Below are 41,758 nucleotides of genomic sequence, written 5' to 3'. Positions count from 1 at the left end.
GGATCGGGGTGGACACGGTCGCATTGACCGTCTCTGCCGTCATCGTCGTCAGCCTGCTCACCGGAACCGTTTTCGCTGTGCTACAGCTCGCCTTCCGCGACTTCGCCCTCGACCCGCCTGCCGCCGCTGTCGTCACCGGAGCCGTCGCCGCCGTGGCGGCATACCTGCTCACCGGTGCCGCCTCGCAACTCACCACCCGGGCGATCGCGAACCTCCTCGCCATGCTGCTGGTCAGCGGTGGGTTGGCGAGCATGCTCTCCGCGCGAAATACCACCTGGTGGCAGCACAACTTCAGTGCTCTCGGCAGCGGCGACGGCTTCTCGCCCTACACGTTCAACATCACGCTCGTGTTCGCCGGCCTCGTCATCATCACGCTCACCCACCATCTCACTCATGACATCCAGCAGCTATCCGCCACGGACGCGACGTCCCGGATCCGAGTGCTGCGGGCGTGGCTGATCACCGTCGGAGCCCTGTTCGCCGGCGTCGGGATGGTGTCCGTCGATGAAGCCGAGCCTCTGCACATTGTCATCGCCACCACGATGTCAGTCGCGTTCGCTGGACTCATCGCCGCTAGCGGCTGGCTGGTGCCATGGCTGCCTCGCAGTTTCGCCTTCGTCTCCGTCATCGTGCTTGGGGCGTTCGGGTTCGTCGCGCTCCTGATGTGGCCGATCGGCTACTTCAATCTCACCGCCATGGAACTGCTCAGCTCCATCCTCCTCCTCACCTGGCTCCTCCTCTTCGTGCGAGCCATCGCCGCCACCGCCGACGACGATCAACCAGGGGGACTGATGTCTGATTGACGGTGGATCTGGTCGTGCCTGGCCGAGAGAAAGGACGATGACCGAGCACCCAGGCGATGAGACGCATGGCAGGCAGCACAGCCCATGAGAGCGCCGTAACGGCACGAGGTTGAAGAATATGTCGAACCGAGCGAGCGACGTCGCTTCGACACTCGAGGCTACCCCTGCCGAGGCCGCAGCCAACTAGGACGCTGGCCTTGACACACTAGTGGGAGCGACGATTTTCCCATACCTCCCGATGGGAACGAAGCCCGGGGTGAATCACCTCGCATCGTTCGGAGGATGCCGATCTGCGGAGTCGTCCCGCGGTTGCCCGGCCGGATTGTCACGGCCGTCTATGCGATCCCGGTCGTGCCCAGGAGCGTGCCGATCAGGAAGGTGGCGCCCAGCGCGACTGCCCCGCCGATCACAACCCGGATCGTCGGACGCAACACGGGGCTGCCCCCGAGGTGCGCGCCGAGTGCACCGGTGACGGCGAGAGCGAGCAGCACGACGACGAATGTCGCGGGAATCCGCATGCCTGGCGGGAGGAGCATCGCCACGAACGGGATGATCCCGCCTGAGGTGAACGCGACTGCGGAGGCGAGGGCCGCTCGCCAGGGGCTGACCAGATCCTGGCCGTCAATGTTCAGTTCCGCAGACAGGTGCGCGCCGAGGGCGTCATGCGCGGTGAGCTCCTCGGCGACCTTCCGCGCGGTCTCCGGGGAGATACCTTTGGCTTGGTAGAGTCCGGTGAGCTCGTCGAGCTCCTGTGCGGGCATTTCCGAGAGTTCGCGGCGTTCTGTCGCGATGAGGGTCTTCTCGCTGTCGCTCTGACTGCTCACCGACACGTACTCGCCGAGTGTCATCGAGATCGCTCCGCCGACCAACGCCGCCGTTCCCGCGGTCAGGATCGGTGCCAGGTCGTTGGTGGCGCCGGCGACGCCGACGACGATCGCGGCGACCGACACGATCCCGTCGTTCGCGCCGAGCACCCCCGCGCGTAACCAGTTCAGTCGCCCTGCGATTCCGGCGGTATGCGGCTCACCCGTGTGTGGTCTCGTGGTGATCATGTGGGTGAAAACCTCCTCCGCCGGTCATGTCATCCGGCTGCTCCATTGCACCTTACCCGCCGCGGTTCGCAGCAGGACCTTCGGTCCTCCGGACCCCGCACCGCCGATCGTGCGCGGACGTGTCATCGCATCCGCTGTCCGGTGTATGCGAGCGAGGGCGCGGGGGCCTGCGGGATCTGCGGGGCAGTCGCAGATACTCGAAGTGCCCATCTAGCTGAACATCCCGATGGCGATCGATGTCACCGAGGTACCGCGACCATCTGGCGGAGCACCGTCTGGACGCGGCGGAACTGAGCTGAAGACGTCAGCATCGGTCTTGTCTCCTGCGACGGGGGGGAGGTAATCTAATAGCGATCATGGTGGCATACAAGTGACATACAAGTGGGGGTTGGTGATGATCGAATCAGCGACGGACCGTGCGTTCACCGATACGAAGAGGCGGACTATCTCAGGGGAGTTGGCAGCGGGGTCGATGATCAGCGAGAACGACGTCTCCACCCGGTTGGGGATTAGCCGTACGCCTGTCAGGGAGGCGTTCGCTATGTTGCAGACGAACGGCTGGATGCGTCTCTACCCCAAGCGCGGCGCGCTTATCCTGGACGTCCCTCCGGAAGAGGTTGATAACATTCTTGGAGTACGCCTCCTGATCGAGGGCGACGCGGCTTCCGCGATCGCGGATACACCCGAGCGGCTCGAGGTGGTGGTGAGCCGATTGAGATCCCACGTGGCGAACCAGGACATGGCTCGAGGTGATGACGATCTTGATGCGTTCCTGGATGAGGATAGCTCCTTCCACCGGGCCATCATCGAAGGCGGCGGCAACGGTATCTTGGTGACGTTCTTCGACACGATCCGCGACCGCCATCACCGCATGATGTCCCGTTCGGTCTGGCACCGTCCGGGGTATAGCGAGCGAGTCGTTGCCGAACACGGCGCTCTCGTGGATGCACTCGAACGAAGCGATACCGACACCTTCCGCGCGCTGCTCAGCGAGCATTTCTCGGGAATCCATGGTCGCGATGCCACCGCCTTCAGCGGCACAGCCACCACCTTCGGGCCGTAACAGGTCGGACAACCAGGGCGCGACGACGTTTCGTGTCGAAATCACTCTCATCGAAAGCAGATCATGACTACCAAGAAGGTTGCGCTCGTCACGGGCGCGGGACAGGGAATCGGAAGAGGAATCGCGCTGAAACTGGCGCAAGACGGGTTCGACATCGGTATCGCAGACATCCCGGCTCAGGAGCAGAAAGGCGAAGCAGTGGCTGCCGAGATCGCTGCGTTGGGCCGGAGTGCCGTGTTCGTGCCCACCGACGTGTCGAGCAGGAGCGATGTCGAGGCAGCTGTCGAGCAAACGGCATCCCGACTCGGCGGGTTCGACGTCATCGTCAACAACGCCGGAATCGCACAGGTGAAACCCCTTCTGGAGGTCACCGAACACGATCTCGAGACGGTCTTCTCCGTCAACGTCAACTCCGTGATCTTCGGCATTCAAGCGGCCGTGCGAAAGTTCGACGAACTCGGGGTGAAGGGGAGGATCGTGAACGCCGCCTCGATCGCCGCTATCCGCGGCTTCCCCATCCTAGGTGCCTACTCGGCGTCGAAGTTCGCAGTTCGGGGCATCACCCAGGTCGCTGCCCAAGAGCTCGCACCGAAGGGACACACAGTGAACGCGTATGCGCCCGGAATCGTCGGAACCGGAATGTGGGACCTGATCGACGCTGAGATGCACAAGATCAACGGAAAACCACTGGGGAAGAACCTCCAGGACAACGTGGAGGGCATCGCTCTCGGTCGGATTGAGACCCCCGAAGACGTCGCCGGAGTCGTATCGTTTCTCGCCGGCGACAACGCTGTGTACGTCACCGGGCAGGTCATCATCGTCGATGGTGGAATGCTCTACAACTGACCGCCCTCTCTGTTGAACGCAACGAGATCGTGATCTCGTGTTCATCGGCGCATAGCCGTCATCTCCGCTCGGCGGCTTCACCCTGGCGGAGAAGTGCTTCCCCAACGTGGTTGACTTGAACAGACTGGGAGCATTGCCATCTCGCTCGAAACGCAGCCGCCCCGGTCAACGTTGTCCTCGGAGATGAGCGGCCTGATTGCTTCAGCGGGAACATCCGGAGGGGGCCACCAGCCAAAATCGCCCCTCACCCCGCTCTCGTCGAGCTTGCTATGAACTGTCGGGTGCGCTCGTGCTGCGGGTTCTCGAAGAACTCCACGGCTGAGGCATCCTCCACGATCTCGCCGCCGTGCATCAGCACGACGCGATCAGCGACCTCGCGTGCGAATCCCATTTCGTGCGTCACGACGATCATCGTCATTCCCCGCCGCGCGAGCTCGGTCATGACTTTCAACACTTCCCCGACGAGTTCAGGGTCGAGGGCGCTGGTGGGCTCGTCGAACAGCATGAGCTGCGGCTTCATCGCCAATGCCCGCGCGATCGCGACACGCTGCTGCTGTCCGCCGGAGAGCTGGGCCGGATAGTGCTCCATCTTATCGTCGAGGCCGACGCTCTCCAGCAGCTCGCGCGCCTCCGCCTTCGCCGCGGCACCCGACAGTCGCCGCACTGCACGTGGCGCTTCCATGACGTTCTGCAGGGCGGTCATGTGCGGGAACAGGTTGAAGCGCTGGAACACCATGCCGATGTGCGCGCGCTGCGCTGCCATCCCTCGCTCGGTGAGCTCGCGGACGCCGTCGCGATACTCACCGAAGCCAACGAGCATGTCGTCCACCCAGATCTGACCGGCATCGATCTTTTCCAGCCGGTTGATCGCCCGCAGGAGCGTGCTCTTGCCCGCGCCGGACGAACCGAGCAGACAGACGACCTCGCCCGCGCGCACATCCATCGTGATGTCGCGGAGCACGGCGTTGTCGCCGAAGGATTTCTTGACCTGCCGGATGCGCACGAGCGCCGTGTTGTCATTCATCGATACCTCGCCGGGAGAAGGGGGGACGCACGAGTGCGTTGCGGATGGCCGTCCGGAGGTTCCGCGGACGACCGCGTCGGGTGCTGCCGTCGAAGGCCCGTTCCAGGTAGAACTGGCCAATGCTGGCGACCGTGACGATGATCATGTACCAGACCGCCGCGGCGAACAGCGTCTCCATCACCTCGAGATTGCGGCTGGAGATGTTCGCTGCCGCCGGCTGGTCGTCTGCGGTGGGCGCCGACGACTCGGCCGTGTCGGTGGGGAGCGTCGACGTGCACGCGGACAGGGCCGCGATGCCGACGATGGAGAGGGCGAGGAGGGAAAGACGTGACTTCATTGTGTGTCCTTTCGGGTGGGGTGGAACGTTCAGAGGGTGAGTGCACGCACCGCATGGAGAAGGCGATCGACATCTTCGACCGAGGTGTACGGGGCGATGCCCGCGCGTACCGCGCCGTCGCGCAGATCTGCCCAGTCCTCGGCCTCGATCGCATAGAAGCTGCCGCCCATCACGGCGACGTCCGCTCGCCCGAGTGCCGCGCAGGCCTCGGCTGTGGTGCGGCCGTCGATACGGAACAGGACGGTCGGCACATGCGTGCGCGGCGCACCGACGCGCTCAACGCCGTCGATCTCGGCGAGGCCGTCGACGAGCCGCTTGAAGAGCGCATGCTCGTGTTGCGCGACCGCCGCGTAGGAGCGCTCCAGCCGCTCGCGGCGCGTGCCGTCACCGGGGATGATGTCAGCCAGGAACTCTACCGTCTCTGTCACGCCGGCCAGGAATTCATAGGGCAGCGTGCCTAGCTCGAATCGCTCGGGGACCTGCATGGTCGACGGGCGAAGCTTGTCGGGGACGAGCGCCTCCAGCTTCTCGACGTTGGATCCCAGCACGCCGATGTGAGGACCGCAGAACTTGTACGGCGAGCACACGATGTAGTCGGCTCCGAGGGCGGTGGCATCGACGAGCTCGTGGGCCGTGTAGGCGACGGCGTCGACGTAGATCTCTGCTCCGACCGCGTGTACGGCTGCCGCGATCGCCGCGATGTCCGGCGCCGTACCGTACAGGTTGGACGCCGCGGTCACGGCGACGAATCGCGTGCGGTCGCTAAGCACGCGACGCACATCGTCGACTGTCAGGTCGCCGGTCTCGCGGTCGAAGTCGATCCACCGCAGGGTCGCGCCAGACAGCTCAGCGGCGAGCACCCACGGACGCACGTTCGCGTCATGGTCGAGGCGGCTCGCGACGATCTCGTCGCCGGGGCCGAGGCGGCGGGCGACGGCTCTGGCCATGTCGAAGGTGATCTGCGTCGCGCTGCGGCCGAAGAACACGGCACGCGGATCGACGTTCAGCAGGTCGCCGATCGCGGCACGGGCGCCGCGCACGATGCGGTCTGCGTTCTGCTCGCTGTAGTTGTTTCGGCCACGCTGCGAGACGGGACTCACCATCGCGTCGCGGATGGCGTCGGCGACGCGGGTCGGGGTCTGGGTGCCACCGGGCGCATCGAATAGCGCGCTTCCTGTTCGCAAGGCGGGGAACTGCTGGCGGACACGGGAAAGGGGGTACGTCGAGGTCATGGTCGAACTCCAGGCAGAGAGAGGCAACGCGTTGACGCTCCCGCGCGCTCCGGTCACTTGGGGAGCACACGCATCGCCTCAGGGATGACGGTGTCGGCGGCGCTCGAGAACTGATCGATAGCGGCGCTCGAAAAGTGAACACTCAACGATTGGAGAGTGATCACTTTGGAGGACTGGGCGCTGATCAGGAGGCTGGCTTCGGACGGGGTTCCGAAAGCGCAGATCGCGGCGCGGTTGGGGATCTCGCGGACGACGGTGATCAAGGCGGTGAACTCGGACGGGCCGCCGAAGTATGAGCGGTCGCTGAGGCCGACGTCGTTCTCGCCGTTCGAGAACGGGGTGAGGGCGTTGCTCGCGGACCACCCGCAGATGCCGGCGACGGTGATCGCGGAGCGGGTCGGATGGGAAGGGTCGATCCGTTGGTTCCGTGACAACGTCGCGAGGCTCCGGCCGGAGCATCGCCCCGTCGACCCCGCCGACCGATTGACCTGGGCGGCAGGGGATGCGGCGCAGTGTGATCTGTGGTTCCCGCCGCGGAAGATCCCCCTCGAAGACGGCACCATGGTGCTGCTGCCGGTGCTGGTGATCGTTGCGGCTCACTCCCGGTTCGTGACGGCGCGGATGCTCCCGACAAGGAAGACAGAGGATCTCCTGCTGGGGTCGTGGGAGCTGATTCAACAGCTCGGCGCGGTTCCGCGGCGGCTGATTTGGGACAACGAGTCCGGGATCGGGCAACGCGGCCGCCTCGCGCAGGAGGTCGCGGCGTTCGCGGGAACCCTCGCGACGAAGGCCGTTCAGCTGAGGCCCTACGACCCGGAATCGAAGGGCATCGTCGAGCGCCGCAACGGCTGGTTCGAGACGTCGTTCATGCCCGGCCGGACCTTTACCTCCCCGGCGGACTTCAACACCCAGCTGCAGGAATGGCTCGAGCGGGCGAATGCGAGGGTGGTCCGCACGATCAAAGCCAGGCCCATCGATCTGATCGGGCAGGATCGGGCCCGGATGCTGCCGTTGCCGCCGATCCCGTTGCAGCTTGGCTGGCGGGAACGAGTCCGCCTCGGCCGCGACTACTACGTTCGCCTCGACTCCAGCGACTACTCCGTCGACCCCGCAGCCATCGGCCGGTTCGTCGATGTTATCGCCGACCTCGACCGAGTGAGAGTGCGCCTGGACGGACGGATCGTCGCGGACCACGCCCGGGTCTGGGCGCGAGGTTCTACGATCACCGCCCCCGCGCACCTGGAGGCGGCGAAGCGGTTGCGGCAGGAGTTCCAGCAGCCCCGGCCGGCGATGGCCGCGGATGACCTGAGGCGTGATCTGGCGGACTACGGCCGGGCGTTCGGGATCGAGGGAGTCGCCTGATGGCCGCGAAGCAGACCGACACGGCCAAGCAGATCACCTACCTCGCCGGCGCGCTGAAGGCACCCCGGATCACGGAGGCCGCCGCCCGGATGGCCGACCAAGCCCGAGACGCGGGCTGGTCGTTCGAGGACTACCTCGCCGCCGTCCTCGAACGCGAAGTCTCCGCACGCAACGCTTCCGGAGCGGAGCTGCGGATCAAAGCAGCCGGGTTCCCGAGCCGGAAGACACTTGAGGACTTCGACTGGGACGCGCAACCCGCCACCCGGCAGCAGATCGCCGCCCTCGCCTCCGGCGGGTTCCTGCTCGAAGCGCAGAACGTGGTGCTGCTCGGCCCTCCCGGGACCGGGAAGACCCACCTCGCCACTGCTCTCGGAATCGTCGCCGCCCGCCACGGGCACCGCGTGTTGTTCGCGACCGCGACGGAGTGGGTCACCCGCCTCACCGACGCGCACCGACAAGGGAACCTGCCCCGAGAGCTCGCACGGCTCCGGCGTTACGGGCTGATCATCGTCGCCGAAGTCGGCTACCTCCCGTTCGAGCAAGACGCCGCGAACCTGTTCTTCCAACTCGTCTCGAGTCGCTACGAACACGCGTCGCTGATCCTCACCTCCAACCTGCCATTCAGCGGCTGGGGCGGGGTCTTCGGAGACCAAGCCGTCGCCGCCGCGATGATCGACCGGATCGTTCACCACGCCGACGTCCTCACGTTGAAGGGTGCCAGCTACCGGCTCCGCGGTAGAGGCATCGACAGCCTGCCCAGCATCCGCACCACGACCGACGAAACACCTAGCTAGACTGCCCGCAACCGTTCACTTTTCGAGCGCCGAAAACGTTCAGAATTCGAGCGCCGCCGACAGACGGTGGGAGAGACGTCGGTGCGCCGGTTCATCGGCGTGGATCGACAGAATCGCAGTCGCGATCGATCCGTTTGCTACAGCACCGTCGTACGGCAGGCGCATGATCCCCCGATGCGCCCATTGCGCCGCTGGCGGTTCTCGCCGTGCGCTCCGTACATGTGTCTTCTCCGTCGAATAAGTGAGAGAGCCTGAACTCTGCGCTGACGCTAGCACACGAGTATCGTCTATCTCCACTCAAGGTACGTAGGCTTCTCGGCTGTCGGGCGGGTGTAGCCGGAGAACACTCGATCAGCGCTACGCGCTCTCTCGCCGAAGCCGTGGCTGGGACGGCTGTCGCATCGACAGCTTGCTTGACATCGTCGACGGCAAGTGGCCACTTAACTCTCTTCCAGGCACCCGCATAGTATGCGGATTGCGGGCCGCTTCGATGACCCCGGTTCGACCCGCGGTGTCGGCTTGGCGCTCGCAGTCACCGTCATGGGGATGGTGCTGGCGGCCGTCGCGGTCGGTGTACTACTCGCTGACTTACATCGGGTTCTTCATCCCCGCCGTTCTTGCGCTGGTGGGTGCGTGGCTCCCGTGCACGGTCATGTTCGTCATCGGCGCGGTTCTTGCGCTCATCAGTTTCAGGATCGTCGCTCTGAGCTGGCGCAGGCATCTTCCGTAGCGCGCCGCCGGGCATTGCCGTCCGATGCGACTGGCAGCGCAGTCGCTCCGGAGGCAGCCGCCAGGCTCAGAAGATGCTTGCGATCCGGCGGGCCTGTCGCTGTCAAGGGACGCCGTGCAGTCGAATGCAGGGAGAGTGGCATGGTGACGTCTGCGCTCGGGGTGCATGTGGTCTCGCCTTCGCACGGTCGCGCGATGATCAGGTTCGCCGCGTATTGCGACAGGTTGATCAGTATGGCAGCCATGAGCGGTCCGATCGCGAGTGTCGTCGCGACATCGAAGATGCTGAGATCGCGCGCGTCGCTTTTCCTCAGGGAGTATGCGGATGGACATCGCCATGCGGCGTCCCGGGATACGGAGGACTCGCCCGAAGTTGTGGACTCTCTCGAGCCAGTCTCCCGCGACACCTAGTCCGTCGTCCGCAACGGGCTATGTCATTATGCGGCGCCTGGAGGCGTTCAGTCCTCGTGACGTTCCTGCGGCTTCCTCCCAGTGGGCTCGCTACCGCTGTCGGGCGTGCCCGAGTCCGCCTCAGCACCCATTATCGGATTCACCAGAACGATGTCGGAGCTCGATTTCTCCGCCGTGCTCCGTCGGTCCCAGGTTGGGCGGCGCACGGCGTAAAAGACCAGCGGAGGGCCGCCCAGTAGCAGCACGACGACGGCGACGACCAGGGGGTAGGTGGCATCGGAGAGCCCAGAGAACCCGGTAGGGCGGATGAAGGCGAGAATGAAGGCTGCGGCGCAGGAGATGAAACCCAAGCCTGCCACCAGGGGCATCACAGGCGTCCGGTAGCTACGAACAACCCTTGGTTGCGTCCGGCGCAGCCGGATCGCGGCGGCGAACATCAGCATGTACATGATGAGGTAGAGCGCTGCTGCCATGTCCACCAGGGCGACGAATGCTGTGTTGCCATTGGGGACGAGGACGAAGAGCAGTGCGAGCAACGTCACGATCACTCCTTGCACCGCGAGGATGCCCACCTGCACCCCTGCCTTGTTCCTGCGCTGGAGCAACGGCGGAAGCAGTCCCGTCCGCGCGGCGGCGAGCAGGCCGCGTGAGGGCCCGGCAATCCACGTCACCACCGAGGCGAAAGCACCGAGTGCGACGAGCAGCGAGATCACCGGTGTGCCCCACGAGATGCCCCAGTGGTCGAAGAAGGTCTGGAAGGCCAGGTTGATGCCGTTGGTCACCCCGAGGTCGGTTTGCGGCACGGCCACGGCGATCGCGATTGTGGGGAGGATGAACACACCCAGGATGAGGATCGTGGCGAAGGCTATCGATCGGGGAAAGCCGCGTCCCGGGTTCTTCAGATCGTTCGCGTGCACCGCATTGACTTCCATGCCTGCATAGGCGAGAACGTTCGAGACCACGAGGACGATCGCGGCGATCCCGGTCCAGGGCGGTATGACCGCTGAAGGCTGTAGTGAGGTCTCGGAATGTTCTCCCGTGCCCAGCCAGAGCGCTCCGAGCGCGATCAGGAGAACCGCGGGGAGGATCGTGCCGAAGATCCCGCTCCAGCTGCCGACTTTGGCGAAGAGGTTGCCGCCGGCGAGAGTGATGAGAGTCGATCCCCAGTAGAGGACGAGGATGACGATGGCGGTGTAGATCCCGCTCTGTGCGAGATCGGGCTTTCCGACGACGAACGACAAGCTTGCCGCGATGAAGGCGATCTGCGTGGGATACCACACGACGTTCTGAATCCACTGGAGCCAGATCGCGACGAACCCTGCGCGTTCGCCGAAGGCCTCACGCACCCAGGTGAAGATGCCGCCTTTCCACCCCGTTGCCAGCTCCGCTGCCACGAGCGCGGTCGGCACGAGGAACAGAATCGCGGGGATGACGAAGAGCGTGATGGAGCCCAGGCCATAGGTGGCCATTGCGGGCAGGGATCGCAGCGACGCCACCACTACCACCGTGAGCATTGACAGCTGCACGACCGACATGTAGGCCGTCGCTCCTGCCGCGGGGGCGCCAATCGCCGGCCCTGTGTGGTTTCTTGGGCGGCGGTTACCCGATCGGCCGTACGGATGAGGTTTGACGTGCTCCGCCGTAGGGGCCTGAGTGCCGTCCGCGCGCTCGTCCGGTCCTGCGGACTCGTGGTGAGACATCAGCTCGTCCCTTCCTTGTGCTCTGGGTCAGTGGTGGAATCCGGAGTGTTGGCCTTCTGCGGGCAGCGGGCCTTCGAGGGCATCGAGGTAGGCGACTGCTTCCCGGAGGCCTGCGAGGAACGAGAAGGCGAGGTCGTGGCTGAACCCGTTGCGGACGACGATGCGCTGGACGGTGATGTCCACGAGGTCGGCCGGCATCGGGTACGCGGGCACGAGCCAACCCTTCATGCGGAGCCGTTCCGACAGGTGGTACAGATTCCAGTTCTGTGTGTAACCATCTCGTAGGCGCCACGCGAATACGGGGATGTCCGAGCCGTCGTTCCAGAGCTCGAAGGCCGGAATCTTCGCGATCTCGCTCGAGAGGTACAGCGCAACGTCTTGGGTCGACTGCTGCACGGCGTGGAAACCTGTGCGTCCCAGTCGCAAGAATAGGTAGTACTGCAGGAGGACCTGCGCGCCGGGGCGGGAGAAGTTCAGAGCGAATGTCGGCATGTTGCCGCCGAGATAGCTGACGCGGAAGATCAGGTCGTCGGGGAGCGCGGTGATGTCCCGCCAAACGACCCAACCGAGCCCCGGGTAGACGAGGCCGTACTTGTGTCCCGATGTATTGATCGAGGCGACGCGCTCGATGCGGAAGTCCCATTCCAGATCCGGCTGCAAGAAGGGAGCGATCATGGCACCAGACGCGCCGTCAACGTGGATGGGCACGTCGATTCCGGTGGCCTCCTGGATGCGATCGAGCGCCGCGGCGATGGCCGCGACGGGCTCGTACATCCCTGTGTAGGTGACGCCCAGGATCGCGACAACGCCGATAGTGTTCTCGTCGACATACTTCTCGAGGCCGTGACCGTCGAGAACCTTATGTTCCTCGGAGATGGGAACATACCTTGGTTCGACCTCGAAGTAGTTGCAGAATTTCTCCCAGCACACTTGCACCGCGCTGGAGAGCACGATGTTCGGCTTCTCGGTGGGTTCTCCAGCACTGCGGCGCGCATGCTGCCAGCGGCGCTTGAGGGCGAGGCCACCTAGCATGCATGCTTCGGACGAGCCGATCGTGGATGTCCCGATGCTATTGGCGGGGTCCGGAGCGTGCCAGAGATCGGCGAGCATACGCCAACACCGCGTCTCGATGGCTGCCGTCTGCGGATACTCGTCCTTGTCGATCATGTTCTTATCGGCGGCTTCGAGATAAAGCCGAGACGCGTGATCGTCCATCCAGGTGCCGACGAAAGTCGCGAGATTGAGTCGGGCATTCCCGTCGAGCATCATCTCGTCGTGGACGATCTGATAAGCGGTTTCCTGCAGCGATTCCTCCTCGGGGAAGAGGAACTTCGGCAGCATCGTAGCCTCTCCCGGCCTGGAGAAGATCGGGTTGAGCTCGACCCGGTCGAGTCCATCCTCGTGCCGCGTGATGCGTTGCGTGTTCGACATTATTTTCCTCCTTCACCGTGCAGCGCAGGCGGGGTTGCCAACACCCAATTCCAGTGTAGTTCTGACAATTCGTGCAGACGATTGGGTCTGCCAATCTCCCGGAGGGGACGCCGCATGGTGCGGTTGGTGTTTTGTCAGCGCAGATGTCGGCGCGGGTTCAGTGCGACGATACCGAATCTGGACAGAGCGAGAAGTGCGCCTACGGCAAACATAGCATCACGAAGTCGGAGTAGCTCTGATGCACCTCCCCACACCGATCCGCCAACGTCGTGAGGGCCGCGAGATCCTTCGACGTGGCTTGTCTTGATGTCACGTTCCCGGTAAGCTTTCGTGACATGAGCATGATGTCACCGGCGGCAGCGATCCGGAGTGTCCCTGAGTGTTCCTTCGTGCGCGTCAGCAACTTGCCTGGCACGGCCGTCGCCGCGCGGCAGGCCGCGTCGCGAGCTGCGCGGAACGGCGAGTTGCTTCCTGTTCGTCGGGGCCTGTACTACCGGGGTGCCAAGACGAGGTACGGCATGACGCGTCCTCGCGTGGAAGACATCGCCCGGGAAGTGCTCGGAGAAGAGGGTACTGGTCCCGCTGGGTACTCTGCTGCTCGGGAGTGGGGGGTGACGACCCAAGTTCCCTCGTCTTTCCATTTGGCGACGCTTTGGACGACAGATCCGATCGCAGGTGTGACGCAGCATGCCCGGCGGAACAAGGAGCGGACGAAGCTCAACGCGAAAGAGATCGCTCTCCTGGAGCTTCTGCGCGCCCCGGACCTGTATGTAGAAGCGGGGTGGGGCACGCTGGTTGAGCGAGTCCGGGACGCGCTTGCTAAGAAGGTAGTGCGAGAGGACGCGCTCCGAGCTGCTGTTGCTGGCGAACGAAACACCGCTGTGCGGGAGGGGTTCGCCGAGCTCGCTGCCGATCTGGTAGCCCGGTGAGCGAGCGACTTCGCGACAACTCGGACGATCTCGACGCCCTCGTTGGTCTCACGGCCGAAGCTCTGGGGATGCCAGCGGTCTATGTCGAGAAGGACTTCTGGGTCACCGAAGTGCTGAGAGCTGCCAGCGCGGAACAGGCGATCGCTCTTCCGGATGGGTCAGTCGCTCCGGTGACGTTCACTTTCAAGGGAGGGACGAGCCTGAGCCGGGTGTTCGGCATCGTGGAACGCTTCTCGGAAGACGTCGACCTGCTCGCGGAGTTCCCCGTCGAGGCCTCATTGAGTGCGCGGCACAAGATCCTGAAGGCGGTCGATAGCGCCGTCAGAAGTCATCTTTCGTTCGAGGACGATCGGGTAGCCGTTGGTTCCTCGACGAAAGGCGTCAAGCGCTACGCGACCTACGCGTATCCAACTGCAGCCCAGGATCCGTTTTTGAAGGAGGGCGTACTCCTCGAGCTCGGTAGTCGAGGCGGGACCCACCCGTCTGCGCCGCACCGGTATCGATCCCTCATCGCTGATTACGCGATCACTGAGCTGGGTGAGGATGAGTCGGCGTGGGAGGAGTTCGCGGTCTTCGAGGTGAACGTGCTGGCTCCCGAACGCACCCTCTTCGAGAAACTTGCCGCTGTGCACGATGCGGCAAGCCGTAACGACACGGCCGCCCTCTTGAAGCACGGTCGCCACTTCTATGACATCTACCGTCTTGTTCGGAACCCGCAGGTGGCAGGGGTGCTCGAAGCGATGGGTGCGGACTACAAGCAGAGTCTCGTGGATGACATCGACCAGCAAAGCCGAGCCGCGGATTTCTCGTCCACGCCGCGACCGGCGAAAGGATACGCATCCAGCCCCGCCTTCGATTCAGATCATCCTTCCCAGGAAGCGATCGAGGTCGGATTCAACGCTGCGCAGCAACTCATCTACGGAGACCTGGTCTCCCTGGACGAAGCTGTCGCGAGCGTCCATGCAGCGCACGAACTCCTCTAGAGCTTCGTGACGGCGGGACGTACCTTCCCACTACGGAGGCCTTCGGCAATGCATCCATAAACCCCACATAAACCCCTGACGGATCTGCCGGTGGCTACCAAGAGCCGGGACCTGGCCGGGACCTGACGCATGCAAATCATGCAATCCATGACGTGAAAAGGGACCTTCTGAGGGGCAGAAAAGCCCGGAAAATCAAGGATCTGGGCTGAACCGTCTACCTGGGGGTCAAGGGGTCGCAGGTTCAAATCCTGTCAGCCCGACCGAGATGGAACACCCTCCCACCTGCTGGTGGGAGGGTGTTCTGCGTTCTGCACCTCTCCGCGTGCCCAGCCCCTCCAGGCACGGGCTCGTCAACCCTTCACGGGCCCCACCCAGACCTGCTGGGCATTGGTGAACTCGCGGATGCCGTGCGGGCCCAGCTCACGGCCGTAGCCGGAGCGCTTGATCCCGCCGGAGGGCAGCCGCGGATCAGATTTCACGATCCCGTTGACCGAGACCTGACCGGCGTCGATGCGGCGTGCCATCGCGACCCCGCGCTCGGTCTCGGTCCAGATCGCGGCGCCGAGACCGTAGGGGGTGTCGTTGGCCAGAGTGAGGGCGTGCTCCGCGTCCTCCGCCGCCATCACCACAGCGATCGGCCCGAAGGTCTCCTCGGTGCAGGCCGCCATCCCCGGCGCAACACCGGTCAGCAGAGTCACCGGGTAGAAGAAGCCCTCCCCCTCGGGCATCTCTCCGCCGAGCACGAGGATTGCGCCGGCCGCGACGCTCTCGGTGACCTGCCGGTGGAGGTTCTCTCGCAGCTCCTCCCGGGCGATGGGTCCCACCTTCGTCGCCTCGTCCCGGGGATCACCGACCACCAGGTCCCGCAGCTGGGCGGTGAGCAGCTCGACGAACTCGTCGTGCACGGAGCGTTCCACGATCACCCGCTTCGCGGCGATGCAGGACTGGCCGGCGTTGATGATCCGCGAGAGGGCTGAGACCTCTGCCGCCTTGGCGAGGTCCGCATCGGCCAGCACGATGCAGGGATCGGAACCGCCGAGCTCGAGTACTGCGGGCTTGATCTCGCTCGCGGCGATCGACGCGACCTTCGCCCCGGCCCGGTCCGAGCCGGTGAAGGAGACCGCCTGGACGCGGGGATCACGGATCGCCTGCTCGACGTCCTCGGTGGTGGCCAGCAGGGTCTGGAAGACCCCGTCGGGGGCGCCGGCGGCACGGAACACCTCCTCGAGCGCAGCGGCACAGCCCGGCACATGCGGATCGTGCTTCATGATGGCGGTGTTCCCGGCCATCAGCGCCGGGGCGCAGAAGCGGAAGGCCACCCAGAACGGGGCGTTCCAGGGCAGGATCCCGAGCACTGGGCCGAGCGGCAGGTACTGCACGTAGGAGGAGGTCGCGTCGGACTCCAGGTGCTCTTCGGCCAGGTACTCCGGGCCGAACTCGGCGTAGTGCTCGGCGGCCCACGCCGATTTCGCGACCTCTCCCCTGGCCTCGCCGATCGGCTTGCCCATCTCCTCGGTCATCAGCGGGGCGAGCTCGTCGGTGTGCTCGCGCAGGTAGGTGGCGACTCTCCGCAGCACCTCGGCGCGTTCGGCGAGGGTGGTGTCCTTCCAGGAGGTGTAGGCGGTCTGGGAGCGGTCGATGATCGCGGTGATCTCGGCAGGCGTCGCAGCGGGCACCTCGCGCACCACGGAACCGGTGGTGGGATCGATGGCGGTCAGCATGGTCATGGGTGCTGCTCCTCTCAGAAGCGGGGGGCGAGGACAGCACCGGTCGGGAACGACCGGGCCGAGCTCTCGTGGACGGTGAAGTCCTCGGGCAGGGTGAAGAACGACTCGCAGCCGTCCTCCGTGATGTGGACGGTGTCCGAGATGCCGACGGTCTTGTTCCCGTCCACTCCCCACATCCACGGCAGCAGATGGAAGGTCATTCCCTCCTCGAGCTGCCGCTCATCGCCCTCCAGCAGGGAGACGATGTATCCCTCGTCCCAGGATGGCGGGAAGGCGATCCCGATGGAGTAGCCGGCGCGGGTGACGAGCTGGGCGCCCACGTCGTTGCTCTCGATGCGGGAGCGGGTGAGCACCGCGATCTCGGAGACGGTCACCCCCGGCTTCATCAGTGCCCGCAGCTCCGCCAGGGTCTGCTTCATCAGCTCCTGCGCGGAGTGCATCGAGTCCGAGAGCGCCCCGTTGACCACGGTGCGCATCATCGCCGTGTGGTAGCGGCGGTAGCACCCGCCGACCTCGAGGAAAACGTGCTCGCCGGGACGGATCATGCGGCCCTCCCAGGTGGAGTGGCCGATCATCGAACGGGGTCCGGACGCGACATACGGCATCACCGCCGGGAACTCACCGCCTGCCCGGAACATCGCCGAGGTGATCGCGGCGGCCACATCGTTCTCAGTGGCTCCGGCCATCGCCGCCCCCAGCCCGGCGGCCATCCCCGCCTCCCCGGCATAGGCGGCGAGCTGCATCACGTCGATCTCGGCCTGCGACTTGCGGACCCGTCCCTCCTCGACGATGCCGAAGCAATCCACCAGCCCCTCTCCGAAGGCGTCGTGGAAGCGGTCCTGCTGGTAAGCGGGGAAGTAGTAGCTGTTGCGCTCGTAGCCCACCCGGGAGTCCCCCAGGCGCAGGTCGCGCAGGGTGCTGACGAGTTCGAGGATCGCGTCGCCGTCGTCGGGATAGGGCCGGGAATGCTCCACCCAGGTCCGGGCGATCACGTTGGACTCCTCGAGCGCGCGGGTGATCATCACCGAGTCCGCGCTCAGCGGGACGATCAGGGCCTGGAAGTAGGAGTAGCCGGTGGTCTGATAGTCGGTGAGGTACATGAGGTTCTCGGGGTCGGTGATGATCACCGCGTCCAGCTCCCGCTCCGTCATCCGCCGCCTCAGCTCCCCCAGTCGGCGTTCGTATTCCTCGGGCGCGAAAGTCATATCGGACCGGCGGCGCATCAGCGAGCCTTCGTCGCGGCGTCGATGGCCTGTGCCAGCAGGTCCAGTCCCTCGGTCAGATCGGCTGCGGGGATGGTCAGCGGCGGGATCAGCTTGATCACCCGTCCTCCGCTGCCGCAGGGGCCGATCAGCAGGCCGCGCTCGAAGCATTCCGTCTGGACCTGCTTGGCGAAGGCTCCGTCCCCGGTGTCCAGGGCCTGCATCATGCCCTTGCCGCGCACCTCCCACTCCTTGTCGGGATGGGCCGCGGCGATCGCCTCGAGCGCCTCGCGCATCTGTTCGCCCTTGGCGAGCACGTCGGCGAGGAACGACTCGTCGGTGAAGTAGTCCAGCGCGACGGTCCCCGCGACGAAGGAGAGCCCCTGTCCTCGGAAGGTGCCGGTGTGGGCACCGGGTGACCAGTTGTCGTCGACGGCGGGCTTGTTGAGGTTCATCGCGATCGGGGTGCCGAAGCCGCCGAGCCCTTTGGCGAGCGTGATGATGTCCGGGTCCAGGTCCATTCCGTCGAAGGAGAAGTAGCCTCCGGTGCGGCCCACGCCGGCCTGGATGTCGTCGATGATGAACAGCGCTCCGACCTCGCGGGCGAGGTCCTGGATCTCGTGCAGCCATTCCCTGCTGGCGATGTTGACGCCGCCCTCGGCCTGGACCGGCTCGACGAGGAATGCCGCAGGAGGGGTCAGGCCGCTGGAAGGGTCCCGCAGCGCGGCGGCGTAGTCGGAGACGCCGGTGCGGCCACCGGGCGCGGTCTCGAACTGCAGGCGCACGACGTCGGTGAGCGGAACCCCTGCCCACTGTCGGAATGCCTCATTCGCGGTCGCGGCGAGCGAGCCGAGGGTCATGCCGTGGAAGCCGTGGCTGAAGGCGACGATCTCGCGCCGACCCGTGGTGAGGCGAGCCAGTTTGAGCGCCGCCTCCACCGCATTGGACCCCGTGGGCCCCATGAACTGCATCCGATGGTCCATCCCCCGCGGCGCCAGGACCACCTCATGGAAACGGGCGATGAAGTCACGCTTGGTGGTCGTGTAGGTGTCCAGGCTGTGCGCCACGCCGTCCGCCTGGAGGAACTCGATCATCGCCTCCTTCATCCTCGGGTTGTTGTGCCCGAAGTTCAGGACTCCGGCCCCGGCGAAGAAGTCGATGTAGCTGGTGCCGTCCTCATCGACCTGGCGGGCGTTGGAGGCGGAGGCGAACACCGTCGGATACGCGCGGCAGTACCCGCGGATCTCGGACTCATGCTGCTCGAAGATGGTGGTGTCCATGAGGGACCTCCCGTCGCGATGCGGGGCAACCTCGCTCGTCACGCCCGGCCGCATAGCGAAGTTCGCCCCGTCTGACAAGTGGGTGCCGGTGTGCCGACCATCACTCACCCGGGGCGGTCCCGTCAAGCGGCCCAGCTCGAGAGGCCTGTCGTGACCTCTCTGCACCGGTGCGCCTGCGGGCAGGTCTCGAGTGGGCAGTCCCGCTCCCGGGGGCAGTCAGGCCCTTCAGCTGCCGCGAGCCTCTCCCCAGTCGACACCCTCCAGGGAGAGGTCAGCGGCCATGTCCTCGAGGAAGCGGATGACAAGACGACGTTCGGCGGAGCCGAGCTTCTTCGCTGCGTTGACGCGACGTGCTTGCTGAGCGCCGATCGTTCGCATCGCTGTCGCGCGGGTCGAGGGGTCGACGTGCACGACCAGCGCGCGACGGTCAGTGGGGTGGCGCACCCGCCGGATGTGCCCGGCGTTCTCGAGACGGTCCAAGAGCTTCGTGGTGGATGCGCTCGAGATTCCCAGCGTCCGCGCGATAGCCCCGGGGGTAGCCTCTGAGCCCATGTTCTCGCTCACGATGACGAAGTGCAGGGCTCGCATATCGGTCTCGCTGAGCTCCATGTACCTCAGGGAAGCTTCAGACAGGGCCTTCTCCGCGGCGCGGAGCCGCGAGAGCGCCTCCATCAGGGCGTCTATCTCCTGAACATCCTGCGCAGCCAGGCCGCTGTATTCGATCAGCTCCTCGTGCGGATCGCTTGCGGCCATCGAGAACAATGACGGCGTGGCGGGCTCGATCCCCTGCTGCGCCGCCTGCTCTCCTGACGTGTTCATGCCGACGAGCCTACTCCGCAGAAGGTGACGAAGTAGGTATCTTATCTAACTACTGATCTGTGAGACACTATCCCGGTCACGCAATTTCGAAGGGACGAACATGGCCTCCATCAACGATTCGACGGATGGCTCCGCAAAGCCGACGCACCGTCGCAGCACGCGAGGGATCCCCCGAGCCCTGCGCGTTCTGATACCCGCGCTTCTGATCATCGCGTGGCTAGCGGCGGCAGCTGTGGGCGGGCCGTACTTCGGCCGAGTTGAGGAGGTCTCGTCCAATGACCGCACCGCTTATCTCCCCGAGACCGCCGACGCCACACAGGTCTCCCTCCTCTCCTCGAACTTCCTCGGATCGGATTCGCTGCCCGCGATCGTGGTCATCACCTCGAGCGATGAGATCGACGACCAGATGGCTGCCGAGCTCGATGAGACAAGCGCCGATCTCGCGCAGCTGGACGAGATCACCGGCGAGATCTCACCGGTGATCATTGCCGACGACGGCCTCGCCGCACAGCTGTTCATCCCGCTCGACCCGGACGCGGATATGGCAGAGCTGACCGCTGAGATCGAGAACACGCTGGCAGCTGATCTGCCCGAAGGCCTCACCCCGTACGTGACCGGCCCAGCGGGATTCTCCGCCGATCTCGGCGCCGCCTTCGCGGGTATCGACGGGCTGCTGCTGGCCGTGGCGCTCGCAGCGGTGTTCGCGATCCTCATCGTCGTCTATCGCTCGGTGATACTTCCCGTGGTCGTCCTCGCCACGAGCGTCTTCGCACTGTGCGCCGCTCTGCTCACCATCTGGTATCTCGCTGCCGCGGATATCCTGCTCCTGTCCGGGCAGACCCAGGGGATCCTCTTCATCCTCGTGATCGGCGCCGCCACTGACTACTCCCTGCTGTACGTGGCCCGATATCGCGACGAGCTCCGCCACACCCGGCTCCGCGGGGCCGCGACGATGAAGGCTCTGCGCGGCACCATCGAACCGGTGCTCGCCTCGGGCGGCACCGTGATCGCCGGCCTCCTCTGCCTGCTGCTGTCGGATCTGAAGTCGAACAGCACGCTCGGCCCGGTGGCGGCCATCGGAATCCTCTTCGCCATGGCCGCGGCACTGACCTTCCTTCCGGCGGCGCTGTACGGCATGGGCCGAGTGGCGTTCTGGCCGCGCCGCCCCCGCTACGAGCCCGACGCCCCCGCCGCCGGGGCCGACCCGGCCGACCATGGCATCTGGGGACGCATCGCGCTCGCCGTCCGGCGCCGCCCCCGGCGCATCTGGATCATCACCGCTGTGGTCCTCGCGGTCGGCTGCCTCGGGGTGACCCAGCTGCGAGCTGACGGCGTTCCGCAATCCGACCTGGTGCTGGCAGAATCCTCCGCCCGCGAGGGTCAGATCGCTCTGGGCGAGCACTTCCCCGGAGGCTCAGGAACCCCCGCCCAGATCCTCGTCGACGACTCCGCCCTCCAGGACGTCACCGACATCCTGCTGGCTGCCGACGGTGTGGATTCCGTGACGGTCACCGCCGAGGACTCCCCCAGCGGCTCCGCTCCCGTCACCGAAGAAGGCGTCCAGCCCTTGGGCCCGCCCGGAACGCCAGCTCCGGAGCCCACCGTCATCGACGGCGACATCCTTCTCCAGGCGACCCTCTCCGACGCACCGGACTCCGCGGCAGCCGAGGACACGGTGCGCGAGCTCCGCACCGAGTTCGCCGCGCAGGACATCTCGGCGCTGGTCGGCGGACCCACCGCCATCTCGATCGACACCAATGACGCATCGGCTCATGACCGCGCGCTGATCATCCCGATAGTTCTCGTCGTGATCCTGCTGATCCTGATGCTCCTGCTCCGCTCGATCCTCGCTCCGATCCTCCTGATCGCCACCACGGTGCTGTCCTTCGGCACGGCGATGGGCGTGGCCGCGTTGGTGTTCAACAACCTGTTCGACTTCCCCGGCGCCGATCCGGCGGTCCCCCTGTACGGGTTCGTCTTCCTGGTCGCTCTCGGCATCGACTACAACATCTTCTTGATGACCCGGGTCCGGGAGGAGTCGCTGAAGCACGGGACCCGCGAGGGCGTGGTGCGCGGCCTCGCCGTCACCGGTGGGGTGATCACCTCGGCGGGCATGGTGCTCGCCGCGACCTTCGCGGCGCTCGGAGTGATCCCGATCCTGTTCCTCGCCCAGCTGGCGTTCATCGTCGCCTTCGGCGTGCTGCTGGACACCTTCGTGGTGCGCACCCTGCTGGTCCCCGCTCTCGCCCTGGACCTGGGCAAGATCATCTGGTGGCCCTCGAAGCTGTGGAGGTCGGGCCGGGCGTGACGTAGCCCGCAGGTTCTGGGGCCCGCGGCCTCAGAACCTGCGCGGCTTCCTAGACTGGCCGCATGAGCATGACCCCCTCCTCCCAGCCCCCGACCGAAGCCTCCACGGCGCTGAACGAGTTCGTCCTCACCGTGGTGTGTGCGGACGCTCCCGGCATCGTCCATGCCGTGACCGGCGCGATCGTGGAGATCGGCGGGAACATCACCGAGAGCCGTCAGTTCGAGAGCGGCACCACCCACCGGTTCTACCTGCGGCTCCAGGTGGTCACTGCGGCCACGCTCGAGCAGCTCGAGGCCGCGCTGTCTCCGGCGGTGGCGCGCTTCGAGCTCGAGCATCGCATCGATGTGGTGGGCCGCCCTCTGCGCACGCTGGTGCTCGGCTCCACCGCGAAGCACTGCGTGAACGATCTGCTCTTCCAGGTCGACTCCGGGAATCTGCCGATCACGATCCCCCTGATCCTCGCCAACCATCCCACCCTCGAGCCGCTAGCCAGCTTCTACGGGGTGCCCTTCGAGCACCTGCCCACCAAGGGCGCCGGCGCGAAGGCGGCCTTCGAGGACCGGGTGCGCGAGGCGATCATCGAGCACGACATCGAGCTGGTGGTGCTGGCACGCTATATGCAGATCCTCTCCCCTGAGCTGTGTGCTGAGCTCGCCGGGCGCTGCATCAACATCCACCACTCGTTCCTGCCCGGCTTCAAGGGCGCGAACCCCTACCGCCAGGCCTATGCGCGCGGGGTGAAGCAGATCGGCGCGACCGCGCACTTCGTCACCAGCGACCTCGACGAGGGGCCGATCATCGAGCAGGACGTGATCCGGGTCGACCACACCCGCTCCCCGCAGGAGCTGATGGCGATCGGGCAGGACGCCGAGGTACGGACGCTCCGCCAGGCCGTCACCTGGTTCGCACAGTCTCGCGTGCTGCTGGATGGACCCCGCACGATCATCTTCCGCTGAGGCGGCCCTCCCGCCTCAGAAGACGGGCCTGCCTCCGGTCACCCCGAGTACGGTGCCGGAGACGTAGCTCGCCTCCGAGGGGCTGGCTAGGAACACGAATGCTCCGGCCACCTCGGACGGCTGCCCGGCTCGACCCAGCGGAGTGTTCGCCCCGAACTCGACGTAGTCGTCGGACACGCGGGTCGCGACGTTGAGCGGGGTCCAGATCGGTCCCGGCGCGACCGCGTTGACCCTGATCCCGCGCGGGCCGAGGTCAGCAGCCAGGTTGACCGTCACGTTGTTGATCGCCGCCTTCGTCGCGGCGTAGTCCATCAGCGGGACTGAGGGGTCGTAGCTCTGGATCGAGGAGCAGTTGATGATGCTCGCCCCATCGCCGAGATGAGGGGCCGCCTCCTGGGTGATCCAGAAAAGAGCTTACAGGTTCGTGGTGAGGGTGCGGTGCAGTCGCTCGGACGTCATGCCCTCGAGCCCCTTGGGCTCCGCGCGGCCCCATTGGAACGCCGCATTGTTCACCAGAATGTCGAGACGGCCGTGCTCCTCGACGGTGCGGGTCACGAGCGACCGGGCCAGCTGCTCATCGCGGATGTCTCCGGGCAGCAGCAGTGCGCGCCGGCCCGCTTCTTCGATCCAGTGCCGGGTCTGCTCGGCGTCCTCCTGCTCCTCGGGCAGGTACGAGATCGCCACATCAGCGCCTTCGCGCGCGTAGGCGCTCGCGACCGCACGCCCGATCCCGGAGTCCCCTCCGGTGATCAGTGCGGACAGGCCCTGCAGGCGGCCGTGGCCCACGTAGCTGCTCTCGCCGTGATCGGGGATCGGCTGCATGGGGGCAGTGAGCCCGGGCGGCTGCTGATCCTGGGCGGGGAATGAGGGCTCTCCGTCGCGGGTGGACAGGGCGCGGGCTCGTTCCGCGATCTCGGAGGGCAAGGGATCGGTGTGCTCGGTCATCGGGGCTCCTTCGTCGGTGACGGCTGTGTGCTCACGCTAGTGCGCGACGGCAGGGACCGCACCGAACGACCGGTCGGGCGCGTCGTCTGTGGGTCCTGCTGCTGGTACGTCCGGTTCCGGCGGGATGCTCAGCCCTTGACCCCGCCCGCGGCGGCGAAGCCCTGGCCCAGGCTGCGACCGAGGAACAGGTACAACACCACCACCGGCAGCGAGTAGAAGATCGAGAACGCGGCCAGCTGGCCGTAGGCGACCTGGCCGTACTGCGAGGAGAAGGTGTACAGGGTGACCGCGGCGGGAAGGTTCTCGGGGCTCAGCAGCAGCATGAACGGCACGAAGAAGTTGCCCCACATCATCACGAAGGTGAAGATCGTGGCGACCGACAACCCGGAGCGCATCAGCGGCAGCACCACCGACCACAGCGCCCGATAGACGCCCGCGCCCTCGGTCCAGGCGGACTCCTCGATCTCGATCGGCACGCCGTCCATGAACCCCTTGGTCAGGAAGATGGCGTACGGCAGGGAGCTGGCACCGAGGAACAGGATCGCCCCGCCCATCGAGTCGATCAGGTTCACCTGCACGAACAGCGAGTAGACCGGGATCATGATCGCCGTGATCGGCAGCCCGGTCGAGAAGATGATCGTCAGCAGCAGGGGCCGCTTGGCGCGGAAGCGGAACCTCGACATCGGGTAGGCGCACAGCACCGCCGCGACCATCGTCACGATGGTCGCCCCGCCGCACAGCATCAGCGAGTTCGCCAGCGGGCGGAACGTGGTCTCCGTGTTCCAGATCGCCGCGAAGTTGCCCAGCGACCAGCTCTCCGGCCAGGAGACCGACAGGGTTGCCTCGGTGTTGAAGGAGGCCAGCACCACCCACAGCAGGGGCACCAGGAAGGCCGCTCCGATCACGATCATCACGACGGTGCTGGCGATCGTGCTGCTGCGCTCCCTCGACCCGGTGCCGGAGCGGCGGGGGCGTAAGCCGGTCCCGCTCCGTGAGGCGGGGGCAGACTCACGGGTGGCGGTGTCGTCGGTCGTGGTCATCGCTTATCCTCCTCGGGCAGCAGACGCAGGTACGCGAGTGAGGCCAGAGCCCCGATCAGCAGCAGCAGGAGGGCCACGGCGGTGCCGTAGCCGAGCTGCCCGTAGGAGAACGCCTGCTCGTACATGTACAGCGGCAGGGTCTGGCTCTGCCGGGCTGGGCCGCCGCCGGTCATGATGAATATCAGACCGAACACCGACAGGGTCTGCAGCGTGGTCAGCATCAGGTTGGTGGCGATCGCCGGTCGCATCAGCGGCAGCGTCACGGACCGGAAGCGGCGCACCGGGCCGGCGCCGTCCAGCGAGGCCGACTCGTAGACGTCGGCGGGGACAGCGCTCAGCGCCGCGGAGTACACCAGCATCGAGAAAGCGGTGCCGCGCCAGATGTTCGCGAAGGACACCGCGATGATCGGAGCGCTGAACAGCAGGTCCTGCGGCGGCAGACCGATGGCCGAGATGATCACGTTCAGGGAGCCGTCGGGCGCGAAGAAGGTGTAGAGCAGGTAGCCGGCCACGACCTCCGGGAGGATCCAGGCGGCGACCACGACTGCGGTCACCACGAAGGTGACGATCCGGTGGGATCTCTCCATGAGCAGCGCCAGCAGCATGCCGAGCACGTTCTGTCCGATGATCGCAGAGACCACCGTGAAGATCAGCGTCAGCACCACGGAGTTCCAGAAGTCGCCGTCGGTGAATGCATCGGTGAAGTTCTGGAGGCCGACGAAGCTGGTCTCCTCTGCCCCCTTTCCCCGGATCGCGCTGTCGGTGAAGGCGAGGTAGATCGAGTACACGATCGGCCCCAGCATGAAGCCGATCAGCAGCAGGAAGGCCGGGACCATGGGCACTGCACGGGCGGGGGTCAGGCGGTTGCCGAGCCGACTCGACCTGCGGTGCGGGGGCGGGGTCGGGGACCCGTCGCTCGGCCTCGGGGACCGCTCGGCGGCGCGGGCATCGGTGCTCATGCGGTGGCCTCCTGCACGTTGTCCTCGCCGACGATGTCGGTGACGGTGGCGTCGTACGCCGCGGCAGCGGCCTCGGGGGTGCTGCCCGTCATCACGGCCTCCATCGCCTCCTGGATGGCGGAGGAGACCTCCGGGTAGGCAGGCAGTGCGGGCCGGTAGTAGGCGGTCTCCAGCAGGTCGGTGAAGTACTCCACGGCCGGGGAGTAGCTGAGGTAGCGCTCGTCGGCGGCGACGTCCTCGCGCACGGTGATGTGGTTGTCGGCGATGGCGTAGTTGATCAGGGTCTCGGTGGACACGAGCTTCTCGAGGAAGCGGAAGGCGATGTCACGGTCGGTGACGTGCTGCGGGATCGACAGCCCCCAGCCGCCGGCCAGGGTCACGGTGCCTGCACCGCCGCCGTCCTGGGTGGGCATGTCCGCCAGGCCCACCACGTCGGGCCATTCGGGCCAGGGACGCGGAGCGGTCTCCGTCCAGTTCTGGGAGATCCAGGAGCCGTCGATGAGCATGCCGAGCTTCTTCTCGGGCAGCAGGCTGGTGTAGATCGACTCGGAGATGTTGGGGTCCAGGTGCTGGCCGAGCGGGAGTGTCAGCTCCTCCTCGAAGAGCGTCTTGAGGAAGGCGAGCGAGTCGATGAACCCCGACGAGCCGATGATCCACTTCTCGCTCTCCTTGTCGTAGAGCCAGCCCTCCTCGGCGGTGCCGTACAGCAGCATCTCGAAGCCCTGCATCGAGGCCTTCTCGCCCTGCGGGGTACCGGCGAACATGAAGAAGGGCGTCGCCTCGCTCCCGGAGTCACGGATGGTGCGGGCGGCCTCGAGGATGTCCGCCCAGCTGCCCGGCTGCCAGTCCTCCGGGAGCCCGGCCTCGGCGAACACCTCCTTGTGGAACCAGATGGCCCGGGTATCGGTGGTGATCGGGACGCCGTAGATCCCGGCGTCCTCCCCGGTGACGGCCTCCTTCGAGGCCTCGGCGATGTCGTCCCAGTGCGCGAATGTCTCAACCAGGTCGGTGATCGGCTGCAGGTACCCCGCTCCCACGTCGGAGAGCAGGATGAAGGAGTCCTCGTACACCAGGTCGGGGCTGGTGCGGGGGGAGCTCATGAGGAGCTCGTTCTTGGTGAAGTAGTCGTTCTCGGAGGCGACGATCGGGACCAGTTCGACCGTCAGCTCGGGATTCTCGGCGGAGAACTCCTCAGCGGCGGTAGTGATCCACTCCTGCTTGATGGTGCCGGAGCCGAACTGCTGGAAGGCGATGCGGAGGACTTGCGGGTCGCGACCGCCGCCGGTGCATCCGGCGAGGGCGGTCAGCGGGAGCAGCGCGGCCGCTCCCGCGGTGAAGCGCAAGAAGCTGCGACGGTCCGGCACGAGCCGGTGCGGGGGGTCGGGGGCCACGGATGCCTCCTCGTCGAGGGCTACGGACGTTCGACACTAGCCTGTGACGTACATCTCGCAAAGACCCCGCTCGGCGCGCCGTCGTCCGGGCGGGACGAGCGGCTCAGGCGCGGGGCCGAGCTCGGCCGACGCCCTGAGCGTGTTCGGCGTCGGCGTAGCGCATCCCGGGTGGGACCTGGGCGAGCTCGAACCAGGAAGCGGCCCGCGGCAGCAGCCGCACGTCCTGCCAGGGGACCGCGAAGGCGGGATCACGCCACAGGGTCAACCCGATCTCCTCACGGCGCCCGGCGGCGATCATCGTGAGCCGACGCAGGCGGGACAGCGGGTGGGGATCTGCCCGGGAGGCCGCGGGGATCGCCACCACGCCACCGAGGTCCAGCGGCCAGACCGTCTCTCCCCAGTGCAGGCTCGCCTGCTCCGGGGAACCGCTGATCACGGCAGGCGGCCGCAGATCCGCGGCTGTCACCGGGGTGGGGGCGAGCGGAGTGCCGCGTTCGAGCACCTCGTGCTGGACCCACGTGCCGGGCAGGAGGGCCGTCCCCCCGACCGAGACGTCCACCAGGATCGATTCGGCGAAGGGCTGCAACGGAACGCTGAGCTGGCCGCCTCGCGTCATGTCACGCCGGGGCACTGCGATGACCCTCACCACGGCAGTGTCGCCGGGTTGGTCGGTCAGCGAGATCCTCACCCGGGTGCCGGGCAGCGGGTCGAGGCGCCTCACCGGCGGAACCGCGCTTCGGGACGGTCCTCGAGCGCCCATCGGAGCTGCTCGGTGAAGCGTGCGTTCATCGGCGGTGCGGCATCCACGGGGAACCAGCGCGCCTCGGTGTTCTCACCATCAGCGGGGTACGGCCTGGAGTCACGGTCGGCCTCGCACAGGAAGCACAGGTCCAGGTACTGGGCCTGGTCGCCATTGCCATAGGTGATGGGTGGCAGGGTGCGCACGTCGAGCAGTCGCCGCGCGGTGGAGGGGATGCCCGCCTCCTCGGCGACCTCGCGCACCGCCGCGCGGGCCGGCTCCTCGCCGGGGTCGATGATCCCGGTGACAGGGGTCCAGGCGCCGTCATCCGCGCGCCGCACGGCGAGCAGCGAGGTCCGTTCCCGATCGAGCACCAGGGCGGTGACGCCGGGCATCCACAGCAGCTCGTGCCCGACCCGCTCGCGCAGGGACAGGACGAAGTCCGGGGTCGCGATGGCAGCTCCTCCCAGGAAACTGGCGGCGTCAGCCGCCCATCAGGATCGGCAGCGTGGCCACGCCCATGATGAGCACCATGAACACCACGTACACGATGAAGAACAGGATGATCAGCACCAGCATCACCCAGAACAGGATCCACCCGACCTTGTTCATCTTCTGAGCGGAGTACGGATCACTGTCCATCTGCACCAGGGCGATGATCCCGAAGATCGCCGGAATCGTGCCTCCGCAGAGGAAGCCGACGATGATCAGGATGATCGCGCTGGACTGGATCTTGCTGCGGTCCGGCAACGGGCCCTGGGGGTGGTAACTCATAGCTCGCGGATCCTTGTCGCTCAGGCGTGGGGACGGGCGGGCCGTCCTTCAGCAGGTTCGGTCCAGCAGCTCAGTCCTTCAGCGGGCGACCGTGGGCGTCACGCTCGAAGGTCGGGGACTTCGCGAGCACCATGATGCCCTCGATGAGCCCCCAGATCTGCGCGACTGGGTAAAGGAGGAAGCAGCTCAAAACAGTGATAGCGACCTGGATGATGCCGATCGTGGTGTACCCCAGCAGGAAGCGGTGGACCCCGAATCCGCCGAGGAAGATGCCGAGCAGGCCCACCACCAGGCGGCTCTGAGGCTCACCCTGGGGTGCTGCGCCACCGGCGGCGGGAGCCTGGCCGGCGCTGGGCTGGCCGTAGCCGGCGCCGCCCTGCGCGTGGGGATCGGAGGCGGAGGGGCCGGAGCCCGCCGCCGGCGACCAGTTCTGCTGCGGCTGCCCGTACGGATCGGAGGCGGAGCCGGCAGACGGCTGGGCGTACGGGTCCTGCCCGGCAGCGGGCTGCTGGCCGAACGGGTCCTGCCCCGCAGCAGGCTGCTGGGCGTACGGATCCTGCCCGGCGGCAGGCTGCTGGGCGTACGGGTCCTGCCCGGCGGCAGGCTGCTGGCCATAGGGATCCGAGGCGGAGGGGACCGGCTGGCCGTAGGGGTCCTGCTGTCCGTACTGCTGCGCGCCCGGCGTCTGCTGCCCGAAGGAATCCTGCTGGGCTGCAGGCTCCGCAGGCGGCTGCGCCCACGGATCCTGCTGCGGCTGCGCGTAGGGGTCCTGCGGCTGCTGCGCGTAGGGATCCTGCTGCGGCTGGCCATAGGGATCCTGGCCACCCTGCTGCGCATCGAAGTCGTTCCCCTGGGTGTTCCAGGAGCCGTTGTCACCGGGATTGCTCATGGCGGACACGATACGTGGTGCAGCCGTGGTGATGCACCTCGGCTGGACCCGGCTGTCAGCGGCGGCGCTTCTCGCGGATCCGCACGCCGATCACGATCGGTGAGCCCGTGAACTCGAAGTCCTCGCGCAGACGGCGCTCGATGAAGCGGCGATAGCCGTGCTCGAGGAAGCCGCTGGCGAAGATGACGAAGCGCGGCGGCCTGGTTCGTGCCTGCGTCGCGAACAGGATGCGGGACTGCTTGCCGCTGCGCACCGGGTGGGGATGCGCGGCCACCAGCTGGCCCAGGAAGGCGTTGAGCCGGCCGGTGGCGATGCGCCGGTCCCAGGACTCCAGCGCAGCTTCGAGCGCGGGCACCAGGCGGTCGGCGTGGCGGCCCGTCTCGGCGGAGATGTTCACCCGAGGAGCCCAGGAGACGTGTGCGAGATCACGCTCGATCTCCCGCTCCAGCGTCTTGTGACGCTCCTCGTCCAACAGGTCCCACTTGTTGAAGGCGAGCACCAGGGCGCGCCCGGACTCCAGGACCATGTCGATGATCTTCAAGTCCTGAGCAGAGATCGGTTCGGAGGCCTCCAGCAGCACCACCGCGACCTCGGCCCGGTCCAGGGCGGAGCGGGTGCGCAGCGAGGCGTAGTAGTCGGCGCCCTGGGACTGGAGCACCCGGCGCCGAATACCGGCGGTGTCCACGAAGGTCCACTCCTTGCCACCGAGCGTGATCTTCTCGTCCACCGGGTCCCGAGTGGTGCCGGCGACATCGTCGACCACGACGCGCTGCTCCTTGGCGAGCCGGTTCAGCAGCGAGGACTTGCCGACGTTCGGACGACCCACCAGGGCCACCCGGCGGGGACCGCGGTCGGCGGGCGTCCCACGGCCTTCCTCGGGCATCGCGGCGAGCACGGCGTCCAGCAGGTCGCCGGATCCGCGCCCGTGCAGGGCGGAGACCGCATGCGGCTCCCCCAGGCCCAGGTTCCACAGCCCGGCGGCCTCGATCTCGCCGCGCTGGTCATCGACCTTGTTGGCCACCAGCACCAGCGGCACCTTGGCCTTGCGGAGCACCTTGAGCAGCTGCTCATCGGTGGTGGTCACACCGACATTCGCATCGACGATGAACATCACGACGTCGGCGAGGGAGACGGCCACCTCGGCCTGCTCGGCGACCCTGTAGGCGATGCCCTGGACCCGGTCCTCCCAGCCGCCGGTGTCGACCAGCCAGAAGTCCTTGCCCGCCCACTCGGCCTCGTAGAAGACCCTGTCGCGGGTCACCCCGGGGCGGTCCTCGACGATCGCCTCGCGGCGGCCGAGGATGCGGTTGACCAGGGTGGACTTGCCCACGTTGGGACGGCCCACCACCGCCACCACCGGAAGGTTCCGCTGGATCTCGGGCATCAGTTCCTCGGACTCGTCCCCCGTCAGCAGGGCCAGGTCCTCGTCATCGAGCTCGTAGTCGGACAGGCCGGCGCGCAGCGCGTTCTCGATGTCCGCATCGGTGGGACCGTCGGCCGACGCGCCCTCCGAGGTGGTCGTCCGACGCCGGACGGGCTCGGGCTTGCCGTGCTCGGCCTCCTCCTGCGCGGTCTCGGCCGCGGCGACGAGCATCAGCACCCGCTCGACGACGTCTGCGATGTCGAGGCCCGTGGTGTCGAGGGTCTCGACCCCCTCGGCGGCGGTGAGGAACTCCGAGACGGTGGAGTCGTCCCGGTCCCGGCGCAGCACCTGATCGGCCATCCGGGCGCGGGTGTCCTCGTTGTCCTCGAGGTCGAGCTCGGCGGCGCGGCGGCGCATCCGCTCTTCGTCGGAGGCGATCAGCAGCACGCGCACCTGGGCGTCGGGGGCGACCACGGTGGTGATGTCGCGGCCTTCGGCGACGCAGAAGCCGCGCTCGTCGGCGGTGGCGTAGAGCAGCTCGCGCTGACGCTGCTGGAGGATCGCGCGCACCAGGGTGTTGGTGGCGACGTCGCTGACGCGCTGGGAGATCCGCTCGCTGCGGATCTCGGCGGTGATGTCGGTGCCTCGCACCACGACGGTCGCGCCCTCGGGATCGGTGCCGAGCTCGAGCTCGAGCTCCTCGGCGGCCTGGGCGACAGCCTCACGATCGGTGAGGTCGATGTCGCGGTCCAGGCAGTCCCAGGCCACGGCGCGGTACATCGCGCCGGTGTCGAGGATGCCGCCCTCGAGCGCATCGGCGACATAGCGGGAGACCGTGGACTTGCCGGAGCCGGCCGGTCCGTCGATCGCGATGGCGATGCCGCGGGCGGGGCCGGTGTTCGCGAGGGAGGAAGGGTCGTGCGGCGCGCTGGTGTGCATCCGGCAAGGATACGGGGCGTTCAGGACTCCGCGACGGTCCAACCGCGTGCGGAGAGCTCTCGGGTGAGCAGCTCCTCACGGGAGGCGTCCACGGAGAGGTGTCCGAGGCCCACCTGGCGCCCGTAGTTGTGCTCGAGGTGGAAGTCCTCGAGGTTGACCCCGATCTCCCCCATCTCGGTGAACAGCCGACCGAGCTCGCCGGGACGGTCCGGCACCAGCACCGTCACGGTCGAGAAGGAGTCGGAGGCTCCGCCGTGCTTGCCGGGGATGCGCCGCACCCCGCGATTCCCGTCGGCGATGAGCTCTGCGAGGGCGCGGCGGGAGCCGACGGCGGGGTCCGGGTCCCCGGTCATCGTGGCGAGGGCGGCCAGGATCTCGTCCAGCCGGCCGCGCACCCCGTCGAGCACCTCGCTGACCGCCTCAGCGTTGGCGCCGAGGATCTCGACCCACAGCCTCGGGTCGGAGTCGGCGATGCGAGTGGAGTCGCGCAGACCCTGCCCGGACAGTCCCAGGGCCGTCTCCCCCGGTTCCAGCAGCGTGGTCGCCAGCAGGCTCGAGAGCACCTGCGGCACATGCGAGACGTGAGCCACTGCGGTGTCGTGCTCGTCGGCGCCCATCACCACCGGCACCGAGCCGATTGCGGTGGCGATGCCCTGGAGGAGGCTGATCGCTTCGGGGCGGGTGCTCGGGTGGGGCACGACCACGAAGGGTCGCCCGCGGAACAGATCGCCACGGGCCGAGATCACGCCGGAGACTTCACGTCCGGCCATCGGATGGGCCCCGATGTATCGGGTGAGCTCCTCGGGCTCGACCGCCTGGGTGATGCCCTCGAGGACGATCCCCTTGACGCTGGCTACATCGGTGACCAGTGCCTGCGGCCAGGTGCGCAGGGCCTGGACGACCAGCTGGGCGGTCGCGTCGGGTGGGGCTGCGATGACCACGAGCCGCGGGTCGGGCCCGGCGGGGTCGGCGACATGCCCCACCCCCAGCTCGACCGCGAGCGCCGTGGTGCCCGGGGAGACGTCCTCGACCTGCACGCTGGCTCCCGCGGCGCCGAGCGCCATGCCCAGCGAGCCGCCGATCAGCCCGGTGCCGATGATCCGGACCGGAGAGGGCACCAGCGACATCACAGCCCGACCTCGGCCATCAGGGTGCCGAGTTCACGGCCCGTCAGCTCCCGGGTGCTGCCCGAGTCGAGATCGCCGAGCAGCACCGGGCCGATCCGGGTGCGGACCAACGCGGTCAGCTCGAATCCCAGCGCGGCGAACATGCGCCGCACGATGCGGTTGCGCCCCTCATGCAGGGTCACCTCGACCACCGCTTCATGACCGTCCTGGGCGAGCACCCGGGCCCGGTCGGCACGGGCCGGACCGTCCTCGAGCTCGATTCCCTCGCGCAGGGACTTCACCAGGCCCCGGGGAGCGCCGCCCGGTGCCTCGAAGCGGCACACGTAGGTCTTCTCGACCTCGAAGCTGGGGTGGGTCAGGCGGTGGGCGAGCTCGCCGTCATTGGTCAGCAGCAGCAGGCCCTCGGTCTCGTAATCGAGCCGGCCCACGTGATAGAGCCGCTGGGAGTGGCCGGCGGTGAACTCGGCGAGGTTGCGCCGGCCTTCCGGATCGCTCATCGCGGAGACCACGTGGCGCGGCTTGTTCAGCACCAGCGTCAGCTTCGTCTGGTCCAGCTGGAGCCGGCGACCGTCGACATGCACCACCTGGGTGGTGGGATCGATCCGCACTCCCTGTTCCTGGACGATGACCCCGTCGATCCGCACGCGACCGGTGGAGATCAGGGTCTCGCAGGCCCGGCGGGAGCCGAAACCGGCTCGGGCCAGGACCTTCTGCAGCCTCTCGCCCTCTTCGCGATGGGGCTCGGGGGCGAGGCCGTCCGGATCCTTGGCCGGCGCCACCGGGGTGCCCGCCTCGTCGCGCAGCCGCACCCGCTTGGGCGGCGTGAAGGCGCTGCGACGTCGCTGAGGCTGGCTGCTGGAGCGGCCCGAGGAACCGGGGCGCTGCCCGCCGCGCCGATCGGCGGCCATCAGGCCGCCGAACCGCGGGAGATGAGCTCCCTGGCGAGCTGGCGGTACGCGTCAGCGCCCTTGGTGGAGGAGGCGAAGGAGATGATCGGCTCGGCCGCCACCGAGGCGTCGGGGAACTTCACGGTGCGGTTGATCGTGGTGTGGAAGACCTTGTCCGGGAAGGCGCCGACCACCCGCTGGCACACCTCGCGTGAATGAAGGGTGCGGGGGTCGAACATGGTGATCAGGATGCCGTCGAGCTCGAGCCGGGGGTTGATCCGGTCCTGCACCTTCTCGATCGTCTCCACCAGCAGGGCCACGCCGCGCAGGGCGAAGTACTCCGCCTCGAGCGGGATGATCACGCCATGGCTCGCCGCCAGTGCGTTCACGGTCAGCAGGCCCAGCGACGGCTGGCAGTCGATGATGATGACGTCGTACTCATCCGCCACCGGGCGCAGCACGCGTGCCAGGGCCATCTCGCGGGCCACCTCGTTGACCAGGGTGACCTCGGCGGCGGAGAGGTCGATGTTGGCCGGGAGCACGTCGAGGTTCTCGGTCGAGGTCTCCTGGATCACGTCGTGCACGTCATGGCCACGCTCCATCAGCAGGTTGTACACGGTCACGTCGAGGTCGTAGGGGTTCACCCCGGTACCGGCGCTGAGCGCACCCTGCGGGTCCAGGTCCACCAGGAGCACCTTGCGCCCGAGCTCGGCCAGGGCCGCCCCGAGGTTGATCACGCTGGTGGTCTTCCCCACCCCACCCTTCTGATTCACCATCGAGATGATGCGTGCCGGCCCATGGGAGTCGAGCGGGGCCGGCTCCGGGAGCTCCGGCATCGGTCGGCCGGTCGGGCCGAGATCGATGTCCAGCTGCTGGGAGGAGGTCGGGCTCACGTCGGTGTCCTGTCGTCGGCGTCGTGGTCTGGTGGTGCGGAACGATCCGTGACCGTTCGGAACTGATCCGAGCGTGGTCCGGGGAACGACGGCTGCACCATGCCGTCCGCGTCCCGCACAGGTCGTCCCCGAGGGATCGGGCCCGGCAGGGACGTCGCGCCGGACAAGTCTAAGCCCCTCACTGAGCCCGGGGGTGGGCGGAGGCGTGGGTCTCGCGCAGGGTGTCGACGGTGACCTGCGTGTACAGCTGCGTGGTGGTGACGGAGGCATGTCCCAGCAGCTCCTGCACGCTGCGCACATCTGCGCCGCCGTGCAGCAGGTGGGTGGCATACGAATGGCGCAGGGTGTGAGGGCTGATCGGCTCCGCCAGATCCATCAGCTCGGCCTCCTCCGCCGCGCGCCGCACCACCTGCCAGGCGGCCTGCCGGGTGAGCCGGGTCCCACGGGAGCCCAGGAACACCGCCGGGGAGCCGCTCCCCCGCGCCGCGAGCGTGGGACGGCCGCGGGTCAGGTACGCCTCGAGCGCCGCCAGCGCGAAACGGCCCACCGGGAGCACCCGGTGCTTGTCGCCCTTGCCGCGCAGCACCGCGGCCCGTTCCTGGGGATCGATGTCGTCCACATCCAGTCCGGTCGCCTCTGAGATCCGGGCACCCAGCCCGTAGAGCACCTCGAGCAGCGCGCGATCGCGCAGCGCCCGCTCGGTGGCGTCCCGCCCGGTGCCGGGGCGGCCGGCGGCATCGATGAGCGTTTCGACCTGGTCGATGCTGAGCGGGTGCGGAAGCCGTTTGGGCAGCGTCGGAGACGGGACCAGGCGCGAGGGATCGCCGGTGGTGGAGACGCGTTCGGCGTCGAGGAACGAGTGCAGCCCTCTGACCGCGGCCAGGGAACGGGCAGCGGAGGCGGCGGAGAGCGGGCTTCCGCCGTCGGCACCGGTGCGCACGGACTGCAGCCAGGCCCCCAACTGCTGCGGATCCGCGGCCGTGGGATCCACGTCCCGCCGGGCCAGGTCGGCCAGATAGCGGGTGAGGTCGCGGCGGTAGGCGTCCAGGGTGTTCGAGGAGAGCCCGCGCTCGATGCGCAGGTGGCTCAGATACTGCTCGAGGGTCCGACGGTCAGCGGGACGCAGGATCTGCTCGCCGGCGGGTTCCGGCTCCCCGTCGGGTCCCGGACCGCCGCTGGTCACAGGGTGACGAAGGGATCGATCGCGAGGGCGACGAAGAGCACGGTGAGATAGGTGATCGAGCCGTGGAAGACGGTCATCGGGCTCAGGGCCTTGCCGGTGAGACCACGGCGCACGCGCAGTGCGTAGCGGATCACGAGGTAGCCGAACCACAGTCCGGAGGCGACCGCGGCGACGCCGTACACCCAGCCGGTCGATCCCAGCGGGATGATCGCAAGGCTCGAGGCGATCATCAGAGCGGTGTGCATGATCATCTGACGGGCCACGGTCGTCTTCGAGGCGACCACCGGGAGCATCGGCACGCCGGCATTGGCGTAGTCCGCGGCGAACTTCTCCGCCAGCGGCCAGTAGTGCGGCGGGGTCCAGAAGAAGATCACCAGGAACAGCAGCACTGCGGTCCAGGACACCGTGCCGGTCACGGCGGCCCAGCCGATCAGCACCGGCATGCACCCGGCGATCCCGCCCCAGACGATGTTCTGGCTGGTGCGGCGCTTGAGGATCATCGTGTAGAAGACGACGTAGAGCAGGATCGCACCGACCGCGAGCGCGGCCGAGGCCCAGTTCACGAGCAGGCCCAGCCAGAGCGCGGAGACGATCGAGATCGTGATGCCGAAGATCAGGGCGACGCGCGGCGAGACTGCGCCGGACGGGATCGGTCGGTTGCGGGTGCGCTTCATCTTCGCGTCGATGTCGCGCTCGAGGTACATGTTCAGAGCGTTGGCCCCGCCCGCAGCGAGGTACCCGCCGATCATGGTGTTCAGGATCAGCCACGGCGAGGGGAACCCGCCTGCGGCGAGGAACATCGTGGGGATCGTGGTGATCAGCAGCAGCTCGATGATGCGCGGCTTGGTCAGCGCCACATAGCTGCGGATCACGGAGCGCGCGGACCGCGGGGCCCGTCCACCTCCCCGGCGTGCATGCTGGACCGAAGCTCCCTGGGTGGCGGTCACCGCCCACCGTCCTTCCTCTGAGCGCGGCAAGGCAGCCGCGTGAACCCCCACAGTCTAGGCGGTGGCCCCTCCGGGCGGCACCAGTGCCAGAGGTGAGAACCCGCACCGTGTCGCCCGGTCCGCCGTGCGCCCCGGCCGGGAGGCGCGACCGCGACCGCGGAGGATCGTGTGCGAAGCCGCTGGGACACGCTCGGCAACAGGCTGGACGGACGAGCGTCATGGACCCCGCCCGACTAAGCTGGACGCTGTCGCCTCGCACAGGGAACCCGCACGTCGCAGGACGTGCTGCCGGGACCGCCCGCCGAGGCCTGTCGATCCACGCGGCCGAGCGGCTGCACACCGGCGAAAGGAAGCACCCGATAATGACGGAGAACTTCAAGGCCCCCGAGGGCTGGACCGAACTCGACAAGCGTGCGGTCGACACCGCGCGCGTCCTCGCCGCTGATGCGGTCGAGAAGGTCGGCAATGGGCACCCGGGCACCGCTGTGAGCCTCGCTCCGGCCGCCTACCTGCTCTACCAGGACGTGATGCGGCACGATCCGAAGGATCCGTCGTGGCTGGGCCGCGACCGCTTCGTGCTCTCGGCCGGTCACTCCAGCCTCACGCAGTACATCCAGCTCTTCCTCGGCGGCTTCGGCCTCGAGAAGAAGGACCTCGAGGAGCTGCGCACCTGGGGCTCGAAGACCCCGGGCCACCCGGAGAACTTCGTCACCTCAGGCGTGGAGATCACCACCGGTCCGCTGGGCCAGGGCATCTCCTCGGCGGTCGGCTTCGCGATGGCGCAGCGCCGCGAGCGCGGCCTGCTGGACCCCGAGGCCGCTGAGGGCACCAGCCCCTTCGACCACTTCACCTATGTGATCGCCTCCGACGGCGACCTCCAGGAAGGTGTCAGCAGCGAGGCCAGCTCCATCGCCGGCACCCAGCAGCTCGGCAACCTCATCGTCCTGTGGGACGACAACGAGATCTCCATCGAGGGTGACACCTCGATCGCCTTCACCGAGGACACCGCCGCGCGTTACGAGGCCTACGGCTGGGACGTGCGGACCGTGGACTGGACCCAGGGCGGAACCGAGTACCTCGAAGACGTCGCGGCCCTGAAGGCCGAGATCCTCGAAGCTCAGAAGGTCACCGACAAGCCGACCTTCATCCGACTGCGCACCGTCATCGGCTGGCCGATCCCCGAGCTGGCCGGCAGCCACTCGGTGCATGGCGCGAAGCTCGGCGCCGAGGGCGTCGCAGGCCTGAAGAAGGCCGTGGGCCTGGACCCGGAGCAGCAGTTCCAGGTCGACGAGGATGTCCTCGCCCACACCCGCGCCCTCGCTGAGCGCGCGGTCTCTGCGAAGGCAGAGTGGGACAAGGGCTACCAGGCGTGGCGCTCCGCGAACGCGGAGAAGGCCGCTCTGCTGGACCGGCTCCAGGCACGTGAGCTGCCCGAGGGCTTCGCCGAGGCGTTCCCGAGCTTCGAGGCCGACGCCAAGGGCCTCGCCACCCGCGCCGCCTCCGGCAAGGTCCTCGAGGCCCTCGCACCGGTCATGCCTGAGCTGTGGGGCGGCTCCGCCGACCTCGCCGGCTCGAACAACACCACGATGAAGGGCGAGCCGTCCTTCCTCCCCGAGGAGCTCAGCTCCTCCGAGTTCGCCGGTGACAAGTACGGCCGCACGCTGCACTTCGGCATCCGCGAGCACGGGATGGGCGCGATCCTCTCGGGGATCTCGCTGCACGGGCTCACCCGCCCGTACGGCGGCACCTTCTTCCAGTTCTCCGACTACATGCGCGGCGCGGTGCGCCTCGCCTCGCTCATGAAGGTCCCCGCGACGTACGTGTGGACCCATGACTCCATCGGTCTGGGCGAGGACGGCCCCACCCACCAGCCGGTCGAGCACCTGGCCGCGTACCGCGCGATCCCGAACCTGTCGATCGTGCGCCCCGCGGATGCGAATGAGACCGCGCAGGCCTGGAAGGCGCTGCTCGAGCGGGATCACGGCCCCGTCGGCCTGATCCTCTCCCGGCAGGCGATGCCGACCTTCGACCGCAGCGAGTACGCGGGCGCGGAGAACCTCGTCAAGGGCGGCTACATCATGAAGGAGGCCTCGGCGGAGCCGCAGGTGATCCTCATCGGCACCGGCTCCGAGCTGCAGTACGCCGCGGAGGCGCAGACCCAGCTCGAGGCGGCGGGCATCCCCGCCCGTCTGGTCTCGATGCCGTCCGTCGAGTGGTTCGACGAGCAGGACGAGGAGTACAAGGAGTCTGTGCTCCCGGCGTCGGTCACCGCACGCGTGAGCGTCGAGGCCGGCATCGCGATGCCCTGGTACCGCTTCCTGGGCACCCATGGGCGTGCAGTCTCGCTCGAGCACTACGGTGCATCGGCCGATGCGGGCACTCTCTTCAAGGAGTTCGGCTTCACCGCCGAGGCCGTGGTCGCAGCGGCGAAGGACTCCCTCGCCGCAGCCGGGGCCTGATCCTCCGCGGGGCGGGGCCTCCGGGTCCCGCCCCGCTCCTCTTCCCCTCCCCTCCCCTCCCCATCCTCTTTCCTCCTCTCCTCTCCCCTCTCTCCCTCCGCCCGTCCCGCCGCCGACCGCGGACCCAGAGGTTCCCTCCCTCACCTCGGGGAAGGATCCGGCGCTTGAGACCGTTGCACCGGGCGACACCAGTTCGACACAGGGCGCACAGCGCCCGGAAGGAACACCATGGCTCAGAACACCAACACCCAGGCCCTCTCCGATGCCGGAGTCTCGATCTGGCTCGACGATCTCTCGCGTCAGCGGATGTCCTCCGGGAACCTCCAGGAGCTCATCGGCAGCCGCAACATCGTCGGCGTGACCACGAACCCGTCGATCTTCCAGGCTGCGATCTCCGGCCGCTCGGAGTACGACGCAGACATCGCCCGCCTCGCGGCGGAGGGCAAGGACGTCGACGCCATCGTCGAGGTGCTCACCACCGATGACGTGCGCAGCGCCGCCGATCTCTTCGCCGACATCTACGCGTCCTCGCACGGCTTCGACGGCCGCGTGAGCATCGAGGTCGATCCCCGCCTCGCCCACGAGACCGAGAAGACGATCGAGCAGGCCAAGCACCTCTTCGAGGTCGTCGGCCGCGAGAACGTGATGATCAAGATCCCCGCCACCGAGGCCGGCCTGCCGGCCATCACCGCAGTGATCGCCGAGGGCATCAGCGTCAACGTCACCCTGATCTTCTCTGTCGAGCGCTATCAGGCCGTGATCGAGGCCTACCTCACCGGTCTCGAGCAGGCCGCGGCAGCGGGCAAGGATCTCGCGAAGATCCACTCTGTCGCCTCCTTCTTCGTCTCCCGCGTGGACTCGGAGATCGACGCGCGGCTCGAGGCCCTGGGAACCGAGGAGGCGACCGCTCTGCGCGGCCAGGCCGGCGTCGCGAACGCACAGGCCGCCTTCGGCACCTACCTCGAAGCCTTCGGCTCTGAGCGCTTCACCGCGCTCAAGGGTGCGAACGTCCAGCGGGCGCTGTGGGCATCCACCGGCGTGAAGAACCCCGACTACGCCGATACCCTGTACGTCGACAACCTGGTCGCGGATCCCTCCGTCAACACCATGCCGGAGAAGACCCTCGAGGCCGCCGCGGACCATTCGGAGCTGAAGGCTCCGCTGTCCGCCGAGGCCGCTGTCGCGGGCGTCGCGACGCTCGAGCGCGTCGCCGGCGCCGGGGTCGACCTGGTCGAGGTCTTCGCACTGCTCGAGCGCGAGGGCGTCGAGAAGTTCGAGAAGGCCTGGAACGAGCTCCTGGCCACGGTGTCCGCCTCCGTCGAGTCCGCCCGCGCCTGACTCTTCGAGGAGCACGGTCCCGCATCATGGGCGGGCCGTGCTCCTCTGCTCCGTGTCCTAGAAAGGACGAACGTGACCGACTCCTCCACTCCCCCTGCCGGGGCTGACGCGCCGAATCCGCTGCGCGATCCCCGCGACCGCCGTCTCCCGCTCATCGCCGGGCCCAGTTCGATGGTGATGTTCGGCGTCACCGGCGACCTCGCCCGCAAGAAGCTGCTGCCCGCCATCTATGACCTCACCCATCGTGGCCTGCTGCCGCCCAGCTTCGGGCTGGTCGGCTTCGGTCGTCGGGAGTGGTCCGATGACGACTTCGCCGACTACGTCCGCAAGAGCGTCTCCGAGCACTCCCGCACCGGGTTCGACGAGAGCGTCTTCGAGCAGCTCCGCGGCGGGCTCCGCTTCGTCACCGGCACCTTCGATGACAGCGCCGCCTTCGAGAAGCTGACCGAGGTGGTCGGCGAGCTCGATCGCACTCGCGGCACCGGCGGTAACCACGCCTTCTACCTCTCGATCCCGCCGGACGCCTTCCCGCAGGTCTGCGGCCAGCTCGCGGACTCGGGGCTCAACACCCCCCGCGACGGTTCCTGGCGCCGAGTCGTCATCGAGAAGCCCTTCGGGCACGACCTCGCCTCCGCCCGCGAGCTCAACGACGTGGTGGAGAAGGCGTTCCGTCCCGAGGACGTCTTCCGCATCGATCACTACCTGGGCAAGGAGACGGTCCAGAACATCCTGGCGCTGCGCTTCGCGAACCAGATGTTCGAGCCGATCTGGAACGCGAATTATGTCGACCACGTGCAGATCACGATGGCCGAGGACATCGGCATCGGTTCCCGTGCCGGGTACTACGACGGCATCGGCACCGCCCGAGACGTGATCCAGAACCACCTGCTGCAGCTG

At 67.4% G+C, this 41,758-nt stretch carries 35 protein-coding genes and 1 pseudogene; 12 read left to right on the top strand and 24 right to left on the bottom strand.

Annotated features, from left to right (window positions below):
• On the top strand, positions 1–803 hold an 803-nt coding region (locus tag ACT3T9_RS16550; RefSeq protein ID WP_444607076.1), incomplete at its 5' end, for a hypothetical protein.
• Positions 804–1,138: 335 nt separating this feature from the next.
• On the opposite strand, the gene ACT3T9_RS16545 is transcribed toward ACT3T9_RS16550, so the two are convergent.
• Positions 1,139–1,855, bottom strand: coding sequence for a VIT1/CCC1 transporter family protein (locus ACT3T9_RS16545; protein WP_094765126.1), 717 nt, complete (start codon positions 1,853–1,855; stop codon positions 1,139–1,141).
• Between the two features lie 394 nt (positions 1,856–2,249).
• Between ACT3T9_RS16545 and ACT3T9_RS16540 the strand changes: the two genes are divergently transcribed.
• On the top strand, positions 2,250–2,918 hold the full coding sequence (locus tag ACT3T9_RS16540; RefSeq protein ID WP_444607077.1) for a GntR family transcriptional regulator: 669 nt from the start codon (positions 2,250–2,252) through the stop codon (positions 2,916–2,918).
• Between the two features lie 63 nt (positions 2,919–2,981).
• Complete coding sequence (locus ACT3T9_RS16535; RefSeq protein ID WP_087132791.1) at positions 2,982–3,764, top strand: acetoin reductase; 783 nt, start codon at positions 2,982–2,984, stop codon at positions 3,762–3,764.
• A gap of 244 nt (positions 3,765–4,008) precedes the next feature.
• On the opposite strand, the gene ACT3T9_RS16530 is transcribed toward ACT3T9_RS16535, so the two are convergent.
• The 3 genes from ACT3T9_RS16530 to ACT3T9_RS16520 are packed head-to-tail and all read right to left on the bottom strand — an operon-like array spanning position 4,009 to position 6,357.
• Positions 4,009–4,788: an amino acid ABC transporter ATP-binding protein gene (locus tag ACT3T9_RS16530; protein ID WP_087132790.1), complete on the bottom strand. Its 780-nt coding sequence runs from the start codon at positions 4,786–4,788 to the stop codon at positions 4,009–4,011.
• Positions 4,781–5,125 (bottom strand): hypothetical protein, encoded by a 345-nt coding sequence (locus ACT3T9_RS16525; RefSeq protein ID WP_444607075.1) that lies wholly within the window; start codon positions 5,123–5,125, stop codon positions 4,781–4,783. Before ACT3T9_RS16525 ends, ACT3T9_RS16530 begins: the two co-directional genes overlap by 8 nt.
• Positions 5,126–5,154: 29 nt before the next feature.
• Positions 5,155–6,357, bottom strand: coding sequence for a cysteine desulfurase-like protein (locus ACT3T9_RS16520; RefSeq protein ID WP_444607074.1), 1,203 nt, complete (start codon positions 6,355–6,357; stop codon positions 5,155–5,157).
• 156 nt (positions 6,358–6,513) lie between these two features.
• Here ACT3T9_RS16520 and istA point away from each other — a divergent pair, with 156 nt between their 5' ends.
• Positions 6,514–7,719: an IS21 family transposase gene (gene istA, locus ACT3T9_RS16515; RefSeq protein WP_444607073.1), complete on the top strand. Its 1,206-nt coding sequence runs from the start codon at positions 6,514–6,516 to the stop codon at positions 7,717–7,719.
• Positions 7,719–8,513, top strand: coding sequence for an IS21-like element helper ATPase IstB (istB, locus tag ACT3T9_RS16510; RefSeq protein WP_444607072.1), 795 nt, complete (start codon positions 7,719–7,721; stop codon positions 8,511–8,513). The genes istA and istB overlap by 1 nt, the downstream gene beginning before the upstream one ends.
• 1,187 nt (positions 8,514–9,700) lie before the next feature.
• Here the strand turns inward: istB and ACT3T9_RS16505 are convergent.
• Both ACT3T9_RS16505 and ACT3T9_RS16500 read right to left on the bottom strand, forming a co-directional pair.
• Positions 9,701–11,188, bottom strand: a complete 1,488-nt coding sequence (locus ACT3T9_RS16505) for an APC family permease (protein WP_444607071.1) — start codon at positions 11,186–11,188, stop codon at positions 9,701–9,703.
• Between the two features lie 192 nt (positions 11,189–11,380).
• A complete protein-coding gene (locus tag ACT3T9_RS16500) occupies positions 11,381–12,784 on the bottom strand; it encodes a glutamate decarboxylase (RefSeq protein WP_444607070.1) in 1,404 nt (467 codons plus the stop codon).
• Positions 12,785–13,461: 677 nt separating this feature from the next.
• Between ACT3T9_RS16500 and ACT3T9_RS16495 the strand changes: the two genes are divergently transcribed.
• Both ACT3T9_RS16495 and ACT3T9_RS16490 read left to right on the top strand, forming a co-directional pair.
• Entirely contained in the window at positions 13,462–13,713 is a 252-nt protein-coding gene (locus ACT3T9_RS16495; RefSeq protein ID WP_143738423.1) for a hypothetical protein, read from the top strand.
• On the top strand, positions 13,710–14,696 hold the full coding sequence (locus tag ACT3T9_RS16490; RefSeq protein ID WP_444607069.1) for a nucleotidyl transferase AbiEii/AbiGii toxin family protein: 987 nt from the start codon (positions 13,710–13,712) through the stop codon (positions 14,694–14,696). The genes ACT3T9_RS16495 and ACT3T9_RS16490 overlap by 4 nt, the downstream gene beginning before the upstream one ends.
• 350 nt (positions 14,697–15,046) lie before the next feature.
• On the opposite strand, the gene ACT3T9_RS16485 is transcribed toward ACT3T9_RS16490, so the two are convergent.
• The 4 genes from ACT3T9_RS16485 to ACT3T9_RS16470 all read right to left on the bottom strand — a co-directional run bounded on the left by ACT3T9_RS16485 (position 15,047) and on the right by ACT3T9_RS16470 (position 19,724).
• Positions 15,047–16,423, bottom strand: a complete 1,377-nt coding sequence (locus ACT3T9_RS16485; protein ID WP_441444023.1) for an NAD-dependent succinate-semialdehyde dehydrogenase — start codon at positions 16,421–16,423, stop codon at positions 15,047–15,049.
• Between the two features lie 14 nt (positions 16,424–16,437).
• Positions 16,438–17,646 carry an ectoine hydrolase gene (gene doeA, locus ACT3T9_RS16480; RefSeq protein WP_441444024.1) on the bottom strand — a complete coding sequence of 403 codons (1,209 nt, stop codon included), beginning with the start codon at positions 17,644–17,646 and terminating at the stop codon, positions 16,438–16,440.
• Positions 17,646–18,905 (bottom strand): aspartate aminotransferase family protein, encoded by a 1,260-nt coding sequence (locus tag ACT3T9_RS16475; RefSeq protein WP_441444025.1) that lies wholly within the window; start codon positions 18,903–18,905, stop codon positions 17,646–17,648. The genes doeA and ACT3T9_RS16475 overlap by 1 nt, the downstream gene beginning before the upstream one ends.
• A gap of 225 nt (positions 18,906–19,130) precedes the next feature.
• Positions 19,131–19,724, bottom strand: coding sequence for a MarR family winged helix-turn-helix transcriptional regulator (locus ACT3T9_RS16470; protein WP_441444026.1), 594 nt, complete (start codon positions 19,722–19,724; stop codon positions 19,131–19,133).
• A 100-nt stretch (positions 19,725–19,824) separates the two neighbouring features.
• Here ACT3T9_RS16470 and ACT3T9_RS16465 point away from each other — a divergent pair, with 100 nt between their 5' ends.
• On the top strand, positions 19,825–22,032 hold the full coding sequence (locus tag ACT3T9_RS16465) for an MMPL family transporter (protein ID WP_442332640.1): 2,208 nt from the start codon (positions 19,825–19,827) through the stop codon (positions 22,030–22,032).
• 68 nt (positions 22,033–22,100) lie between these two features.
• Positions 22,101–22,988, top strand: a complete 888-nt coding sequence (locus ACT3T9_RS16460; protein ID WP_441444114.1) for a formyltetrahydrofolate deformylase — start codon at positions 22,101–22,103, stop codon at positions 22,986–22,988.
• A gap of 15 nt (positions 22,989–23,003) precedes the next feature.
• Here the strand turns inward: ACT3T9_RS16460 and ACT3T9_RS16455 are convergent.
• From ACT3T9_RS16455 to ACT3T9_RS16390, 14 genes and pseudogenes are all read right to left on the bottom strand, one after another.
• Positions 23,004–23,933: pseudogene (locus tag ACT3T9_RS16455) on the bottom strand (SDR family oxidoreductase).
• 128 nt (positions 23,934–24,061) lie between these two features.
• Positions 24,062–24,973, bottom strand: coding sequence for a carbohydrate ABC transporter permease (locus ACT3T9_RS16450; RefSeq protein WP_441444029.1), 912 nt, complete (start codon positions 24,971–24,973; stop codon positions 24,062–24,064).
• Positions 24,970–25,932 (bottom strand): carbohydrate ABC transporter permease, encoded by a 963-nt coding sequence (locus ACT3T9_RS16445; protein ID WP_444607068.1) that lies wholly within the window; start codon positions 25,930–25,932, stop codon positions 24,970–24,972. Before ACT3T9_RS16445 ends, ACT3T9_RS16450 begins: the two co-directional genes overlap by 4 nt.
• Entirely contained in the window at positions 25,929–27,323 is a 1,395-nt protein-coding gene (locus tag ACT3T9_RS16440) for an extracellular solute-binding protein (RefSeq protein ID WP_444607067.1), read from the bottom strand. Before ACT3T9_RS16440 ends, ACT3T9_RS16445 begins: the two co-directional genes overlap by 4 nt.
• Positions 27,324–27,426: 103 nt before the next feature.
• Entirely contained in the window at positions 27,427–28,044 is a 618-nt protein-coding gene (locus ACT3T9_RS16435) for a hypothetical protein (protein WP_444607066.1), read from the bottom strand.
• The gene (locus ACT3T9_RS16430; RefSeq protein WP_441444033.1) at positions 28,041–28,457 is read right to left on the bottom strand and encodes an NUDIX domain-containing protein; all 417 of its coding nucleotides are present in this window, start codon (positions 28,455–28,457) and stop codon (positions 28,041–28,043) included. The genes ACT3T9_RS16435 and ACT3T9_RS16430 overlap by 4 nt, the downstream gene beginning before the upstream one ends.
• 88 nt (positions 28,458–28,545) lie before the next feature.
• Complete coding sequence (locus ACT3T9_RS16425; protein WP_441444034.1) at positions 28,546–28,836, bottom strand: hypothetical protein; 291 nt, start codon at positions 28,834–28,836, stop codon at positions 28,546–28,548.
• A gap of 70 nt (positions 28,837–28,906) precedes the next feature.
• The gene (locus ACT3T9_RS16420) at positions 28,907–29,725 is read right to left on the bottom strand and encodes an NINE protein (protein ID WP_444607065.1); all 819 of its coding nucleotides are present in this window, start codon (positions 29,723–29,725) and stop codon (positions 28,907–28,909) included.
• 55 nt (positions 29,726–29,780) lie between these two features.
• Complete coding sequence (der, locus tag ACT3T9_RS16415; protein WP_441444036.1) at positions 29,781–32,027, bottom strand: bifunctional cytidylate kinase/GTPase Der; 2,247 nt, start codon at positions 32,025–32,027, stop codon at positions 29,781–29,783.
• 20 nt (positions 32,028–32,047) lie between these two features.
• A complete protein-coding gene (locus tag ACT3T9_RS16410) occupies positions 32,048–33,154 on the bottom strand; it encodes a prephenate dehydrogenase (RefSeq protein WP_441444037.1) in 1,107 nt (368 codons plus the stop codon).
• Entirely contained in the window at positions 33,154–34,062 is a 909-nt protein-coding gene (locus ACT3T9_RS16405; protein ID WP_441444038.1) for a pseudouridine synthase, read from the bottom strand. Before ACT3T9_RS16405 ends, ACT3T9_RS16410 begins: the two co-directional genes overlap by 1 nt.
• Positions 34,062–34,934: a ParA family protein gene (locus ACT3T9_RS16400; protein WP_441444039.1), complete on the bottom strand. Its 873-nt coding sequence runs from the start codon at positions 34,932–34,934 to the stop codon at positions 34,062–34,064. The genes ACT3T9_RS16405 and ACT3T9_RS16400 overlap by 1 nt, the downstream gene beginning before the upstream one ends.
• Before the next feature lie 178 nt (positions 34,935–35,112).
• On the bottom strand, positions 35,113–36,117 hold the full coding sequence (locus tag ACT3T9_RS16395; protein ID WP_444607064.1) for a site-specific tyrosine recombinase XerD: 1,005 nt from the start codon (positions 36,115–36,117) through the stop codon (positions 35,113–35,115).
• The gene (locus tag ACT3T9_RS16390) at positions 36,114–37,064 is read right to left on the bottom strand and encodes a heme o synthase (RefSeq protein ID WP_444607063.1); all 951 of its coding nucleotides are present in this window, start codon (positions 37,062–37,064) and stop codon (positions 36,114–36,116) included. The genes ACT3T9_RS16395 and ACT3T9_RS16390 overlap by 4 nt, the downstream gene beginning before the upstream one ends.
• A 362-nt stretch (positions 37,065–37,426) precedes the next feature.
• Here ACT3T9_RS16390 and tkt point away from each other — a divergent pair, with 362 nt between their 5' ends.
• The 3 genes from tkt to ACT3T9_RS16375 all read left to right on the top strand — a co-directional run.
• Positions 37,427–39,523 (top strand): transketolase, encoded by a 2,097-nt coding sequence (tkt, locus tag ACT3T9_RS16385; RefSeq protein WP_444607062.1) that lies wholly within the window; start codon positions 37,427–37,429, stop codon positions 39,521–39,523.
• Positions 39,524–39,751: 228 nt separating this feature from the next.
• Positions 39,752–40,861 (top strand): transaldolase, encoded by a 1,110-nt coding sequence (tal, locus tag ACT3T9_RS16380; RefSeq protein ID WP_444607061.1) that lies wholly within the window; start codon positions 39,752–39,754, stop codon positions 40,859–40,861.
• Positions 40,862–40,933: 72 nt separating this feature from the next.
• The coding region (locus ACT3T9_RS16375; protein ID WP_444607060.1) for a glucose-6-phosphate dehydrogenase at positions 40,934–41,758 on the top strand (825 nt) is incomplete at its 3' end.

This window comes from Brachybacterium sp. AOP29-B2-41 (genome assembly GCF_052378395.1).
In the GTDB taxonomy this organism is placed as follows: Bacteria; Actinomycetota; Actinomycetes; order Actinomycetales; family Dermabacteraceae; genus Brachybacterium.
The sequence above is the reverse complement of the archived record's forward strand: the minus strand, read 5'-3'. Positions and strand labels throughout refer to the sequence as shown.

Excerpts from the sequence above, each read along its gene's own strand:
- ACT3T9_RS16530 (WP_087132790.1), bottom strand. The coding sequence starts at position 4,788 with ATGAATGACAACACGGCGCTCGTGCGCATCCGGCAGGTCAAGAAATCC.
- ACT3T9_RS16410 (WP_441444037.1), bottom strand. The coding sequence starts at position 33,154 with ATGTCGCTGGTGCCCTCTCCGGTCCGGATCATCGGCACCGGGCTGATC.
- ACT3T9_RS16465 (WP_442332640.1), top strand. The coding sequence starts at position 19,825 with ATGGCCTCCATCAACGATTCGACGGATGGCTCCGCAAAGCCGACGCAC.
- der (WP_441444036.1), bottom strand. The coding sequence starts at position 32,027 with ATGCACACCAGCGCGCCGCACGACCCTTCCTCCCTCGCGAACACCGGC.
- ACT3T9_RS16485 (WP_441444023.1), bottom strand. The coding sequence starts at position 16,423 with ATGACCATGCTGACCGCCATCGATCCCACCACCGGTTCCGTGGTGCGC.
- ACT3T9_RS16430 (WP_441444033.1), bottom strand. The coding sequence starts at position 28,457 with ATGCCCGGCGTCACCGCCCTGGTGCTCGATCGGGAACGGACCTCGCTG.
- ACT3T9_RS16405 (WP_441444038.1), bottom strand. The coding sequence starts at position 34,062 with ATGGCCGCCGATCGGCGCGGCGGGCAGCGCCCCGGTTCCTCGGGCCGC.
- ACT3T9_RS16420 (WP_444607065.1), bottom strand. The coding sequence starts at position 29,725 with ATGAGCAATCCCGGTGACAACGGCTCCTGGAACACCCAGGGGAACGAC.
- istB (WP_444607072.1), top strand. The coding sequence starts at position 7,719 with ATGGCCGCGAAGCAGACCGACACGGCCAAGCAGATCACCTACCTCGCC.
- ACT3T9_RS16545 (WP_094765126.1), bottom strand. The coding sequence starts at position 1,855 with ATGATCACCACGAGACCACACACGGGTGAGCCGCATACCGCCGGAATC.
- ACT3T9_RS16470 (WP_441444026.1), bottom strand. The coding sequence starts at position 19,724 with ATGAACACGTCAGGAGAGCAGGCGGCGCAGCAGGGGATCGAGCCCGCC.
- ACT3T9_RS16520 (WP_444607074.1), bottom strand. The coding sequence starts at position 6,357 with ATGACCTCGACGTACCCCCTTTCCCGTGTCCGCCAGCAGTTCCCCGCC.
- ACT3T9_RS16525 (WP_444607075.1), bottom strand. The coding sequence starts at position 5,125 with ATGAAGTCACGTCTTTCCCTCCTCGCCCTCTCCATCGTCGGCATCGCG.
- ACT3T9_RS16445 (WP_444607068.1), bottom strand. The coding sequence starts at position 25,932 with ATGAGCACCGATGCCCGCGCCGCCGAGCGGTCCCCGAGGCCGAGCGAC.
- ACT3T9_RS16425 (WP_441444034.1), bottom strand. The coding sequence starts at position 28,836 with ATGAGTTACCACCCCCAGGGCCCGTTGCCGGACCGCAGCAAGATCCAG.
- doeA (WP_441444024.1), bottom strand. The coding sequence starts at position 17,646 with ATGCGCCGCCGGTCCGATATGACTTTCGCGCCCGAGGAATACGAACGC.
- ACT3T9_RS16540 (WP_444607077.1), top strand. The coding sequence starts at position 2,250 with ATGATCGAATCAGCGACGGACCGTGCGTTCACCGATACGAAGAGGCGG.
- ACT3T9_RS16475 (WP_441444025.1), bottom strand. The coding sequence starts at position 18,905 with ATGGACACCACCATCTTCGAGCAGCATGAGTCCGAGATCCGCGGGTAC.
- ACT3T9_RS16500 (WP_444607070.1), bottom strand. The coding sequence starts at position 12,784 with ATGTCGAACACGCAACGCATCACGCGGCACGAGGATGGACTCGACCGG.
- ACT3T9_RS16450 (WP_441444029.1), bottom strand. The coding sequence starts at position 24,973 with ATGACCACGACCGACGACACCGCCACCCGTGAGTCTGCCCCCGCCTCA.
- tal (WP_444607061.1), top strand. The coding sequence starts at position 39,752 with ATGGCTCAGAACACCAACACCCAGGCCCTCTCCGATGCCGGAGTCTCG.
- ACT3T9_RS16460 (WP_441444114.1), top strand. The coding sequence starts at position 22,101 with ATGACCCCCTCCTCCCAGCCCCCGACCGAAGCCTCCACGGCGCTGAAC.
- ACT3T9_RS16505 (WP_444607071.1), bottom strand. The coding sequence starts at position 11,188 with ATGTCGGTCGTGCAGCTGTCAATGCTCACGGTGGTAGTGGTGGCGTCG.
- ACT3T9_RS16535 (WP_087132791.1), top strand. The coding sequence starts at position 2,982 with ATGACTACCAAGAAGGTTGCGCTCGTCACGGGCGCGGGACAGGGAATC.
- tkt (WP_444607062.1), top strand. The coding sequence starts at position 37,427 with ATGACGGAGAACTTCAAGGCCCCCGAGGGCTGGACCGAACTCGACAAG.